Below are 50,368 nucleotides of genomic sequence, written 5' to 3'. Positions count from 1 at the left end.
CATCCATTGGAACACGAGAAGGAGGCAGGTTAAACTGAAGGGACTGACCCCGGAGGAATTCCGGAATCAGTCCCTATGTGCGGCGTAGGCCGCTTATTAGCCCGTCCAAGAATTGGGGCGCAGTTCACATCCGGACGGGGGCTCTTTAGTAGATTTTTGGGACGTACCTTAAAATCTACGGGGATAAAAAGAGCGCCGCGGATGGAGTTCCGCGACGCCCAAGCCACACGCTAACAGCTTTAAGGAGTCAAAGCTGGTTTAGCCAAAGAAACGCTTGATCTCGATCTCGGCGTTCTCCAGGCAGTCGGAGCCGTGGATCACGTTGGCGTTGACATCGACAGCGAAGTCGCCGCGGATGGTGCCGGGGGCAGCATCAAGCGGGTTGGTAGCGCCCATAAGGGTGCGCATCTTGGAGACAGCGGAAAGACCGGAAACGACCATCTTGACGACCGGACCGCTCGTCATAAAGTCGCAGAGACCACCAAAGAAAGGTTTGTCGGCCAGATGGGCGTAGTGCTCCTCGACGGTGGCGCGCTCAAGCGTGGTCATCTCCATGCGCTCGATAACAAGGCCGCTGCGCTCAATGCGAGCAACGATCTCGCCGATCTTGCGATCGCGCACGGCGTCGGGCTTAATCATGATGAAGGTCTTCTCGATAGCCATAAGGTAGCCTTTCAAGTAGGTTCGCGCGTGCCCAAGTCCCATTCCGGCACCCGCCTGGACTGCATCGTAACAGAGTTTTAGCTGCAGTTAAACAAAAAGCTGTTAATTGAAACGCTACAATTAATTGAAGCGTTCCATATGTGTCACTTCTGTTTCGAAGCCCGATTAGAGTACCATCCGACTGCCCATCAACCGCACCGAACCGAGCGGACGGTCGGTTGCCGCCTGTGAACGTACCCCCTTCACAACCTGCCCAAAGGTCCTACAGAAGTTCTCGACAAGCCCCTCCCCCATTACAACAAAATACGGACGCCCACATCAGCAGACGCCCGTAAGAAGCAAAAACCGATTTATCAATAAATGGCTAATAAGCCTCAAGCAAACCCTTACTTTGCCCCGTGGCCCATCTCGACGACCTTGGTCAGCGACCCAAACGTGCCTTCGTCGGCCACGAGCTGTGCCTCGGCACGCTCCAGCTGGAGGGCAACGGCGGCAGGGGCGGTGCCGCCCTCGGTCGTGCGTGCGGCGACAATCGACGGGATGTCGAGCGCCTCGGTAATATCGTGCTCAAAGAGCGGGCTTGCCTCCTGGAACACCTCAAACGGCAGGTCCTCAAGATTGCAGCCGCGCTTCTCGCACATCAGGACCAGATGGCCCACCACGGCATGTGCCTCGCGGAACGGCAGACCGCGCTTGGCCAGGTAATCGGCAACATCGGTGGCGGCAAGGTGCCCCACGCCGCACTCGCGCGCCATGGCATCCTCGTTGACGGTCCAAGTCGAAATCATACCGGCCATAACGGACAGGCACTGCATGAGCGTATGGGCAGTGTCGAGCGCGCCCCCCTTGTCCTCCTGCAAGTCCTTGTTATAAGCAAGCGGCAGGCCCTTCATGGTCACGAGCAGCTGCACCAGGTTGCCATAGACTCGGCCGCTCTTGCCGCGAATAAGCTCGGCAAAGTCGGGATTCTTCTTCTGCGGCATGATGGACGAGCCGGTGGAGTAGGAGTCGGAAAGCGTGATAAAGCCAAATTCGGAGCTCGACCACAGCACGATCTCCTCGGAAAGACGCGACAAGTGCATCGCCATGACGGAGCAGGCGTAATGCAGGTCGAGGAGGAAATCACGGTCGGAAACCGCATCGAGCGAGTTGGGGATTACGCCCGCAAAACCAAGTTCGGCGGCCGTCATCTGACGATCGAGCGGATAGCTCGTACCGGCAAGCGCGGCAGCACCCAACGGGCAGTTGTCGGCAGCATCAAAGGCGGCCTTCAGGCGCGTAAAGTCGCGCGCGAACATCCAGGAATACGCCAGCAGATGATGCGACAGCAGTACGGGCTGAGCATGCTGCATGTGCGTGTAGCCCGGCAGAATCACCTTGTCGTACTTCTTAGCCGCATCCACCAGCACATGGCGCAGCTCAAGATTGGCCTCCATGAGCTCCTTGGCCAGCGCCTTGACGCCCAGGCGTGTGTCGGTCGCCACCTGGTCGTTGCGCGAACGTCCGGTATGCAAGCGCTTACCGGCCTCGCCGATGCGACGCGTCAGCTCGCTCTCGATGGACATATGAATGTCTTCGTCGTTGATGTCGAAGGTGAAGTTGCCGGCATCGATATCCTGTTCGATTCCAGTCAGGCCCTTGGCAATCGCCTGCTCGTCCTCGGCACTGATGATGCCCTGGGCCGCCAGCATTTTGGCATGCGCCTTAGAGCCGGCGATATCCTGCTTATAGAGATGTTTGTCGACCGGCAGCGACGCGCCAAACTCCTGCGTGACCTCGGCCACGCCCGCCTCAAAACGACCGCCCCAAAGAGCCATGGAACCGTCCCCTTTCTCCAAATACCAAAACAAGCGCCCAAAGCAATGCGCCATATCGCTAAAGCGATTTTTCAACCGCTGGTTTTACACATTCCCCGCCGTGCGCGGGACCATGTAGCTAATTTGCAAAGAAGTGACGCGCCATGCACTTGGCGCCCAACGTCTCCCTCCGAATGTTGCCCTGCGAACCATCGATCCAGGCCTTCAGGCTCATAGGAACGTCCTCGACCTTTGCGGCATCGAACTCGGGCGCGAGGGCAAGTAAAGCATGCGCGAAAGCATTGAACATAATGGATACTCCTCATATATATAGGCGCAGAGCTGCCAAATTGATAGAAGGAGCCCCGCCAGACAACCCCGGCGGGGCTCGGACTCAGCCGCAGACGCGGCATCATATATGCGGGCGGAACGTAGGGGCCACCGATGTTAAGAAGTGTCAGCAAGCATAACGAAAGGTAGGGACCCCATGCGCCCGTTATGTATCACGCGGATGGGCCGCGCGGATACCAAGGAAAGGAAGACTTAAGCCTGGGCGGCAGCAGAGCTGGGACCCTGGACCTTAGCCCACGTCTTGAGCGACAGCGTATCGATCTCGATAAAACCGGCGCTGGCCTTCTCGTCAAACGTGGTGTCGCGGTCATAGGTGGCCAGGCCGTAGTCGTAGAGGCTGAAGGGGCTCTTGCGGCCGACGACATGGCAATTGCCCTTAAAGAACTTCAGACGGACGGTGCCGGTCACGAACTTCTGGGTATCGGCCATAAAGGCGTCGAGCGCGTTCTTGAGCGGGCTGTACCACTGGCCGTTGTACACGGCGGTGGCCCAATCCTGCTCGAGCTTAATCTTGGTCTTGAGCAGGTCGCCCTCGACGCAGATATCCTCGAGTGCCTTGTGGGCGGTGATGAGCGTCAGGGCTCCGGGAACCTCATAGCACTCGCGGCTCTTGAGGCCCACCAGACGATCCTCAACCAGGTCGAGACGGCCAAAGCCGTTGTCGCCCGAAATCTTGTTGAGGGCGATGACGATCTCGGAGAGTTTCATCATCTTGCCGTCGACGGCGACGGGCTTGCCGGCCTCAAACTCAATCTCGATATACGTCGGGGTATCGGGCGTGTCCTCGGGATTCTTGGTCATAACCCAGGCGTCGTCGAGTGGCTCATTCCAGGGATCCTCCAGGTGGCCGCACTCAATGGCACGACCCCACAGGTTGTCGTCGATGGAATAGGGGTTGTCGTTGGCACCCTCGGGAACCGGCACGTTGTGGGCGTGAGCATAGGCGACCTCATCGGGACGGCACTTCAGATCCCACTCGCGAACCGGGGCGATAACCTTAAGCTCGGGGTCGAGGGCCTTGACGGCAGCCTCAAAACGAACCTGGTCGTTACCCTTGCCGGTGCAGCCGTGGGCGACGTAGGTCGCGCCAAACTCGTGAGCGACCTCGACGAGCTTCTTGGCGAGCAGCGGGCGAGACAGGGCGGAGAGCAGCGGGTACTTGTTCTCGTACATGGAGTTTGCGGCGATGGCCTTAGTCAGGAACTCATCGGAGAACTCGTCGCGCAGGTCGAGCACCTGGCAATCGAGAACGCCCAGGTCGAGCGCCTTCTGCTTCTTGGCATCCAGGCCGGTCTCCTCCTGGCCCACGTTGCCGCAGACGCAAACGACATCGAGATTCTTCTCGTCTTGGAGCCACTTGACACATACGGATGTATCAAGACCACCGGAATATGCGAGAACGACTTTTTCCTTGCTCATGGCTGTTTCCTTTCGCCCTTGGTAGCTAATTAGAACATCGGTCAGTTGCAAGTCATTTCAAGGTCAAAAACCGTGCAATATCAGGTTAAATAGCAAAAATCAGCACATACATGCCCTAGAAACATGCAGCAATATCGTGCTAAAACCCAACGACCTCAAAATGACTCTGTTGGGGCATTTCACCCCATACGAACAGAGACGATTGTTATCGTCGTCGGGAAATTGCGCGCTGGCGTCGGATGGCATTGTCTGCAGTAGTGATGATCTTTACGAACTGCATCTGCCTCTCCTTTCACCTATCGCCGGGCGCAATTCATATATCGTAAACGGTACCTTTTCCTCGGTAAGCGGTTGTTTTTCCGTCTCCGTTTTCGATGTTCGCTATATTACGCTAAAGTGCCAGCAGCACAAGCGACAAATTCAAATTTCTGAAAATTTTTTTCATTACTTTGTGAATTGCAGTGCAAATACGCTCCGTTCCTGCGACAATACGCTCGGTTACTGGTTGATGGTTATAACGTCTGAAACAATTTCGAAACGAAAGGCGCGCTTTTATGCAAACTTACGAATCGGACACCAATATCGGCAGCATTAAGATTCTCGCCGTTGATATGGACAAGACGCTTCTCACCGACGAGCGTGTACTACCCCAGGGCCTCGACGAGCGCCTGGACAAGCTCGCCGAGGCTGGCATCGTGTTCTGCCCCGCCAGCGGACGCCCTGCCCCCAAGCTCGAGGAGATGTTCGAGGGTATTAAGAACCGCCTTGCTTTTTGTCCCGACAACGGAGCCTGCGTCATCTATCGCGGCAGCTATATCTATAAGAGCAACATCGATGTGGCGCTGTATCAGCAGGTCTTGAGCCGCGCCTCGGAGGATTCTCGCGCCGTCCCCGTCCTATGCTGCTACGACGAGTTCTACGTACTTGCCCGTGACCATCAATACCACGACGAACTCAGCGTCTACTACAACACGATCAACTACGTCGATAGCTTTGAGGGCATTGATATCGAGTCCAACAAGATTTCGATCTTCTTCCCCGCCTACGATGCCGAGCCCGCGTTTCGCGAGAACTACAGCCCCGAGTTCTCGGACAAGCTCTACGTCACCAACGCCGGGCGCGAGTGGATAGACTTTATGAACCTGGGCGTCGACAAGGGGTCGGGCGTCGCGCACCTGTGCGAGCAGCTGGGCATTGATATCGCTGATGCCGCCGCCGTGGGTGATACGTACAACGACATCCCCATGCTGGAGCGCGTCGGGCATAGCTTTATCGTGGATAATGCCGAGGAGCACATGAACGCGCACGCCAAATGGCGCATTCCGAGCAACAACGACGGGGGCGTACTGACGCTCATCGACGCCATCTTGGCGGCTCGTTAACGCAACCTGTCGGACCTGGCCGGGCGACGCGGGTAAGTTTTTCGTTCGGTCAGGTCCTGGGCTCGCTCGAAGGCCACATTAAGTGGCCTTCGGCTCGTGCGGAATCTACGAAAAACTTACCCGCGTCGCCCGGCCAGGTCCTGCGGTGACTTGCTTGCCGCATGGATGGCGTCTTGGCGTCTGGATACTTGGCTGATAGTTTGGAATGAAGGGGGCTCCTTGTTGGCAAGGAGCCCCCTTCTGTTTTGGTTACTTTGGGGTTGTTGGTATGTCTTTACTTGGCATCGGCCCAGGTTATGCCGGTGCTGGCTTCGGCGATTAGGGGAACGCGGAGGTCCACTACGTGCTCCATGACGTCGCGGACCATGGTGGTTAGGCGCTCGACTTCGTTGACGGGGCACTCAAAGTCCAGTTCGTCGTGTACCTGCAAGATCATGTGGGCGGCAAAATCCTCTTCTTCCAGGCGGCGGCTTACGCGGGCCATGGCGATCTTGATGATGTCGGCGGCGGTGCCCTGCATGGGGTGGTTCATGGCCGTGCGCTCACCAAAGCCGCGGAGCTGTGGGTTTTTGACCTTGAGCTCGGGAATATGGCGTCTGCGGCCATACATGGTCTCGGCATAGCCCGTCTGCTTGGCTCGCGCCACCACATTGTCGAGGAACGTGCGCACGCCCGGGTAGGCCTCGTAGTAGCGATCGATCATATCGCGCGCCTCGGCCATCGAGATGTGTAGCGACTGCGACAGACCATAGGCCTGCTGACCGTACACGATGCCAAAGTTCACGGCCTTGGCGCGGCTACGCAGGTCGGGTGTCACCTCGGACACCGGCACGCCAAATACGCGCGCGGCCGTCTCGGCATGGAAGTCCTCGCCCTCGTTGAAGGCGCGCACCAGGTGCTCGTCACCCGAAAGATGCGCGAGCAGGCGCAGCTCGATCTGCGAGTAGTCCACCGCCAAAAAGACGCTGCCCTCGCCCGCCGAGAACGCCGTCTTGACGGTACGCCCCAGCTCCGAGCGCGTCGGAATGTTTTGCAGATTGGGGTCGCTCGAAGACAAACGCCCCGTCGCGGTGATGGTCTGGTTGTACGTGGTGTGCACACGCCCGTCACCACGGCGCAGCGGGCCCAGCGTGTCCAGATAGGTCGACTTAATCTTGGACTTCTCACGCCAGTCCAAAATCAGGCGCACGATCTCGTGGTCGCGGGCAAGGTCGCTCAGCACCTTGGCGTTGGTCGAATAGTAGCCGCGCTTGGTCTTTTTGAGGCCCTTGGTCGGAAGTCCCATAACATCAAACAGCACGTGCGAGAGTTGCATGGGGCTGCCGATGTTAAAGGTCTCGTCGCCGGCCAGGTCGCGAATGCTGCGCTCGACATCGGCAATCTGGGTCGCCAGGCCCTCGGACAGACTGTGCAGGCGGTCGGGGTCCACGAGCATGCCCGCGCGCTCCATCTTGGCAAGCACCGGCACGAGCGGCATCTCGATCCCATCGAACACGTTGGCGGCGTTCTCGCGGGCCATGCGGTCACGCAGCGGTGCAACCAGCGCCAGCGTCAAGGCCGCCGTGCGAGCGGCGGGCGCAGGAGCGTCCTCGCCAGCACCCTCTGCGCCGCGCGCCGCAGGCAGCGCCATCTGCAGATACGTATCGGCCAGATACACCTCGTCAAACTCGGAGCGGTCGGAATCCAACAGATAGGCGGCAACAACGGTATCGAAGATGCGCGTGGAATCGACTGCCAGCGGATCCATGAGCTCGAGCTCAGAAGAATCGATGGGCGAAAGTTCATGCAGAAGCGCCTTCATATCCGGGCTCGCCACACGGCCTTCCATAAACAGACGCGCGAGCACGCCGGCGATCACGCCGTGGGCGAAGTTGAAGCCCTCAACCTCAGCCGCCGCACCGCTGTCGCCCTCCTCGAGCGCAAACAGGCCCTTGGACGTCGCCAACCACAGCGTGCGCGTCAGCCCAAAGAGCGCGCCCTCTTCCTTGTCATCGTCCACCACGGCGGCGACCCACTCGCCGGCATCAATCACGCGGGAGACCTCAGCCGCAACGGCACCAAGCGCGCCAGCATCGCCGCCGGCTGCGCGCAAAACGGCGGGAATCTCAAACGTGCTGGCAGCAGCGCCACCCTCGTCACCGATCAGTGCCAAGAAACGGTTCTGCATGGCGGTGATACCAAGCGTACCCAGCGCCGCGGAAACCTCATCGGCAGAAAACGCCGGGAAGGATGTTTCGTCAAAGTCGAGCTCGACGGGCGCATCGGTGCGAATGGTTGCGACCTTGCGGCTCAGCAGCGCATCGTCGATGTGCGCACGCAGGTTCTCGCCCATCTTGCCCTTGACCTCGTCAGCATGCGCGATGACCTCGTCAAGGCTGCCGTACTGCGCGATGAGCGCGCTCGCCTTTTTGGGGCCGATGCCCGGTACGCCGGGAATGTTGTCCGACGTATCGCCCTTCAGACCGTAAAAATCGGGCACGAGCGCCGGCGTGATGCCGTGATACAGGTCGTCCACGCTCTCGGGCGTCATGATCGCCACGTCGGACAGGCCCTTGCGAGTCGAGACCACGTTGACGTGCTCGGTCACGAGCTGATACATGTCGCGGTCGCCGGTCACCAGCAGCATGTCGCAGCCGGCCTCCTCGCCCAGGCGCGCCATGGTTCCCAGGATATCGTCGCCTTCCCAGCCCTCGGACTGCAAAATGGGCACGTTGAGCGCGGCGAGCAGCTCCTTGATCATGGGGAACTGCGCGTGCAGGTCGGGGTCCATGGGCGGGCGCTGCGCCTTGTACTGCGGCAGCATCTCCATACGCACGCGCGGCTTGCCCTTGTCAAACGCCACGACAACGCCGTCGGGATTAAAGGCATCGATCATCTTGAGGAACATGTTCAGAAAACCAAAGATCGCGTTGGTGGGGCGACCGTCCGGCGCGTTCATGGTCGGCGGCACGGCGTGGAAGGCGCGATGCATGAGCGAGTTGCCGTCGATGACGGCAAAGGTACGGCGCTTGTCAGACATATTGAATACCTCGCTTTGGGCTGGGCACGGTTTGCTCACACCAGTTTACACGCTCCCCGCCCCGCGGCCACCGCACATCAGGCTTCCCTGCCGCCGCGGGCCCGCGCGTGATACGATGGCTCACGGTACATCAACCAGCACGATCGATCCGAAAGGAGCCTGCGTCATGGAGCGTCCCTGCGCATGGAAAAAGTACACGCCACAGCAAATCGAGGAGCTCGAGGAGCTTTGCCGCGGCTATAAGCAGTTTTTGAGCGAGAACAAGACCGAGCGCCTGTGCGTCAAGACCGGCATCAAGATGGCCGAGGAGGCGGGCTACGTCAACCTGGAGACCGTGATCGCCGAAGGCCGCGAGCTCAAGGCAGGCGACAAGGTGTACGCCGCCAACCACGGCAAGGACCTTATGCTCGTCAACCTTGGCACCGCCCCGCTCGAGCAGGGCTTTAACATCTTGGGCGCCCACGTGGACTCGCCGCGCCTGGACCTCAAGCAAAACCCCGCCTTCGAGGCCGGCGACATGGCCTACCTCGACACGCACTACTACGGCGGCGTCAAGAGCTACCACTGGGTGGCCTCCCCGCTCGCGCTTGTGGGCGTCATCTGCAAAAAGGACGGCACCACCGTCGACATCAACATCGGCGACAAAGCTGACGACCCGGTCTTTACCATCTCCGACCTGCTGATCCACCTCTCGAGCGAGCAGATGTCCAAGCCCGCCAAGGACGCCGTCGACGCCGAGATCCTCGACGTGATCGTGGGCGGCCGCCCCGTCAAGTTTGACGAGGACGACAAGGACGCCCCCAAGGAGCCCGTCAAGCAGATGTTCTTGGATATCCTCAAGGAACAGTACGATGTCGAGGAGGAGGACTTCCTCTCCGCCGAGATCGAGGTCGTGCCCGCCGGCCCCGCCCGCGACATGGGTCTCGACCGCTCCATGATTTTGGGCTATGGCCACGACGACCGCGTCTGCGCTTACCCCTCCATGCTCGCCCAGATCAACGTGGCAGACGTCGAGCGTACGAGTATCACGCTCATCGTCGACAAGGAGGAGATCGGCTCCGTGGGCGCCACCGGCATGACGAGCCGTTTCTTCGAGAACACCGTCGCCGAGATCATGACGCTCGCCGGCGAGAGCAGCCCGCTGGCCCTGCGCCGCGCACTCGCCCGCAGCCGCATGCTCTCCTCTGACGTGTCCGCCGGCTTTGACCCGGGCTACGCCGGCAAGTTCGAGACCAAGAACGCCGCCTTTATGGGTCGCGGCCTGTGCTTTAACAAATACACGGGCAGCCGTGGCAAGGGCGGCTCCAACGACGCCGACGCCGAGTATGTGGCCCTCATCCGCGACATCATGGACGAGGCAGGCGTGGACTTCCAGACCTGCGAGCTCGGCCGCGTCAACGCGGGTGGCGGCGGCACCATCGCCTACATCATGGCCGAGTATGGCATGAACGTCATCGACTCCGGCGTTGCCGTCCTGTCCATGCACGCCCTGTGGGAGGTCGCCAACAAGGCCGATATCTACGAGGCCTATCGCGGCTACAAGGCCTTCATCGAGCGCGCGTAACCAACCCTTCATCAGTTGCGGTGAAATACAGACTAACCTGGCCCATAAACGGCCAAAACAGACCGTATTCCACCGCAACTTCCTTTTTGGCAGAGGAGAGTCCATGCTGCAGGTCGTCATTTCGCCCGCCAAGCAGATGCGCGCGGCCCAAGATGCTTTTGAAGTCCTGGGCATCCCACCCTTTGCGCGCGAGACGGCTCGCCTCCACCGCGCACTGCTAGATATCGAGCGGAATGAAGGCAGCGACAGCCTGCAGGCGCTATGGAACGTGAGTGACAAACTGCTGGGGCCTTGCCTCAACACCCTGCATGAGTTCGGGCCCATCCTGAAAAACGGCGATCTCGACAATCCCGCACTCGCCTGTCACCTCTCCCCTGCCGTCATGTCCTACCACGGCATTCAATACCAGAGCATGGCGCCCGAGGTGATGGATTCCGCGCAGCTCGCATGGCTGCAAAGCCACCTGTGGATCCTCTCTGGCCTCTACGGGTGCGTTCGCCCCTTTCATGCCGTGGAACCATATCGGCTGGAAATGGGCGCGAAGCTCGCCGTTGACGATGCCCCAGACCTCTACGCGTTTTGGAGCGACAAGCTCGCGCGGGCTATCGCCCCGGCAGGCTCAAACACCACGATCGTCAACCTCGCCAGCGTAGAGTACGCCAAAGCCGTTCTGCCCCATCTCGCGGGCGACGCCACGGTCGTCACGTGCCTCTTTGGCGAAGGCATCCGCAACGGCAAGCCCATCCAGCGCTCGACCGCCAGCAAAAAGGCACGTGGTTCCATGGTGCGCTGGATGGCAGAAAACAAGCTCGAGGATGTAAGCGGGCTCACCGCGTTTGACGTTGGTTATCGTCACTTTCCCGAGCTTTCAAATAAGAACACTTTGGTCTTCCTGAACGAACAGACCTTGTAGGACCACCGCTACTTTTGAATGTGCTGCCCAGGCACGGCGTCTATTCCGCCAAGCCGTCGGCTTTGGCAACTTCGTTTGTCGAGCCGTCCTGATAGGTAATCTTGACATGCTCCACCTCGGACACCGCAACACCCGTCGGGGGCTCCAAGCGCCATTCCGTCAGCGCGATATCCATAGTCGTAGGCACGTCGCCCTGATTCTTGAGCTTCACCGTCAGCGTTTTGAGCGCCGCATCATACGTCACGCGTTCGATTTCCTCACCAGGAATAGACCCACCGCTCAGCTGAAGCTGGACAAATCCATCGCGCGAATACCAATAGTCGCCCGGCGCGGCAACGGTATTGCCGCCCGTAACCTTCACTGTCATGATCGGCAGGGCATCGTCGGCCTCGAACTCCCATGCAGCGCCGCCGTGACCGCCAAACGTCCAGATACAAAAGGCAATCACCAGCACGGCAAGCACCGCAAAACCGATCGCGACAAGGCCATGGTGCGCACGGCTTTCCTCGGCCGATACATCCCATTGCGTCTCTCGATATAGATGCTTGTCTTCCATGTTCGCCTCCCCACAGGCACGCTCGTTAGGCCAATCGTACCCATTCGAGCTATACTTGAGCCCATTACATAAACGGGGAGCTTGCAGGACAGGACGGCAGGCTGAGACTGGGCGCGCCCGCCCTGACCCGCAAACCTGATATGGGTAATGCCAACGAAGGGAGCCGTGCCAATGAGCACACAGACCGAGCCCAAGCTCGTCACGCAAATCGACTTCGCCCGCGCCGGGCAGATCACGCCGCAGATGAAGGAAGTCGCCGAGCGCGAGCATCGCGACCCCGAGTACATCCGCGAGCGCGTGGCCGACGGCCGCATCGCCATTCCCGCCAACATCGTGCACATCAAAAAAGGCATGCGCGCCTTTGGTGTCGGCGAGGGCCTGTCTACTAAGGTCAACGTCAACCTGGGCATCTCGGGCGATAAAGCCGATGCCGCCGAGGAATGGAAGAAGGTCAAGATCGCCGAGGACTTTGGCGCCGACGCCATCATGGACCTTTCCAACTCGGGCAAGACGCGCCAGTTCCGCCAGCAGCTCATCGACGAGACGCCGCTCATGGTGGGCACCGTCCCCATGTACGACGCCATCGGCTACATGGAAAAGCCGCTGGTCAAGCTTACCAAGGATGACCTGTTCGAGGTCGTGCGCGCGCACGCCGAGGACGGCGTGGACTTTATGACCATCCACTGCGGCATCAACAAGTCGGTCACCAAGACCTTTAAGGAGACCGGCCGCTTGATGAACATCGTGAGCCGCGGCGGCTCGCTGCTGTTTGGCTGGATGGAGGTCACCGGCAACGAAAACCCCTTCTACGAGTACTTTGACGAGCTGCTCGAGATCTGCCACGAGTACGACGTGACGATTTCGCTCGGCGACTCCTGCCGCCCGGGCTGCCTCTACGACTCCAACGACGCCACCGAGACCGCCGAGATGATCGAGCTGGGCAAGCTGTGCAAGCGCGCTTGGGCCGCCGGCGTCCAAGTCATGGTCGAGGGCCCGGGTCACATGGCGCTCGACGAGATCGCCGCCAACATGAAACTGCAGAAGCGCCTGTGCCACAACGCCCCGTTCTATGTGCTCGGGCCGCTGGTGACCGATATCGGCGTGGGTTACGACCACATCACCGCCGCCATCGGCGGCGCTATCTCCGCCAGCTCCGGCGCCGACTTCCTGTGCTACGTGACGCCGGCCGAGCACTTGTGCCTGCCCAACGCCCAAGACGTGCTCGATGGCCTCATGGCCACTAAGATTGCCGCGCACGCCGCCGATATCGCCAAGAAGGTGCCGCACGCCCGCGACATGGACGACAAGATGGGCCAGGCACGCCGCAAGCTCGACTGGGACGCCATGTGGAAGTGCGCCCTCGACCCGGTCACCGGCAAGAAGCGCTACGAGGAATCCCCCGCCGCCACCGAGGGCACCTGCACCATGTGCGGCAAGATGTGCGCCGTCCGCACTGTCAACAAGGTGTTCGAGGGTACGACGATCGATCTCGGCATGGAGGACTAACGCGTCGCCACAATCGCTTTTGGCAGCACCGAGGCGTTCGTCAATTGTTGACATGTGAACATTTGTTTTTATTTGCGTTAAGATTGCACCGCCCGCCCGGGATCGGCATACAGCCGGCCCGGGCATCTTTATAATGCTGGCTTAAAGACCCATTTGATTCCGACCGAACAAGGGAGCGAGCATGGATCGCAGCAAGGTACCCGCCGTCCTGTCCATCGCGGGATCCGATTCCAGCGGCGGCGCCGGCATTCAGGCCGACATCAAGACCATCACGGCGCACCGCCTGTATGCCGAGACAGCCATCACCGCCATCACCGCACAGAACACCCTGGGCGTCACCGCCGTACAGACCATCTCGCCAGATATCGTCGCCGCGCAAATCGACGCCGTTTTTGACGATATCCGCCCCAACGCCGTCAAGATCGGCATGGTTTCCTCTGCCGAGATTATCGAGGTTATCGCCGACCGCCTGAGCGACTGGAACGCGACAAACGTGGTAGTCGACCCCGTCATGGTAGCCACCTCGGGCGCACGGCTGATTGCCGAAGATGCCGCCGAGGCGCTCACCCGCCGCCTGTTCCCACTAGCAACCGTCATCACGCCCAATATTCCCGAGGCCATGGCCCTGCTTGACTACGAGGTCGACTCCGAGCGCACACAGCAAAATGCTGCCATGCTCCTCACCCGCCGCTTTGGTTGCGCATCCCTCGTTAAGGGTGGGCATCTTGTCAACGAGGCCAACGATGTGCTGGCAGAGCCCGCACCGCTCGATGACGAGGGCAACCATCTGGGCGATCCGCTCACCACGTGGTTCCGCCACAAGCGCATCGAGACCGACAACACACACGGCACTGGCTGCACGCTTTCGTCCGCCATCGCCTGCGCGCTGGCCCAGGGCATGGATCTTGCCGATGCCGTCAATGCGGGCAAGGCATACCTGACAGGCGCTCTGGCCGCCGGCCTGAACATGGGCAAAGGCTCCGGCCCTGTCAACCACATGTGGCAGTACTAAATAGCCAGTAACCTGCCAAAAAGAGACAGGCTACTTTGCACCAAAAACCGTCGCAACATTCGATGAAAATCGTGCAAACGCGAAAAATCATTAAATGTTGCGACGGTTTGATTTTAGATAGCGGTCGAGCAAAGGACCGGGGCGTCTAGTCGTCGGCGAGTTGAATTCCCAACAAACCCGAGAGTGCCAGCGCCTGCTCGGCATTGACCGTCAAGCCACGCAACTCATGGTAATCGCCCGAAACAACGGGCGCTGCAAATGTACAGCGCGACACATCAACGCCGGAAAGCGACGTCTTGAACACATCAACACGCGTCAGGTCACAGCCATCCAGGCGTATCTGACCCAGCTTGGCACCCTGAAACGCAGCCTCTCTCAGACGTGTATCGCATGCTGTCATAGGGCCAATGCGTCCCTCCGAAAGGTTCGCATAGCTCAAATCGCACGATCCAAACGACACGCTCGACAGGCGCGCCTTGAGCAAGTTGAGTCCCGGTGCCGAGCAGTCAACGAAGTCACAGCGGCTGAGCCAGCAGCCTTCCATGTTGCAGCGGATAAAGCGGCAACCGCGAAACACCACGTCGCGAAACGTCGAGCCGCTCCAGTCAACGCTATCGAACTCGCAAGATCGGAACACAACGCCATCGAAGGTCGCGCCGTTCGCCACGTCGTAGGCAAGATCCAAATCCTCAAAAGCGGTATTGGAGACGAGCTCATCGCCCTCGGCAAAGAGGTCGATGAGCTCGTCCATGCCCATATGGCAGCCAATCCGTTCGTTTACCCGGGCAAAACCACCACAAAGGTGCCTGTCCCCTTTGTAGTGGCTTGGGGTCGCGCTACTCACCGAGCATCTCTTGGAGCTTGGCTGCCACGGCATGTCCCAAGCTCTCGTGGCTTTCGGGCATCATATGCAGATAGTCGATATCGCCCGGCTCGGCAAACTCGGCGGCATTCAAAAAGTCGCAGCCAAACTGCTCGGCCACGTGCGCATAGTACTCGCCAAAATGCTCAGATGCCTCGACGGAACGCTCGTCAAAATCGGTCATATATACATCGGCGATCTGCGGCTTGATCTTGATAGGAGCCATCAGCAGGATGCGCGGGCAAGGCGCAGCGTCGGTCCACGGAAACGCGCGGACGGCGCGAATCAGCGCCATGGCGCCACGGGCGATATCGGAAGCTGTCACGTTAAAGACCGTCTTACAGTCGTTGGTGCCCAGCATGATCACAATGGCGTCCAGCGGCTTATGAGCCTCGAGCAGCATCGGAAGCGCGCGAATGCCGTTGAGGTTAGTGTCCAGATGGCACATGTCGTCGCGTACCGTCGTGCGGCCGTTGAGGCCTTCTTCAATTACATGCCAGCCCTCGCCTAAGTCACGTTGGACCACGCCACACCAGCGCACATCCTGCGCATAGCGCACCGCGGTACCGTCGCGCATGCCCGCCGGATCGTAACCATAGGTGTTGCTGTCACCAAAGCACAGAACGTTTTTCATCGTAAGCTCCCCACTCAATAAAAAGCCGACAGGAGCAGCCTCTCCCGTCGGCTCGGTATATCGCATCACGAGCACCGTTTACAGGTACTTGTGCCAGTCGTCGTCATCCTCGTCATCCTCGGCAGCGGCCTGAGCCTGCTCGGCGGCACGGGCGGCTGCGGCGCGGGCGGCAACCTGAGCATAGGACTCCTCGTTTCGCTCGGGGAAGTTTGCCAGCACGTGCTCGAATTTGGCGAAGTCCTCGTCCCAGCGCGTAGAGGGCACGGCAAAGAAGACCTGCTTGACCTTGAAGTCGCCCGATGCGAGCTCCTTGCGGAAGAGCTCGGCCACGGCCTCGGCATCAAAGCCGTTGTTGTCGCAGCCCCATGCGCCCAGCACGAGCTTCTCGCGACCCAACTCGTCGCAGATGGCGAGCACAAAGCGGATGCGGTCGCGCAGGGCATCCAGCAGAGCATCGTCGCTCACGCGATACTCCTGGCGGGCGCGCTTAACGTTGGGCGCGGCGGCCACGATCACGTCGGCGTATGCATGCACGTGGTTGCGGTCGAAGCGCACCGCAGGCACCACTAGGGCACGGTTACGATAGAGCTCGCAGTTGATGTTGCGGCGACGGTTCTCGCCGTACCATTTGCGCTGCTTATCGAGAACGTTGTACAGATACGAATCGGCGCACAGCGTGGCCTCCTGGCCCAGATAACCCTGAATATAGCCACCGCCCGGGTTGGTGAACGAGGCAAAGGCGAGCACGGCCATGTCGCAGAACTGCGCATAGCCACGACCGTTGTCCAGGATGGCCTGCGTGGCGGAGGCATCAAGCACAGTGACCTCGGGCAGGACCGGAGCGGGCTCCTCTGCAGGCGCGGACTCAGCTTCGGCGATTTCCTCGGCAGGCTCCTCGACGGGCTCGGGCGCTGCCTCGGTCTCGAGCGCTGCCTCGACCTCGGCAGCCTCCGCGCCCTCGACGTCCTCGGCAACCTGTTCTTCGGCGGCCACAGCACTCTGAACCTTGGCCTTCATCGCCGCGACAAAGCCGGCAGGCATACCGTCAAACTCGCGAACATCGGCAAGCGAACGCTCGATATCCTTGGCACACGCTTCGGACACAGTTGCCACGTGACGCTCGGCGGCCTTGGCACGGGCCTCGCGCTTGGGATTGGGCTGACCCGCTCGGTTGGACCTGCGGTTACGGTTCCTGTTGTCGACGTCTGCCATACGTGGCCACCTTTCCTGTCGCTGCCGCTATCGGCTTTTCCCATCCATGATACCCCGCCGCGCACAAAAAAGACGGCCCCGAAGGACCGCCCTTCGCATCGTTTTACCGTGTCCGGCAGGAAGCATCGCAATGCCGCGCTTTAATCGCGACGGCCGAGGATGTTCAGAATGCGCAGGAACACGTTGATGATGTCCACGAACAGGTTGGATGCCATGAGCACGGCGTTGGGCAGCGTGGGCGGCACCGTCGTTGCCACATAGGTGTCGTAGCCGATGAAGCCGGCGAACACCACGATCACGATCAGGTCGGTGATGGACTGCGAAACGCCCATGAACATCAGCACGATCTCGACCAGAATCGTGGCAAGCAGGATGCCAAAACCAATGCCATACACGCGCTGGAAGAACTTGGGGAAGGTCACGCCCAGCGCACCAAAGACAAAGGTGATGGCGGCCGTGGCGATAAAGGCGGTGTTAATGGTAGGCAGGTCGTAGTTGGCAAGACCAAACGACGCCGTCAGGCCAAAGGTGCTCGCAAAGACCACGTAGCCCACAAGGGACAGGCCCACGGACTGTTTGCTGGCAGCAGCCGACATCATGACCATGCCGACGATGGTTAAAATAAACGAGCCAAAGACCAGCGGTAGGGCGGCGCCGCTCATCATCATGCGCGCAAACGACATGGTGCTCGTAAAGTAGGCGCCGGCGCCCATGGCGCAAAAGCCCAAAAAGATCAGAGCAGACATGACAAGGTTGTACGCGCGCGGCGACATCTCCTTGGCACGGCTTGCGCCGGTCTCGATGGGGCCATTCTGATAGCCCTGGATATCGTTCATAATTTCGTCCTTTCAAAAAGCACCGCGACGGCGCCGTAGCTGACAAGTTTCCTGCCATTGTACCCGAACGCCACGCGTTCTTACCTGCGGCGCTCGCTCTCGAGTGTTCGGTCGAACGCCCACACCCACCAACGCATCACGTGTGCCTGCGAGCCGTCCGCCCGCTCGCGCGTCTGGTCCTCCAGATACAACTCGGTCGCGTGCCCGCCAAAACGAACCTCATAAGTCGCCGTACGAATGCCGTGAACCGTCAGGCCAAAACCGGTGGACGAGACAATCTCGTCAATCGTAAAGCAGCGACCGTCAACCCAGCAGACGGTAACCGGCACAACCTGTCCGCCCGCGAGAATGCGAGCCACGACGTCCACATACTGCTTGTGCACGCGCCGAGTTTTGCCGTCTGTCTGTCGATATTCCATGCCTCCCATTATCGAACGCATGTTTGCATATTGTAAAGCGAACAGACTGTGGTTTTGGGGTGTTGGGGCGCGCGCACGTGTCCTCATGGTGTGTTAGCAAAAAGAACACCCACGGTCAACAGGGCTAATATTCATTTTTAGTGCCAAAAAATTCACTGCTCCCATCAGAATTCGGTAAAGAAACCCGCAGGAGGTGATACGATTTATCATGTTTCTGTAACGTGCCTGCAAACTTCGAGAAAGCCCATATATGGACGTAACGTTCTCAACCTTCCTCGGCCAACTTGTGTCGAACCCAGTCCTTGCCGTCACCGTGATCCTCGCGCTCGGCGCCATCTTCGTCAATGGATGGACCGACGCACCCAACGCCATCGCGACCTGCGTCACTACGCGTTGCATGCCCGCCCGCGCCGCCATTCTCATGAGTGCCGCATTCAACTTCCTCGGCGTGCTCATCATGACGCACTTTAACGCGAGCGTCGCCAACACCATCTCCCATATTGTCGACTTTGGCGGAAACAGTACCATGGCGCTCGCCTGCCTGTGCGCGGCGCTGTTCTCCATCGTCGTCTACGGCGCCACAGCGTCGCGTTTTGGCATCCCCACCTCGCAAAGCCACAGCCTTATCGCCGGCCTGACCGGTGCCGCCATCGCCCTCGGCGGTGCGAGCAGCGTCAACGTCCACGAGTGGATGAAGGTCATCTACGGCCTGGCGCTCTCCATCGGTCTGGGCTTTGTCATGGGCTGGGTCCTGTGCAAGCTCGTCTCGATTCTTTTCGCCGCCGCCAACAGGCGACGTGCCAATGTCTTCTTTAAATACGCTCAGATCGCGAGCGCTGCGGCCATGAGCTTTATGCACGGCGCGCAGGATGGACAGAAGTTCATCGGCGTGCTCTTTTTAGGCGTGGCCTTTGCCAGCGGCCAGACGAGCGTCGGCGATGCCGGCATCCCCATCTGGATTATGCTGCTATGCTCGGCCACCATGGGCATCGGCACCAGCGTGGGCGGCGAGCGCATCATCAAGTCCGTTGGCCAGAGCATGGTCAAGCTCGAAAAGTACCAGGGCTTCTCCGCCGACCTGGCGGGCGCCGCGAACCTGCTGCTTGCCACCCTTACCGGCATCCCCGTGTCCTCCACGCACATCAAGACCTGCGCCATCATGGGCGTCGGTGCCGTCAAACGCCTCTCGGCCATCAACTTCGGCGTCGTCAAGGACATGATGTTCACCTGGTTCTTCACCTTCCCCGCCTGCGGACTCATCAGCTTTGTCATGGCCAAGCTGTTCATGATGTTCATCTAGTCAAACCGAACGTCCATCCGGACCGTAACACCTCGCCCACCCGTCTTCGCCTCGAAAGGACCCACTCATGGCAAAGAAACCCGATTCGTTCTACTTTGACAACTACGTCGCCTGCGCCGACCTCGCCGTCCAGGCCGCCGAGCTGCTTACCAAGATTTTCGAGAACTTCGATCCCGCAAAGATTCACGATATGCTCGACAAGATGCATGCGATCGAGCATGCGGCCGACAAGAAGCACCATGAGCTTGAGGACGCCCTGCTCACCGCCTTTATCACCCCGCTTGAGCGCGAGGATCTGGACCTGATGAGCTGCTCGCTCGACACCGTGCTCGACCGCATCGAGGGCGTCGTGCAGCGCGTCTACTTCACCAATATCCAGAGCATCCACCCCGATGCCATCGTCATCGCTCACAAGGTGACCGACGCCTGCCGCGCCATGAAGGACCTTATGGTCGAGCTTCCCAACTACCGCAAGTCCAAGACCCTGCGCGAACTCGTCATCCAGATCAACACCATCGAGTCCGAGGCCGACGAGCTCTATATCAACGCCATGCGTAACCTGCATGTCAACGGCAAGGACCCGCTCGAGGTCATCGCCTGGCGTGACGTGTACGCCTTCCTGGAGTACTGCGCCGACTGCTGCGAGAATGTGGCCGATGTCGTGGATTCGATTGTCATGAAGAACAGTTAATTGGGGGTACATGTCCCACCGGTCGCGGGCCCGGCCACTAATAACCTTTTTCACTCCGGCTGCAAGCAGAGTCGTTCAAAAGGTTATTAGTGGCCGGGCCCGCTCCCTTACGTACCGCCATTGGAACTTTGGCTGATACTTTGAAAGCGATGGGGCTTTTGTTGGCAGGGCCTTGGGGCCCGATTGGAAACTTTGGAACCGCCTTAAACGTTTGACTGGATGGGGCTTTGGGTACCCTTTTGCTTAGCTTTGGGTTGTTTTGTTAGCTTTGGAGGGTTCGTATGGCGTATTTAGATCTGGCTCGTGGTCGGTATTCTTGTCGTTCTTTTGAGGACCGTCCTGTTGAGCAGTCGGTAGTGGATGCCATTGTTGAGGCGGGGCGGATTGCTCCTTCTGCTTGTAATAATCATCCAGCCCGTGTGATGGTGCTGGATACGCCTGAGCTGTTGGAGAAGGCTGCTGCTTGTCAGCCTCGGTTTGCTCGTGATGGGTCTATCTTTGGAGCTCCGCTTGTCTTCCTTATTTGCAGCGTTACCGATGATGCTTGGGTGCGCCCGTATGACCAGATGAATTCCAGTGAAATCGATACGTCCATCGTGTGCGACCAGATGATGATGGAGGCCACCGAGCAGGGCCTGGGAACGTGCTGGGTATGCCATTTTAAGCCTGAGGTGGCACAGGAGCAGTTCAACCTGCCCAAGGGCGTCTATCCCTATCACATGCTCGTCTGTGGCTATCCTGCCGACCACATCGCCGATCCCGAGCATCGCGAGGCCCGCACCATTCCCCTCCCCAACTTCCTCCTCAAGTAGTTTTTGGCACATGCCCTAAAACCTACCTTTTACCGCTCACCCATTTGCCGAGTTCTGCGCCATTATGTGCAGGGCTCGGTTTTTTATGTTGCGCGCCCCTGCACAGTCATAAAAAAGGACCCGCAAGGTGCGGGTCCTTTCTAGGCACTAAATTGCAGGACGAATGTTAGTCCAGATCGTCGGCGGCAAAGTTGTCGATCGGGGCGAAGGGATCGGCCACGGGGACAACCGGGTCAGCGACGGGCAGCGGCTCGGCGGGAACAGTCACCGCAGGAGAAGCGGCAGAACCGACCGGCGTGGAGGCCATGAGGTCGGCCGGGAAGGAGTTCTGGGCATCATCCATAAAGTGCTGGATGAGCTTGAGGTACTCGGCCTTGAACTCCTCGCGGGAAGCCTTCAGACGGTCGATTTCCTCGAGCTCGGCCTGCTTCTCGGTCAGAGCCTGGCGGATAACCTCGCGGGCCTTGGCGTCAGCCTCGTTGCGGATACGCTCAGCGTTCTCGTTGGCATCGTTGACGATGGTCTCAGCGGTCTGCTGGGCAGCGATCAGGGCAGCGGAAATCTGGCGCTCCTGAGCGGAGAAGTCAGGGGCGGGAGCAGCCACGGGGGCGGCAGGAACGGCCTGGGCGGTGGCATCCTGAGCCTGGGCAAGCTGAGCCTGTGCGTCGGCAAGCTGCTGCTCGGTAGCAGTCAGACGACCCTTAAGGTCGACAATCTTAGCGAGCATAGCGTCAACCTCGGAGGACAGCGTCTCCAAGAAGACGTCGACCTCGGCAGGATCGTAGCCACGCTTGGCCTCAGAGAAAGTCTGAGCCTGGATGTCTGCAGGGGTAATAGCCATAACAAGTCTCCTTTTTCATCGCCTCGGCGTACACGCCCGACGTAAGTTACTAAGTCAGTTCTATACGAGTATACCTATAAGAAGCTGCAGAACCAGCCTCTGCACCAACTGCAACGCAATAATCGCAACGACCGGCGAAAAATCGACACCGCCCATCGGCGGGATGAAACGACGGAACAGGCCGAGCCACGGACCGCACACGCTATCGAGCACCGCAGCAATATCCTGAAGCAAACCGCCCTGCTTCATGGGAATCCACGTCATAAAGCAGTAGACGACAATGAGCGTGGAATAGAAGTTGAACAGCGTGTTGACCAGCTGGACGATAGTGTAGATGTTGATGGGAATCTCCTCGTCTTGTCTTTACTTAAGGTAGCCGTCGGCACGAAGCTTCTTGAGATCGGAATCTTTGACCTCGCAACCGGCGGGCAGCACCATGAACACGCGGTCGCCTACCTCCTTGACCGTGGCGCCCAGACCGCAGGCAAAGCCGTAAGAGAAGTCCAAGACGCGCTTGGCAACTTCGGTGCGTACGCCCACAAAAATCAGTGCGACAGGCTGCTTGGTGCGAACGCGGCGCACCACGGTCTCCACGTCGTCATAGCTCTCGGGGCGCAGGACATAGGCCGGCAGCTGCGGCGTGGCGTTGATGATATTGCTCGCATAGGCCGAGGCATCGCTCGGTGCAGGCGCGGGCGCAGCGGCGGCACGGGCGCGGGTGTTCTCGGCGTAGCTCGACGGCGTGTCATAGGCACCAGGACGATAACCGCTCGCAACACTGTCCTGCGAGCGCGAAGGCGGGTTATACGTCGTGGCATGGCGGGAGTCATCGCCGACCAGCTGGCCGGAGCGCGTATACACGGCAACCGACTCAGCTTCACCGCGGCGCGTCTGACCAAGCAGGCCGTTGCTCGGCTCGTCTTGGGTGTAGAAGCCCTCGCCCGAAGCACCGCTGTAGCCGTTGCCCTGATAACCATCGTCATAGCCGTCATCGTAGCCGTAGTCGTCGTCCTGGCCATAACCCTGGTCGTAACCCTGCTGGCCGCCCAGGTGCATCTTATTTTTAATCTCGTCAAGGAAGCCCATGGTTGTGTCCTCTCGCGGTTTAGTGCAGGCGCCCCGATAATCAGTGCGCACTTCAGAGCCTTATTTTACTGCAAACTCCGGGCTAAATACTACCCTGCCCAGGCGAACGAGCGTAGAGCCCTCCTCAAGGGCAGGCTCAAAGTCCTCGCTCATGCCGCAGGAAAGCTCAGGCAGGTTCAAATCGGGATGCGCCGCCTCCAGCTCATCCCTCAGCTCACGAAGCCCCGCAAAGGTGCGGCGTGCCACATCCTTATTCCCCCGGGGCGCCATAGTCATAAGCCCCTGTACGCAAATTCCCTCAAGTTCCGCAAGCTCACCCGCGGCGGCGCGAATCTCATCGGGCGAAAAGCCTCCCTTCGACTCCTCACCACTCACATTGACCTCGATGAGCACACGCTGGGGGCCGGCGAGCTCGCCTGCCTCAATCTTGCGGACAGCACGGCTCGAGATCGCCTGTGCCAGATGCAGCGAACCCACCGAGTGAATCAGCTCGGCTGAGCCCAGCACCGCATTGATCTTATTGGTCTGCAGGTTGCCGATCATATCGAAGCGCACCTCGGGCAGCTCCGGATGCTCCGCCAGACCCGTGAGCTTGCGAACCAGCTCCTGCGGGCGGTTCTCGGCAAAATGGCGATACCCCGCCTGGATGGCGGCAACGGTCTCATCGACACCAACGGTCTTGGACACGGCAATGAGGCGCGCGGCGTCGTGGGGGCGGCCCGCGCGATCGAGCGCCGCATAAAAACGTTCCAGAATCTGCTCGCGGCGAGCGCGCATCAAGTCCAAATAGTTATCCATTGCCAATCGCCTCCGCTGACAGCCAAACAAGTAGTCCCATGCTAACGCAAGAGCGCGGCCCCGCATGTGCAAGGCCGCGCTCACTTAGGTATTTACAATCTTTCGACGAACGGGGTCACTTACTCCTCGTCGTCCTCGCCATCGTCCTCGTCCTCAAGATGATCGAGCAGGTAGCGAAGACCCTCGCTGACCTCGTTGGCGGGCACCTTGGCAACGTAACGCGCGTCGACGGCGGGCCTCATGATAACACCCTCGCCCGAAGGCACGCGCATGCTCTCGAGCTCATCCTCGTCCACACGGGCGATATCGCCGGCGTTCATACGCTGACCAGTCAACAGGAAGGTCAGACGGCAAGCGGCATCGATGGAAATGGAAGCGATGCGATCGAGGTAGCGCGAAACCATGATGGCGCGGCGCAGGTCGTCATAGTTGCTGTCGTCGTCCATAAAGTCGCCCGTATCCATACGATTAAAGGTGCGGAAGAACTTCTCGTAGGCGGTGTGCACCGGCTCGTCCTCGACGGCCAAGTTGCAGATGATGGACATGTCATTGGTGACGAGCGCAGAAAGCGAAGAGCCCAGCACCTGGTAAACAGCTTCGGCCTCGGCCTCAACCGTACCGACGAGCTCCTGGGGCAGCGAGATGTCGGCCTTGACCATGTGACGCGTGGCGCGGCAGATCTGGCGAACCTTATCGGTCATGCGCTGCAGGTTAAAGTCGACGTAGATAATCGTCTGCAGCAAGCGGAAGTCGGAGGCGACCGGCGACTGCGTGGCGATCAGGTTGTAGCACACGGCCTCCAAGTTGGCGCAGCGCGCGTCAATCGAAAGCGTGCGCTTCTTGGTCTTGGTGGCGAGCTTGCGGTCGTCGGTCACATAGGCCTTCACGGCATCGTGGAGGGCCAGATCGACGGCCTCATAGATGCTCAGCATCTCGTGACGGGCCTCGACGAGCTGACGGGAAAACAGTTTGCGCATGGTTCACTCCAATCAGTTGGGTGCGGTCATGCCGCCCGCACAGTGAATACGCACCGGACCAGGTCCGATCGGCTTGGGACTAGTCGCACCGATCAGCCAAAGCGGCCGGTGATATAGTCTTCCGTCCGCGAGTCCACCGGGCTGGTGAAGATCGCGTCGGTTTGACCATACTCGATGAGCGTGGCAGGCTCACCGGCAACTTCCTGCAAGAAGAATGCGGTGTAGTCGCTGATACGAGCTGCCTGCTGCATTGAATGCGTGACGATGATGATCGTCATCTCGGGCGCCAGCTCGGCCATCAAATCCTCGACCTTAGAGACGGACGTGGGGTCGATGGCGGAGCAGGGCTCGTCCATCAGGAGGACATCGGGTTGCACCGCAAGCACGCGCGCGATGCACAGACGCTGCTGCTGACCGCCCGAGAGCGCCAAACCATCCTTGTTGAGCTGATTGGATACCTCTTTCCAGAGGTTGGCGCGCTTGAGCGATTCTTCCACGATGTCATCGAGGTCGCTTTTGCTAGTCACGCCCTGCAGACGAGGGCCAAAGGCGACATTCTCGTAGATGGATTTGGGAAACGGGTTGGGCTGCTGAAAAATCATGCCCACGCGGCGACGGAGGTCGACCGGGTCGACGCCCTCGGCATAGATATCGTTGCCGTCGAGCGTCATGGTGCCCTCGACGCGCGTACCCTCGATCAGGTCATTCATGCGGTTGATGCAGCGCAAAAACGTCGACTTACCGCAGCCCGAAGGGCCAATGAAGGAGGTGATGGCGTTTTTGGCGATGTTGAGGTCGAGCCCCGTCAGCGCATGAAAGTCACCGTACCAAAAGTTGAAATCCTTGGCCGTAATGGCCGCTTGCTCCAGCGTGGGAGCGGACTGATAAACGGACATGGGACTCCTTAACTAGCGACGCTTGCGCGACAGGAAGCGCGCAAACAGGTTGAAGGCCAGAATGATCACCATCAGCAAGAGCGCGGTGCCGTAGGCTGCGTTCATGTTGATGCCGTCGTTGGCAAGCAGGTACAGGTGAACGGTCATGGGGCGGCCGGAATCGAGCGGCGAGATAGGTAGATTGATGGCCTGGCCCATGGTGTAGAGCACCACGGCGGTCTCGCCAATGGCACGGCCGATGGCAAGGACAATGCCCGTGGCAATACGGCCAAAGGCAGAAGGAAGCACGATCTTGGAGACAACCTGCCACTTGGTGGCGCCCAGGCCATACGCGCCCCAACGGATATAGCGCGGAACGGCGCGAATGGCCTCTTCGGTGGTGCGCATGACGATGGGAAGCATCAAGAGCGCAAGCGCCAGAGCGGCCGAGACCATCGAAAGGCCCAGACCCATAGCCTCGACAAACAAGGCGTAGCCAAACAGGCCCATAACGATGGAGGGCACCGAGGCCAAAGCGTCAGCAGCGTAGCGAATGAGCTCAACGATCTTGCCCTGCTTGGCGTACTCGGCCAGATAGACGGCTGCCAGCACAGCGATCGGCGTGCAGATAAGCATGGCGAGCGCCGTCACATAGACGGTCGAGACGATCGTGGGCCAAATACCGCCCTCGGCGTTGACGCCCTGGGGCCAACCGAAGATAAAGTCGAGCGAGATGTGTGGCAGGCCGTTGATGACCACGTAGGCGATGATAGCGACCAGCACCAGCGTGGTGATGTATGCCGCGGCACGGAACACGCCAAGCATGATCTTGTTGGACAGGTCCTTGTTGATGCGGCCCTTCTTGCCGTGGGAAAGGGCACGCTTGATGCGCTCGCGCGACGAGGTCGTATCGACCGTCGTGTCAACGGAATCGGACATAGCCTACCCCCTCTTCTTCTTGGAAACCAGGCGGACGATGCCCACCAGCGTGGCGGAAATGATAAACAGGACCACGCCCATGCCGAACAGCGCCGAGCGATGCAGACCCGAGGAATAGCTCATGTCGAGCGCAATCTGGCTCGTGAGCGTCGAGATGGGGCTCGCAATGCTGTCGGGAATAACCGGGGCGTTACCCACGACCATGAGCACGGCCATGGTCTCGCCGATGGCACGGCCCATACCCAGCACGATGGCATCCACGATACCCAGCTTGGCGGCAGGTAGCACGACCTTATAGATGGTCTGCCACTTAGTAGCACCCATGGCATACGATGCCTCGCGAATACCCATGGGAATGGAATTGAGGGCATCGATGGTGAGCGTGGTGATGGTAGGGACGATCATGATGGCAAGCACGAACCACGCCGTCAGCGCACCAAAACCAAGACCACCGGTCAGTTGCGCGATAAACGGACGGATGATGATCATGCCAAAGAAGCCATAGATGATAGAAGGGATGCCGGCCAACAGGTCAACGGCAGGGCTGATGAGCTTGCGCACGCGCTTGCTGGCGATCTCGACCAGATACACGGCCGTGCCCACGCCTAGGGGCACACCCATGGCGAGCGCACCGACGGTCACCAGACCCGAGCCGGCAAGCAGCGACACGATGCCGTAGTGGCCCTCAGAGGGCGCCCACGTAAAGCTAAAGAAGTCCGCCAGACCGATGTCGGTAAAGACGGGCAGCGCCGAGTACGTGGTAAAGACAAAAATCAGGATGACGGTAACAACCGCCAAGAACGCGCAGGCAAAGAAAATCCACTGCAGCGCCTTCTCCTTGATATAGGTGCTGCGCGATACGAGCGCCAGCTCGCGCTTCTTGGGCGCCTGAGCATTCTGCTCAGTCTGGGAGTTTTCCTGTGCTTCCATGCTACTCACTCCCCTTCTCGTCGTTGGTGACGGGAATAAAGCCCGCCTCGCGAATCTGCTTGTCCATCTTTTCGGACGTCACGTAGTCGATGTAATCCTGCGCCTGCTGCGAAGGCGCACCCTTCACAAAGAAGTAAAGGTCGCGCGAGATGGGATAGCCGCCACTCGCGACCGTCTTCTCGGACGCCTCAACATGATTGACCGAGACGGCCTTGACCGAGGTCTTGGCGTTGAGGCTATCGACGAAGCCCAGCGAAATGTAGCCGATAGCCCCGCGCGAACGAGATACCACGTCGCGCACCTGGCCCGTGCCCGAAAGAACGGCCGAGCGGCGATCGAACGGGGTGCCGTCCATCACGATGGTGCGAAAGGCCTCACGCGTGCCGGACGCCTCATCTCGGTTGATGACCTGAATCCTCAGGTCCTCGCCACCGACTTCTTTCCAGTTGGTGATCTTGCCGGCGTAAATATCGCGGAGCTGCTCGGTCGAGAGGTTATCGACCGGGTTATCGTCGTTCACGATGACCGCGATACCGTCGTGGGCAATGACGATGGGAGTCAGGCCCAAATCCTGTTCGTCGGCATTGAGTCCACGGGAGGAGCTGGCGATATCGGCCGTGCCAGCGCTGACGGCTTCGATGCCAGCGGAAGAACCCAAACCGGAAACGAGCACGTCGATGCCGGTCTCCTCCTTAAAGCCCTCTGCCGCAATCTCGGCGATAGGAAGGCAGGTCGTGGAGCCGGCCACAGTAATGGAAGAGGTAGAAGATCCCGAAGAACAGGCGCACAGCGTAAGCGTAAGCACAGCGGCGCTCAGGACCGATACGATCTTTCTCATAGCATCACGCCGATCGCGGCATGGCGCCCACAGGTGCCGTCCTCGTTACGGTAGGAATAAAAGCGGTCGTTCTGACGCACGGTCGAAAGCTGGGTATCCACGATATTATCCGCGTCGACACCGACATCTACCAGCGCCTCGCAAATGGCAGCGGAAAGATCGAGCATGCGAGAGGTACTCGCATCGATCCAAGAGAACTCGGCGGCAAAGCGATCCATGAGCTCCTGGGAAACCTCGTACTCGTCACCCAGGATATGGGGCCCGATATAGGCGGAAACGTCGCTCGCATCGCAGCCGGCAGCATCGCAAAGCGCCTGGCACGCCTTGGCAGAAATACGTGCAATCGTGCCCTTCCAACCGGAGTGCACCACGGCAAATCCGCTGGGGGCCACCAGCACCACGGGAACGCAGTCGGCAAAGCAGAGCAGCACGGGCACGTCATGGGCCGTACAGACGATGGCGTCGCAGCCCTCGGCAATCTGCTCGCGAACAGCCTCAAGATCGTCGGCGCCGTTCGAAGTCACCGTAACGATATGGTCACCATGTACCTGATTGGGCACGAGCAGATTATGCTCGCACTCAGTGGCGCCCATAGCTTCGAGCGCTCGACGACGATTTTCTTGAACAGCAAAGGGGTCATCGCCTACATGCGAGCCCAGGTTGAGCGAGGAGTACGCATCTTCAGAAACGCCACCGGTGCGCTCGGTAAAGGCAAAGCGGACATCGGATGTCGCGCCCTCCACCAACGTAACTCCATCATGGTCGACACGCGAAACGTTGTCCGCACGTGCTGCCATACTAAAGCCTCCTAATAACACAAGTACCGCGGCGTCGCCGCGCAGTCCGCGTTTATACGGCTGTCATACTTCCTTAAAAGGATACCCGCAGCGGTAGGGACCAAACGTAAAGGGAACGTAAGGAGATTGGAGGCTTTCGTTTACAAACGAGAAACAAAACGGGGTGCATCCGAATGGACACACCCCGTGCAGGTCGTTGAGAAAAACGAACTAGAAGCTACCGCGCTTTAGGAAGTCGGGAAGCTCGAACTGGTCGTTGCCAAAGTTGGGCAGCTCGGTACCACCGACGTTGCGGGTCGGAGCGGCCTGAGCCGGGCTGGCAGCCGGAGCGGTGCGCTGCGGCTCAGCGGAGGCAGCGGCCTTGCTCTGAGACTGCTGAGCAGCAAAAAGCTCATCCTGACGGTTGACGTTGGAGTCGGAGAAGCCCGTAGCGATGACGGTGATACGCACCTGATCGCCCAGGGACTCGTCGACAACGGTACCGAAGATGATGTTGGCCTCGGGGTCGACGGCGTTGGCGACAACGTCGGCGGCGTCGCTGATCTCCTGGATGCCCAGGTCCTTGGAACCGGCGATGGAGAGCAGCACGCGCGTGGCACCATCGATGGAGCTCTCGAGCAGCGGGCTGGAGATGGCCTGCTGGGCAGCGTCGACGGCACGAGTATCCCCAGAAGAGGTACCGATACCCATCATGGCGGTACCGGCCTGCTTCATGATGGTCTTAACATCGGCGAAGTCCAGGTTGATGATACCGGGGACGGTGATGAGGTCGGTAATGCCCTGGGTGCCCTGAGAAAGAACGCCATCGGCAATCGCGAAGGCCTCGAGCATGGTGGTCTTCTTCTCGGCGATGTCGAGCAGCTTATCGTTAGGGATGACGATCATGGTGTCGACGCAATCGGAGAGGGTCTTGATGCCCTCCTCGGCGCTCTTCTTGCGCTTGCGGCCCTCGAAGGTGAAGGGCTTGGTCACGACGGCGACGGTCAGTGCGCCGACCTCGTTCATCGCGATATCGGCAACGATGGGAGCAGCGCCGGTACCGGTGCCACCGCCCTCACCGCAGGTGATAAACACCATGTCGGCGCCAGCGAGCGCCTCGGCAATGTCGTCGCGGGACTCATCGGCAGCCTTGCGGCCAACCTCGGGATTGGCGCCGGCGCCCAAGCCGCGGGTAAGGTCGGTGCCGATGTGCACCTTGATATCGGCATCAGAGATCGCGAGTGCCTGAGCATCGGTGTTGATGGCAACAAACTCGACGCCGCGGATTCCCTCTTCGATCATTCGATTGACCGCGTTGGTACCGCCGCCGCCGACGCCGACCACCTTAATGACGGCAAGGTAGTTGTTGATCTCTGTCTCGTGCATGTCGGTCCTCCGAACAAAGGTTATAGCCATAGCATGGGTCGACCCCTGCGCACATTAACCTTCAGGTTGAAAGTAAATGCAAAGGTAAACCGTATTATGTTTGCACATTATGAACGTATCAGTCAAATAATTGACCGTGAAAACCAAACAAACCAGATAAACGGCGTGGTATGGCCCCTCAACAAAGCATCAACCAGCGCTACGAGGTCGGAGCATTCCTAAATGTGTAGTTGCCTGGAGAGCGCACATTGATATACGTTACGCCCTCTACCTGCGAAAGCAACTTGGTGACTACGCGTTCCTTCTTGGCGATATCGTCCGAATCGCCCAGCGACACCTCAATGCCGTTATTGAGGTTTGCCGAGATGGCTTCGACCGAAGGCGTGGAAATATCCTTGACTTGTCCCAAGAACTCGGTCGAAAAACCACGCACATAATCCAGGCCGGCCTTAACGGCCTTGGAGTTCACCGCCTGGCCGGAAACCGGAGCGACATCCGCCGAGACATCAGTCAACAACACCGCGCCATAATGCTTGGCGAGCGCCAGCGCGGCATCGATTCCGGTCAAGGTATTTGAGCCCTGCCCTGTCGTGATGACGTTGCCCTGGTCGTCCACTTCGACCGACGTCGACAGCGGGGCGATCCAGGTGTCATCGTCTCCGATAGCCCAGGCAAGGTCGTCGGAGCTGATATACGCAATGGCGATAACTTTACGCTCCGTCGGCGTGATGATAAGCGTATGGGGAAACTGGCGCTGGACATCCACGCCCGAAACCCACGGGTTCTGCTTGAGATCCTCGGTAATCTGGTCGGGATCGACGTTAAAAAGCGACGTTCCCTCGGGCAAGTCGATCAGCTGGATAGCATCGTGCTTCGTCACATGCTCGCTGCCTTGAATCTGAATATCAGTGGCAGTAAACAATCCAGAGTTGATCATCACGATGGCAACGACGACGAGCACGGCCAAGACGGCCAGAACGCCGCCCACGATTTTGCCTTTGCCTGTAACGACAGAAGCGGCGTCTGATGTTTTATTTGCCATCGCTCCAAGTGAAGATAACGGGTTGAAACCTTTTTTACCCGAAGACTTCTTGGCGGTAGCCGGCACCGATGTCAGCGAGCGCGGTTTCGATGCGCCCAGCGTGCGACCTGGACGCACCGCTTTAGTTCCCGTCGAGGGCTTGGGAGCTGCCATGGGACGGACAGGCTTGGCGCCCATAACAGGCTTTGACGTAACCGAGGGACGCGAGGACTTTTTTGCGGCCGGACGATTACCGAGCTGCGAGCCGACGACCGGACGACTGGCCTGTCGAGCATGCCCGACAGACTTAGAGTGCGCGACGGTATTGCGTTGAGGTTTGGCAGGCGCGCCGGAACGCCCTCCGGCGCGGCGGAAGGTGGGCTTCGATGCTCTAGAAGCCGAGGAATTTAACTTCCGGTCTGAGCTCGATGCCATACGCCTCCCTCACCTTTCCGTGCACATGTCTAATAACCGCGGCAACGTCATCGGCCGAGGCAGTTCCGTTATTAACGATAAAATTAGCGTGAACGGGCGAAACTTCCGCGCCGCCAATCGAAAAACCCTTTAATCCACAATCCTCGATAAGCTTGCCCACACTCGCATCGGGCGGGTTGCGAAAGACAGACCCGCAGGATGCGCGACCCATGGGCTGCGTACGCTTGCGCCTTGTAAGGTACCGCTCCATGCGCTCGCGAATGTCGGCCTTGGGCGCCGGTTTAAGCTTGAACACGCACTCGAGGATGATCTCATTGCGGGGAAGGCTACATTCGCGGTAGCCCCAAGTGATCTCGGACCCCGCATAATGCTTGATACCGGATGCCGGGTCAAACGTTACGACATCCTCAACCAGCGAGCCAATCCACTCGGTCCGTGTGCCGGCATTCATAGATATCGCACCGCCGACCGAACCAGGAATGCCAACGGCAAACTCAAGGCCCGAGAGGCTACGCGACAGGGCATCGTTGACCAGGCGCGCAAACATCACGCCCGCACCGACCGTCAGCGTACAACCGTCATCGGCAACAACCGTGCGCTGAAACTCACGTCCGAGCGAAATGACGGCACCGCGATAACCGCCATCGGCAACCAGCAGATTGGAGCCCTTGCCGATGATGACCCACGGCACCTGCTCGCGATCGAGCACCGCCACGGCGCGACGGAGGGCATGATAGCTATGGCACGTCACAAAGAGGTCGGCCTTGCCGCCGATACGATAGCTCGTATGACGCGCAAGGCGCTCGTCCTCGATCGCATCCGTGTCGATCATGCCCGAGAGCGCCATGACGGCGTTAAACAGACCCATTAGACTTAAGCGTCTTTCTTGGCAGTCAGATACTCAATGAACTCGGGACCGACGGTCGTAACGTCGCCGGCACCCATGGTGAGCAGCAGGTCGCCCTCGCCCACCATCTGCTCGAGCTCCTGATTGAGCTCAAGACGGCTGGAGCAGTACACGACCTCCTTGCCAGGATGCTTGGCGCGCACGGTATCGGCGAGCATCTTAGAGGTGACACCCGGAATGGGTATCTCGCCAGCCGAGAACACATCAATCAGCAGCAGTTTATCGGCATTGGCAAATGCATCGGCAAAGTCGTCGCACAGGGCCTGCAGGCGCGAATAGCGGTGCGGCTGGAACACGACGTCGACGTGCTTGTAACCCAGCGACGAGGCGGCAGCAAGCGTCGCCTTGATCTCGGTGGGGTGATGGCCGTAATCATCGACCACGGTGATGCCATCGATATCGCCCACGTGGGTAAAGCGACGGCGGACGCCCTCAAAGCTCGAGAGCGCCTTGGCGGCGGCGTCGATGTCAAGGCCCAGGACATGGGCGACGGTGAGCACCGCCGTGGCGTTGAGCATGTTGTGGCGACCGGGATTGCTCTTGATCTCCACAGCGTGCTCAGTGCCGTCCTCAAAGCGAACGATAAAGTCACTCTGGATGCCCTTGACATCCGGGTGCACGCAGACGATGTCGTTGCTCTCGGCAAAGCCGTAGGAAAGCACGTGACGGCCCGTCGACTTGGCGAGCTCGACCAGATGCGGGTCCTCGCCGCAGACGATGACGGTGCCGTCCTCGCCCACCAGGCTCATGAATTTGGCGAAAGTTGCCTCGATCTCCTCGATACCCGAGTAGTGATCGAGGTGGTCGGCCTCGACGTTGGTCACAATGACCACGTTGGGGTTCAGGAACAGGAAGGAGCTGTCGGACTCGTCGGCCTCGGCGACAAAGTAGTCACCCGAGCCGTTCTTGCCGTTCGTGTCATAGCCCTCGACGATGCCGCCGATCAAGAAGCTCGGATCCAGACCCATGCGGTCGAGCATGGTGGCGCACATCGAAGACGTGGTGGTCTTGCCATGCGTGCCGGCAACAGCGACGGTAGTGTAGCCGTGGCCCAAAGCAGAGAGCATCTTGGCACGGGGCCACACGGGAATGCCCAGCTCGCGAGCGCGCACGAGCTCAGGGTTGGACTCCGGAATAGCGGTGGAGACAACAACCACGTCGGGCTTGACCTCGTCGATCGTGGCTGCCTCATGGCCCACGTGCACCTTCACACCAGCGCGGGTAAGCTGGCGGATATAACGTGACGTCTTAAGGTCGGAGCCGGTAACGGCATAACCGCGCTCGTGCAGAACGAGAGCGATGCCGCTCATGCCGGCGCCGCCGATACCGATAAAGTGGGCGCTCTTAAACTCGGGCGCGGAGGTTGCAGTCTGGGAATCAGCCATGTGCTCGTGTACTCCTTGCGTAAACACTGCCTGTAACCCGTTAACTGTACCGCACCTACCTCATCAGCGCGAGGGCGACCGACGATATCCCGTCTAACTAACGCAAACCCTCTACCGCATCGGCCAGAAGAGCGGCGGCCCTATCCTGAGCCAGACCACGCGCCGCCTGACGCATGGCGTCGCGCGCCGCCGCGTCATCGACCAGGTGCAGCAGCTCATCGGCAAAGGCAGAACCGTCGATATCGGCATCGGCGCAGAGCACGCCGGCCCCGGCGTCGACCAGATAACGGGCATTGGTGGTTTGGTGGTCGGCCGTCGCATGCGGATACGGCACGAGCACCGAGGGCACGGCGAGCGCAGCGATCTCGGCCACGCTCGATGCGCCCGAACGCGAGAGCACCAAATCGGCAGCAGCCAGCATATCGCCCATGTTGTCGATGTAAGGCTGGACGCGATAACGCTTCGCCTCCTCGGGCGTCAGCGCCAAAGCGCGCTCGGTCTCCTCAAAGCCGTCGGCACCCGTCGAATGCAACACATAGAGGTTCTTGCGCGAAAGCAGCTCGTTTTTGAGCGAAGTCACGCGCTCGTTGAGGTGCTGGGCGCCAAGTGAACCGCCAAAGACGAGCAGCAGCGTAGCGTCCTCGGGAACGCCAAGTGCCTTGCGGCCGCGAGCGCGATCGCCCTCGATCACCGAGCGACGTACGGGGTTGCCGGTCATGAGCACGTGGTCAGGGTCACCTTCGCGCTCAAAGACCGCGCGCGCTGCCGGCACCGAGATGCACACGCGAGCGGCGTGGGAGTTCATCATCTTGTTGGCCAGGCCCGGAACAGAGTTCTGCTCATGTAGCAGATACGGAACGCCTGCGCCCTTGCACCACCCCAGCAGCGGAACCTCGACATAGGCACCAAAACCGATGGCAGCATCGGGCTTGCCGACCTTTGAGAAATGACTGGCGAGCGCACGCTTGGCCTTGTTGACACGCCACAGCGAGGTCAGCGCCGTCCAGGGACGGGAGCGGTCGAAGCCCGTGACCGTAATGGGCACAAAATCAAACCCAGCCTCGGGGACCAGACGACCCTCGAGCTTGCGCGACTGGCCCACGAACACAACGTGGTGGCCACGATCACGCAGCTCTTCGGCCAAGGCGAGCGCGGGGTTGATGTGTCCTGCCGTGCCGCCGGCTGCAATAGCAACGGTCATTTTATCGGTCATGGTAGTCCCTTCGTACACGCGGTCCCTGGTCGTCGGTGCGCAGACGCGCCGACGGGTCCGAGTTCAAATCGATTCGATTATATCCGCCGCCCGCATTGCGAGGAGTGGGGCGCTGAGGACGACCTTGCGGCGCCGTTCGCTGACGCGGGCGGGCTGCCGGCTCGGTCGCAGAGCCATCCAGGACGGTAAAACCGTTACGCGAAGATCGCTCGCCGCGCACGTGGGGCACGCCGGCGGTACTCTCATCCATAACGGCAAAGCTCTCGCGGCGACGGTCGTACTCATCGCGACGGGCGCTCTCGTACGAAACGCGCAGGATCAGACCGGCGAGCATAAGCGACACAATAATCGAAGAGCCGCCGTAGCTAATAAACGGCAACGGTTTGCCCGTCATGGGAAACACGTTGAGGATGCCCAACGCGTTAATCAAAAACTGCACCGCGAGAATGACCGCGGAGCCAGACGCCATAAGCGCGCCCCGACGATCGGTCGCCTGTTCGGCAATGCGAAACGCCGAATAGATCAGCATCGCAAACACCAAGAAGAACAGCACGGTTCCGACAAAACCGACTTCCTCGCCAATGATGGCCAGGATGTAGTCATTGTGCGCCTCGGGCAGATACGAGTACTTCATGGTTGAGTTGCCGATGCCACGGCCGAACAGACCGCCCGAGGCAAAGGCCATGATGGCAAGCGTGGCCTGATAGCCGTCACCATACTCGTCGGCCCAAGGGTTCAAGGCAACCTGAATACGCACCATACGGTACGGCTCTGCAACAAGCGCAATCACGATCACGAGAATGCCGAAGATTAGCACGCCGATGATAAATCTGGGGTCGAGACCCGCAAACAACGCCATGCACATGAGGGTCAACAGGATGATCAGGACAGTACCGAAATCGGGCTGGATAAAGATCAGAAAGAGCGAAATGCCCAGGTAGATGCCCATCTTGCGAAGGAATTCGTTGATGTTGCCACCGGGCGAAAAGAAGCGATCAAGCATGATGGCCGAATACGCAATGGCAAATGGCTTTAAAAACTCGGAAGGCTGGAACTGAATACCGGCGATGTTGAGCCAGCGCGTGGCGCCACGGCTGCCGCTGCCCACCAAGAACACCAGAAGCAGTAGCCCTATCATGCCGATGAGGAAGATCCTGAGCACATCCTCCCCAAACCAGCTGTCTGGCAAAACGCGCACGATGGCAATCAGCGCCAGAACACCGACCACGGCAAACGCGGCCTGTCGACCCAGAAAAAACGTCGCCGAGCCATTCTCGTGCAGCGCCTCGACCGAAGACGCCGAGTACACCATCAGCAGGCCAAAGCATACCAAGGTAAACAAGCAGGCCATGAATATCAAACGGGGGCGCATGATACGGGCGGGAACGCCGGCAATATAGCGTTCGCTAAACGACTGCCCGCCGCGACCGGAACGCGGTGTGCTACGCCGCGAGGAAGCACGGTCCGAGTCGGGCCTCCTCATACCTTGTCGGGGGCTCTCCTCTCTCACCGGCAACCCCTATTCCATTTGCGATTTCGCCGCAGCGGCAAGCTGGGCCACATAGTCCTTAAACACGCGGCCGCGCTCCTCATAGCCCGAGAACTCATCGAACGAAGAGCAGGCAGGAGAAAGTAAGATCACATCGCCACGGCTCGACAGCGAACGGGCGACGTCCACGGCATCGCGCAGGTCATCCGCCTGGGCGATATCCACATCGCCATCGACATCGGCCTCGTCCATAGCGGCGGTGAAACGCTCGCGCGCATCGCCAAAGCAGACGACCGAGCGTACGTTATCCATAACAACGCGCGCGAAGTCCGTGAGCGGCGTGCCCTTATCGTGGCCGCCGAGCAGCAAGATCACGTCGTCATCGGGAAATGCCGTCAGTGCCTTCTCGACCGCATCGGTGTTGGTCGCCTTGGAATCGTTGACGTAGCGCACGCCGTCAATCTCGCCACACGGCTCCACGCGGTGCTCGAGCGGCTGGAACGAGGCCAGACCGCGGCAGACACCATCGACATCGACACCGACTGCCAGGGCAGCCGTGGCAGCGCACAGGGCATTGATAACATTGTGATGGCCCGAAATCTTGAGCTCGGATGTAGCGATGAGCGGGGTCTCGACGCCCTTCAGGCGCACGATCATCTTGCCATCGCGCACAAAGGCGGCATCCTCGCCCTCGGGCTCGTCAAAAGCGACCTTGCAGATGCGACGACCCGGCGTGTAGATGTACTCATCGAACTCGTGAATGCCGGCGTCTTCGACGTCGACAACCGCCAGATCGTCATCGACCATATTGTCAAACAGTTTGATCTTGGCAAGCGCATAGTTCTTATGGCTCTTATGCCAGCCCAAGTGGTCGGGAGTGATGTTGAGCAGCACCGCCACGCGAGGATGAAGCTCGGCGGTCGTAGCAATCTGGTAGCTCGAGAGCTCGGCCACAAACCACTCGTTGTGGGCTCGGCCGTCAATCTCGTTGACCGGCGGCTCGCCGATGTTGCCGACAGCTACGCTGGCCTCGCCGGCAGCCTTGAGCAGATAATCAGTCAACGACGTGGTGGTCGTCTTGCCGTTGGTACCCGTGATGGCAATCCAGTTATCGGGCGACAGGCGATAGGCAAACTCGGGCTCACCCATAATCTGGGCGGCATGCTCGCGCCCGGCCTTAAAGAAGCCCGAGAACTCCGAGATGCCCGGGCACGTCACGCATACGTCATAGGCACCCTCGACCTGTTCGGTCCCATAGACAAACGACGCACCAGCAGCCTCGAGCGCACGCGTGGCGTCATTGGGCTCAGAGGCGCCGCCGCCATACACGGTAACGGCGCTCACGCGCTCGGGATGCGCCAGCGCCCAGCGGGCGACATCGAGACCGGATTTGCCCTGACCCAAAACGAGCAGGCTAAAGACATCAGCAAGAGGCATGAAAGACCACTATCCCAACTGGAAGAACAGAGCAAGGCCAACGGCACCAAAGGCCGCAGCGATAATCCAAAAACGGATGACAACCTTGGTCTCGGCCCAGCCCTTCTTTTCGAAATGATGATGGATGGGCGCCATAAGGAAGACGCGCTTGTGCGTAAAGTGGAAGTAGACAACCTGAATCATGACCGACAGGGTCTCAACGATAAACAGGCCGCCGATGATGAGGGAGACGACCTCGGTGTTGGTCATGATGGACGTGCAGGCAAACGCGGCGCCCAGGGCAAGCGAGCCGGTATCGCCCATAAAGATGCTCGCCGGATAGCAGTTGAACCACAGAAAGCCCAAGCAGGCACCGGCACATGCGGTGCAGAAGATGGACAGGTTCACGTCTCCGTGCAAAAACGCCATGGCAGCCATGGCGAGCATGGCAATCATGGAGGTGCCGCCAGCAAGACCGTCAAGGCCATCGGTCAGGTTCACGGCATTAGAAAGACCGGCGATCATCAGCCAGCAAAAGACAATGTAGAGCCACGGGAACGAAAGGCCGCAGATGGTGGTCGAAAGAACACCGAGGTCAATCGTCAGGCCGCCGGGAAAACGAATCTCGGGGGCAACGCCGCACCAGTTGACGGCAAGTACCGTAAAGGTGACACAGATAATGGTTAGGCCGATCATCTTGGCATGAGGCGTCAGACCGAGCGAGCGCCCATGCGTAACGGAAGTCAGGTCGTCGATCAGGCCCAGCACGCCGGTCGCCAGCGTGGCGAGCAGCACGAGCACGAGCTCGGTGGTGAGCTTGCCCATCAGCAGGCAGGTCAGCGAGATCGCGACGAGAATGACAACACCACCCATGGTGGGCGTTCCCTGCTTAACCAAATGACGCTTGGGGCCGTCGGCACGAACCTGCTGGCCGATACCCTCGACCTTGAGCAGCTTGATCCACCACGGCATGAGCAGCAGCGCAATGGCAGCGGCGATGCCAAGCCCCAAAAAAGCCTGATACGTTGGATACGAGGGATTGCCGAACATGGGCTAGCACACACCTTCCACAAAGCGGTCGAGCTCAACAAAGCGGGAACCCTTGACCAGTACAACATCATGTTTTTCAAGCGCGCCGCCCATGCGGTCGAGCACCTGCTGATAATCGGAGAACACCTGGATGCGGTCCTCGTCCATGCCCATCATGCGCGCGGCGTCGGCCATAAGCTGGGCCAGCTCACCGCCGACGCACGCCAGCATGTCGAGCTTCTTGGCGGCGGCATAGGCGCCCACGAGCTCATGCATGCGAGGAGCCTCATCGCCCATCTCGCCCATCTCGCCCAGGATCGCCATACGAGACCCCGTGCACGAAAGCGAGCACAGCAGATCGAGGCCAGCAGCCATGGATTCGGCACTGGCGTTATAGGAATCGTCGATGACGCGGGCACCGCTCTTGGCGCGCTTGATCTCCTGGCGGTGACCGGTGATCGTGAGGCCTCTAAAGGCAGCATCGATCTGCTCGGGCGTCACGCCCAGGCGATAGGCAACTGCGGCGGCCTTAACGGCATTTGGGACGGACTGCACGCCGGGGATGGCAAGCATGGTATCGGTCGTCTCACCCTGGCCAAAATCGAGCGTAAAGACCGGACGGCCCTCGTCATCAACACGAACGTCGCGGGCACGGACCTCATCATCGTCCGAGACGCCGGCCAGCATCACGTCGATACCAGCAGGCTGGGCGAACGTATCGCGAATGAACGGCGTAAAGTCGTCCTCGCCGCCCAAAACCAGCAGCGGCAAGAAGTCGCCAGCGGCGCACATACCCTGGACAATCTCGGCCTTAGCGCGGGCGATGTTCTCGCGGCTACCCAAAATGCCGATATGAGAGGTGCCAATCTTGCTCACGATGGCAAGGTTGGGATTGGCGGACTGGGACAGGCGCTCAATCTCGTGGAAATGGTTCATGCCCATCTCGAGCACCAGGACCTCGGTATCGGCCGGAGCGGAAAGCACCGTGAGCGGCATGCCGATCAGGTTATTGAAATTGCCCTTGGTGGCCCAGACACGATAGCGCTTGGCGAGCACAGCGGCGAGCACGTCCTTGGTCGTCGTCTTGCCGATGGAACCGGTAATGCCAACGACCAGGCAGCCAAGCTCCAGACGGTACGCGTGCGCCAAACGCAGCAGAAACTCCTCGGGATCATCGGTCAGCAAGATGGCACAGCCCTTGTCCTGCGCCAGCGAGACCAGCTCAGCCTCGGGCTCACGCGTCATCACGACGGCGCCGGCACCCGACTGGACGGCACGGGAAGCAAAATCATTGCCGTCGACGTTTTCACCGGGAAAGGCGACGAAAATCGTCCCTTCCTCGACCTGACGCGAGTCGATAACGCACCCGCGGCATACCCGATCGGCTTCTCCCGTCACGGTTCGGGCCCCTGTTGCGGCCGCGAGGTTGTTGACGGCGATCTCTATCATTGCAGCTCCCCTGTAAACCTAATAATGCTATCGGCGTATTGTATCCCAGCGCCGCGCATGCGTGGTGCAGGGCATGTGAACACCCCTCATATGGGACAACAAACCACGCCCCAAAGATTGTAACCCCCTACCTCGTGCGCGGGATACCCAGCACGTCGAGCGCGTTGGCCATAATGGACTGGAACGGCACCGCAGCGGCATCCGAACCGCTCGGCGTTCCGTCGAGCGTGATATAGCACAGTACCTTGGGCGATTGTGCCGGTGCAAAGCCCATAAAGGACGACATGTAGTTCTCCTTGAGGTAGCCGCCGTTCTCGTCGGCACGTTCGGCCGTACCGGTCTTACCCGCCACGTCATAGCCGTCAACCGCGCCGCCAACGCCCGTTCCCTCGGACACGACCGTCTGCATGCACGATGTCACCTGGGATGCGGCGTCCTCAGAAATCGCGCGTTCGCCTTCGCCCCAGTCCTTCTCGTCGCCTTTGCTGGACTTATAGAAGTGCGGGGTCATCATCACGCCGCCGTTGGCGATGCCGCCCACGGCACGTGCAATCTCAATCGGCGAGACGGACAGCGCCTGTCCAAAGCTCATCGAGCCCAGCGTGGCGCCGTCATACTGGTCACGCTCCTTGACGATGCCCAGGCTCTCGCCCGGAAAATCGACACCGGAGCTGTGACCGATGCCCCACTTGTCCACATAGGCGGCAAAGTCGTCGGCACCGATCTTGCGCCCCACCAGGACAAAGCCCACATTGGACGAACGGCGCATCATCTCGCGCACATCCATGGTCATGCCATAGTCGCGCTTGTCGGCATCGGTAACGGCATCGTCGCCCACCTTGATGCTCGCCGGCACCTCAAACGACGTACTCGATCGCACGACACCCAAGTCGAAGCCGGCGCCCGCCACGAGCGTCTTAAAGACCGAGCCGGGCTCGTAGGCGTCGGTGACCAGGCGCAAGTTCATATCCTCGGTCTTGGCGTTCTCCAGATCGGTCTGGTCGTAGGTCGGGTACGAGCAGGCTGCCAAGATCTCGCCTGTCGTAGGATCGGTGACCAGCGCCGAGCCGTTCTTGGCCTTAGTCTTCTCAACTGCCTCTGCCAGGGCATCCTCAGCCGCTCGCTGGATATTGACGTCGAGCGTCGTCACGATGTCAACGCCGTCGACCGCAGCAACCTTTTTATAGGCACCGCCCGCGATATAGCTGCCGTCCCTCGCGCGCTCGCGTACGAGGGAACCATTCGTGCCGGTCAGAAGCTTGTTGTATTGCTTTTCGAGACCCGTCAGGCCGTCGTTGTCTACATTCACTACACCCAGCACCTGCGATGCCAGATTGCCGTATGGATATACGCGCTTCATGGCCTGCTCAAAAAGCACGCCGGGCAGGTTCTTCTTCTCCAGCGCCGCAGCATCGTCTTCGTCCACCTGGCGCTTGATATACACCCAGGTGCCATCGGACTCGACGAGCTTGCGGCAGGTCTTTTTGTCGATTCCAGTTGCCTTGACCAGCGCCGACACCGTCTTGTCAACATCCTCGACAAGCTGCGGGTTCACGGCGATGTTGCGACATTCGACCGACGACGCCAGCACGTTACCGTTGCGGTCGTAGATGGTGCCGCGTTTGGCATAGAGGGTCTGTGCAAGCAGGCGGCGCGCATCGGCACGCTCGCGCAGTTTATCGGCTTCGACAATTTGATAGTCGGCAAGGCGAAAGACGCCCAAGCTCAAACCAAGCCCGATGAAGCCCATGACGGCTTTGCGGCGAGGCAGAGGCGTGCCTGTGAGCCATTCGGTCGACGAACTCTTGCGCGACCTGGTGTTATGCATTTGAGGGCCGTCCGAGCCGCGAAGTCGCGACGCCGGGTCGTTGCCACGGGACTGCCCGGCGTTGTAAGATTGCCGACCCGTTCCTTGATAACCAGAACGTCCCCGCGACGAGGGACGTCCAGAACCGCGGCCCCCATCGGAACCGCGGCGATAGTCATTTGTCATACTCAGCTACCGTCTTGCTACTGAGCGGTCGCGGTCGCGTTGGCGCCCGCGGCTGCATCCTGCGAAAAGTCAAGTGTAACGCTCTCGCTGGGCTCCACCATGCCATAAGCGCCCGCAAGGTCGCGGATGCGCGTGTCGGCGCCATAGACCGAATGCATGACCTCCAGGTCGGAGCTCTCATCGGTCGCCTTTTCGAGCGTGTTGGTAAGCTCGGCGTTGCTGTTGAGCACCTGGGCCGTAACGCCGGCGAGCGCCACGCGGGCGACGCCGATCGTCATGAAGATAGCCGCAATGATGCAAAACGTTTTAAGAACGCTCATGAAAACCGGACTTACCGCCTGGTTTGCCTGACGGCCCGCGCCCGTGTAGACATCAAAGCGCGGCGTGAGCTGCTCACGGGGAGCAACGGGGGCCTGCGGCGTCTCACGATAGGCGGGCATGGCGTTCATATCATAGGCGAGTGCTGCGCTTGAAGTGTTGTAGCCCATGATATGCCGCCTCCCATCCCGAGTACGTTGGTAGTGTGTTTAAGCTTCGTTTATGGTGCGAGCGGGAGGTCCAATATCGCGCGGTCGCGCCTACAGACGCTGCGCCACGCGGATTTTGGCTGATCTCGCCCGAGGGTTGCGCTCAACCTCATCAGGCTGGGCAACCAAGGGTTTGCGGGTGATGACCTTGAGTATCGGCACGTTGCCGCACACGCACACCGGAATCTCCGGCGGACACGTGCACCCCTGGCTCATCTCCTTAAAGTGGTTCTTTACGATACGGTCCTCGAGCGAGTGATACGAGATGACGCAGATACGTCCGCCCGGGTTGAGCCACCTGGTGGCGGCATCAAGCCCTCGTTCGAGCACATCGAGCTCGTGATTGACCTCGATGCGAATGGCCTGGAAACTTTTCTTGGCCGGGTGTCCGCCATGCCGACGAGCGGCAGCCGGGATACCCGCCTTGATGATCTCGACAAATTGGCCGGTGGTTTCGATCGGTTCTTGCTCGCGGCGGCGCACGATCTCGCGCGCGATCTGCGAGGCGAACTTCTCTTCGCCGTAGACGCGTAGAATCCGGGCGAGGTCGTGTTCGTTATAGGTGTTGATGACCTCAGCTGCGTTTAAGGTGTTATTACCCGGATCCATCCGCATGTCCAATGGGGCGTCCTCGTTATACGAAAAGCCCCTGCCAGGGATATCGAGTTGCGGTGACGAAACGCCCAAATCGAACAGGAAGCCATCGACCCCGGGCACCTCGGCCGAGCAAAGCAGCTCGTCCAAGTCGCCGAAGTTGCCCTTCAGCAGCTGGTGCGGAACGCCGGGAACCTCGCGGTCCAGACGGGCGCCAGCGGCCTCGAGGGCCATGTCGTCCTGATCGACGCCGAGCAAAAGGCCGGTTTCCCCCACCTGCGCGGCCATCTTTACCGAATGGCCGGCACCGCCAAGGGTGCAATCGCAGACAACGGAGCCGCTCTTGAGCTGCAGCGACTCAAGCACTTCGCCGAGCATGACAGGTTCATGCCGATATTCTTGTGTCAAGATCCCACGCTCCATCCGTTACCCGTGCCTTGCCCTTACGAGAAGAAGAGGTCCAGCAGGGCCTCATCGTCATCGTCCTCATCGGCCGCGGCGCGATCCCAAACCTCAAGGTGGTCGTAGTTGCCCACAACCGTGACCTCGCGGTCGAGGTTCGCCTGCTTGCGGAGAGACTCGGAAAGACCGATACGACCGGCGCTGTCCACGTCCATCGACGTGGTGCGCTTGTTGATCGCCCTCATGAGCTTCTGGTCATTAATGTCACGCGGGTTAAAACCCTCGTGGCCCTCACGACCCGCGAAGAGTCCTTCGACCCACTTATCGAAGGCCTCGGCAGAGAACACGTACAGAGCATCGACATCCAGGGCTTTGAACACGCGAACGTGCTCTCCAAGCTCCTCGCGAAGGGGTGCAGGCAGGGACAGACGACCTTTTGCATCGAGATTGCGCTCGTATGCACCAGTCATTCCCATGTGCGCCCTCCCCTCGGTTACTCAGATGGCACGTACGCGGGGAACCACCCCGCCTGTCGACGTCATCAATAATATGGGGAACCGCCCCATTTTTCAACACCTTTCCCCACCCCTTCCCCCACCCCGCCCCTCCACTCCACTCACCATATATTGCAAAACACCCCCAAGCATATGTTCGAAAACACAATATATTGTGTTTTCAGCAAAGGCGTGATGCCACCTGTAGAACCACACCCGCGAACCTCAACCTTCAAGTTGACCTTGAGGCGATTTTTACGTCCCTTTACATGCCGTTCACATCGCCCCCAAACTCCCCCACCCAAGGCACGTGCGGCCCACCACCGCGACGCCAAGTGGCGAAAAATGGGACGGGCCCCAGATTGCCCATGCGCGCGCAAAAGCACGCCGCGGCAATCTGGAGCCCGTCCCCAAATACCTATAAATATGCAGGTCAGCGATGTGTTAACGATGTGCCAGCGGGTGCGCCGCCAAATAGACCTCGGTCAGTTGCGTACGATCGACATGCGTGTAGACCTGCGTGGTCGATATATCGGCATGTCCCAAGATCTCCTGTAGCACACGGAGGTCTGCGCCGCCCGCAAGCATATGGGTGGCAAAGGAGTGACGCAGCGTATGGGGATGGAGCCCCACCAGTCCCACCTGGCGCCCGTAGCGCTCACAGATGGCATGGATGCCCTGGCGCGACAGACGGCGGCCGTTCTTATTTAAAAAGACCGCCGAGGTCTCGGTTCCGCGGGCATGGGCCGCCAAGCGAGAACGCCCCTCAGTTACATAAAGCGCCAGAGCTCGCGCCGCGCTTCCCACCAGCGGGGACAGGCGTTCCTTCGAGCCCTTACCGCGAACGAGCACAAAGCCATCGTCGATATGGATATCGCCCACATCGAGTCCCACCAACTCGCTCACACGCAAACCGCATCCATAGAGCACTTCCAAGATGGCATGGTCGCGCAAGCCCATCTCGCCCTCGGGGAAATCTTGATCGAGCAGCGCCGAGACATCCTCCACCGATAGATACTCCGGCAAATGCTCAGCCTTTTTAGGCAGGCGCAACGCCGCCGTTGGATTTTGGGCCACAGCCCCATCGCGCACCAAAAAGGCATGCAGGCCCTTCACGGCCGCAAGCGCACGCTCCACCGAGGCATCCGAATAGCCCCCATCGCGACGGTCGGCGACAAAGCCCTCCACGACCTGACGGGTCACCTCTTCAAAAGACACAATACCCGCCCGCTCCAGATAGGCGCAGTACGTCGTCAGGTCACGACGATAGGCCGCAATCGTGTTGCGCGCCAAACCCCGCTCGACCGCGAGGTAATCGAGATACTCCCCCGCCGCCACGGCGAGCGACGAGGGAGTAGCTTCGGTATGTTCCTTATTCGCCGGCACCCTTAGTCCGTAGCGAGGTTCATGGGCGTCACCTGCAGGCGATCGACACCCTCGTGCTGACCGATCGAGGCACGCACGAACTCTCGGAACAGCGGCTGCGGGTTGGTCGGGCGGCTCTTGAACTCGGGGTGAGCCTGGGTTGCCACATACCACGGATGCACGTCGCGCGGCAGCTCGACCATCTCGACCAGGCGCTCGTCGGGCGACAGACCCGAGATAACCAAGCCGGCGTCCTCGAGCTGGTCACGGAAAGCGTTGTTGAACTCAAAGCGGTGACGGTGACGCTCGTAGACGAGTTCCTCACCATATGCCTCGCGAGCAAGGGTATCGGCGGCGAGCTTGCACGGATAGGCGCCCAGGCGCATGGTGCCGCCCTTCTCGGTCACGTCCTCCTGCGAGCTCATCAGATCGATGACGCTATACGGACCGTCCGGATCAAACTCGGAGGAGCTGGCACCGGCAAGGCCAACGACATTGCGGGCGAACTCGCACACGGCGACCTGCATACCCAGGCAAATGCCCAGATACGGAATCTTGTGCTCACGGGCAAACTCGGCCGCGAGGATCTTGCCCTCCAGGGCGCGCTTGCCAAAGCCGCCGGGGACCAGGATGCCCGAGGCGTCGCCCAGAACCTCGGAGACATTCTGCTCGTCGAGGCTCTCGCCGTCGACCAGCTGGACGTCCACATGGCGATCGTAGAAGACGCCCGCATGGTGCAGGGCCTCGATAACCGACAGGTACGCATCGGGCAGCTGCGTGTACTTACCCACGACGGCGATCTTCACCTTGTCGGCGTGATGGTTGGCGTGATTCTGTTTGCGCAGGAACTCGTTCCACTCGCTCATGTCGCGCTCACGCGGATCCAGACCCAGGCGCTCGCAAATGCGCAGGTCAAAGTCCTGCTCGGCAAGCAGCTGCGGAACATCGTAAATGCTCGCGCAGTCCTCGTTGGTAAAGACGCAATCGGTGTCGACGTCGCAGAAGCTTGCGATCTTTCCGCGGATAGCGTCATCGATATGGTGGTCGGAGCGCAGCACGATGATATCGGGCTGGATGCCAAAGCTGCGGAGCTCCTTGACGGAATGCTGCGTGGGCTTGGTCTTGACCTCATGGGCGGCGGCGATATAGGGAACGAGCGACACGTGGATGTAGCAGACGTTCTCGGGGCCGGCCTCCTTGCGGTACTGACGGATGGCCTCGACAAACGGCTGCGACTCGATGTCGCCGATCGTGCCGCCCAGCTCGGTGATGACTACATCGGAGCCGGTCTGCTCCTCGATGCGGCGGAACTTGTCCTTAATGGCATTGGTGACGTGGGGAATCACCTGCACGGTACCGCCCAAAAAGTCGCCGCGACGCTCGCGGGCGATTAGGCTTTTGTAGATGGCACCGGTCGTAAAGTTGGAATCGCGGGTCAGGTTCTCATCAATAAAGCGCTCGTAATGACCCAGGTCCAGGTCGGACTCGTAACCGTCCTCGGTAACGAAGACCTCACCATGCTGGAAGGGGCTCATGGTACCGGGGTCGACGTTCAGATACGGGTCGGCCTTCTGCATCGTTACTTTGTAGCCACGCGACTTGAGCAGACGGCCCAGCGAGGCCGCGGTGATACCCTTGCCCAGGGACGAAACCACGCCACCGGTTACGAACACATGCTTGGTCATATTGAGTTACCTGCGCTTCCCGTAGAAGTTGTTTATCCACATCTTACGGGTCTTCATTGTAATACTCGCACCGCGAACCGTTCGCAATTTTTCTCGCGTGCGATTGCATTTCTCAATCTTGAAACAAAACGCCGCCCGGTTTCCCAGGCGGCGTCGCTATGGCAAGGATTACATGATGCTATCGATCAGCAACCTCGTCTTCGAGCATTTCTTGAACGAGCATGCCGGTACGGACGCCCTCAAGATACCACTTGCCACGTTCGGTGAGGCAAATGCCATTTGCAAGCTGACCGCCGTCGTCGCTATAACGCGAGACGACATCAATCATGCCTTCGGAATCCAAGCGATCGATTGCGGCGCGGGCACGATACGGCGAAACCCCCACGCGCTCGGCAAGCGTTTTGCGCGAGAAACCATACGGCCCGCCATTGTCTTCGGTTTGCTGGTCGATCTCCATCAACACCAGCACCTCGACACGCTTCATATCGTTGACACTCGCACGACCCTTGCCCGCCATAGCAGCCTCCTCAAACCGAGCACGAGCATCTAACGCGCCGTGCGCGACCGACACACCTCACGATGGCAGGTAATATCCATCATGCGGCATCCCGCTAAGGATGAAACAGTTACGGTTATTGTATACCGCTCAAATTGTTTCTAGGCAGGTAAACGGCTATTTTTCGCCGAAATAGACGCTTTATTGATCAAAAAGCCGTACCGGGCGCTAACCCGATACGGCCAAAATGCAATGCAATTACCGCGGTGCTTCAAACTTAGCGATGGAAGAAACCGCGGCGCTCAAACTTGGGCTCGCAGCACACGTTGATACCCAGTTTGCGCAGTACCGTCTCGTCCGTCGGCGAGATAATCACGCTAAAGAAGGCATCGCAACCGCGCAGCTGCTCCAGGCCCGAAAGGACGCGAGCGGCCGTCTCACTCGTGGCCGAGGTGATCGACAGCGCCATAAGCGTCTCGTCGGTGTGGAGGCGCGGGTTTTTGCTGCCCAGGAAATGCGTCTTGAGCTTGCTGATGGGCTCGATCGCCTCATCGCTAATGACCTCGAGCTCAAGGTCGACGCCCGAGACATGCTTGAGGGCGTTCATAATGAGCGAACTTGCGGCGCCCAGGCGCGTGGAGGTCTTACCGGTCACCACGGAGCCATCGGGCATGACCATGGCACCCACGGGACCACCCGTCAGCTGCTCCCTGGTGAGGGCCGCCGAGCGCGCCGGTGAGTAGTTCTTATCGATGCCGGCTTTCTTCATAATAATCTTGAGACGGTCGACTTGCTCATCGCCCACGCCGGTACGGCGCACATTTTCGACCGCGGTAAAGTAGCGGCGGACGATCTCCATCTTGGAAGCGTCGCGGCAGGCATCGTCATCGGTGATGGCAAAGCCGACCATATTGACGCCCATGTCCGTAGGGCTCTGGTAGGGGCTCTTGCCCAGGATCTTTTCCATCAGGGCACGGACTACCGGGAAGGCCTCGACGTCGCGGTTGTAGTTGACCGTGGTCTTGTTGTAGGCCTCAAGGTGGAACGAATCGATGATGTTGGCGTCATCGAGGTCAGCCGTGGCGGCCTCGTAGGCAATATTGACCGGATGCGTCAGAGGAAGATTCCAGACCGGGAAGGTCTCGAATTTGGCATAGCCGGCGGCCGTGCCATGCTTGTGCTCGTGATAGAGCTGAGACAGGCAGGTGGCAAGCTTGCCCGAGCCAGGACCGGGGGCAGTAACCACGACGAGCGGTCGGGTGGTCTCGACAAACTCGTTCTTGCCGTAGCCATCGTCGGACACGATCAGATCGACATCGTGCGGATACCCCTCGATGGGATAGTGCAGCTTGGCGGGAATACCGAGCGCGTTCAGGCGGTTGCGGAACACATCGGCAGCGGGCTGGCCGGCATACTGCGTGATGACCACAGCCGCGACGGCAAAGCCGTTGCCGCGGAACAGGTCAACCAGGCGCAGCACATCCTCGTCATAGGTAATGCCCAGGTCACCGCGAGCTTTGTTCTTCTCGATGTGGTTCGCGTTAATGGCGATGATGACCTCGACGTCGTCGGCTATGCTCTTGAGCATGCGAAACTTGCTATCCGGCTCAAAACCCGGCAGCACGCGGCTCGCGTGATAGTCGTCAAACAGCTTGCCGCCAAACTCCAAATAGAGTTTGCCGCCAAACTGCGAGATGCGCTCCTTAATATGAGCGGCCTGCAGCTCGATATACTTCGCGTTGTCGAAACCCTGGCGCATGTATGGCTCCCGTCCCGTTTCCAATTAATGTTCTAGGCGATTATAACGGAGCCCGCCCTCCCCGATACCCAGACCCTCAACAGGCACCAACCAAACATCCGTCAAACCTCTTGTCGGACATATTTGGTGCAAACTAACCTGACCCCATTGCACCGCCCCATTACACCAACAACGGCAACATCGCAGGTGGAGCATAAGTCAGACACTATGACCCAATCCAGGGGCACGGAAACGACAGGAGCCCCCGCTCGTGACCGCGGGTCGGGGCTGCGACAATGTTGTTGAAGTGCCAGAGGCGCAGCCGCGCCGCAACGAG

46 protein-coding genes and 1 riboswitch are annotated in these 50,368 nt (G+C 59.8%); of the genes, 8 read left to right on the top strand and 38 right to left on the bottom strand.

Annotation, left to right across the window (positions count from 1 at the left end; genetic code table 11):
- Positions 1 to 258: 258 nt before the first annotated feature.
- From ndk to AAAX31_RS07515, 4 genes are all read right to left on the bottom strand, one after another.
- Complete coding sequence (gene ndk / locus AAAX31_RS07530; RefSeq protein ID WP_055251725.1) at positions 259 to 663, bottom strand: nucleoside-diphosphate kinase; 405 nt, start codon at positions 661 to 663, stop codon at positions 259 to 261.
- Between the two features lie 386 nt (positions 664 to 1,049).
- The gene (argH, locus tag AAAX31_RS07525) at positions 1,050 to 2,480 is read right to left on the bottom strand and encodes an argininosuccinate lyase (RefSeq protein WP_349076745.1); all 1,431 of its coding nucleotides are present in this window, start codon (positions 2,478 to 2,480) and stop codon (positions 1,050 to 1,052) included.
- A 118-nt stretch (positions 2,481 to 2,598) separates the two neighbouring features.
- Positions 2,599 to 2,769, bottom strand: coding sequence for a hypothetical protein (locus tag AAAX31_RS07520; protein WP_156961417.1), 171 nt, complete (start codon positions 2,767 to 2,769; stop codon positions 2,599 to 2,601).
- A gap of 233 nt (positions 2,770 to 3,002) precedes the next feature.
- Positions 3,003 to 4,229: an argininosuccinate synthase gene (locus AAAX31_RS07515; RefSeq protein WP_117647260.1), complete on the bottom strand. Its 1,227-nt coding sequence runs from the start codon at positions 4,227 to 4,229 to the stop codon at positions 3,003 to 3,005.
- A 554-nt stretch (positions 4,230 to 4,783) separates the two neighbouring features.
- Between AAAX31_RS07515 and AAAX31_RS07510 the strand changes: the two genes are divergently transcribed.
- Positions 4,784 to 5,611 (top strand): HAD family hydrolase, encoded by an 828-nt coding sequence (locus AAAX31_RS07510; protein ID WP_349076741.1) that lies wholly within the window; start codon positions 4,784 to 4,786, stop codon positions 5,609 to 5,611.
- A 274-nt stretch (positions 5,612 to 5,885) separates the two neighbouring features.
- Here AAAX31_RS07510 and polA read toward each other — a convergent pair whose 3' ends face one another.
- Positions 5,886 to 8,630: a DNA polymerase I gene (polA, locus tag AAAX31_RS07505; RefSeq protein WP_349076740.1), complete on the bottom strand. Its 2,745-nt coding sequence runs from the start codon at positions 8,628 to 8,630 to the stop codon at positions 5,886 to 5,888.
- Positions 8,631 to 8,796: 166 nt separating this feature from the next.
- Here polA and AAAX31_RS07500 point away from each other — a divergent pair, with 166 nt between their 5' ends.
- Both AAAX31_RS07500 and AAAX31_RS07495 read left to right on the top strand, forming a co-directional pair.
- Positions 8,797 to 10,194 carry an aminopeptidase gene (locus tag AAAX31_RS07500; RefSeq protein WP_349076738.1) on the top strand — a complete coding sequence of 466 codons (1,398 nt, stop codon included), beginning with the start codon at positions 8,797 to 8,799 and terminating at the stop codon, positions 10,192 to 10,194.
- Between the two features lie 103 nt (positions 10,195 to 10,297).
- The gene (locus tag AAAX31_RS07495) at positions 10,298 to 11,107 is read left to right on the top strand and encodes a YaaA family protein (RefSeq protein ID WP_117798204.1); all 810 of its coding nucleotides are present in this window, start codon (positions 10,298 to 10,300) and stop codon (positions 11,105 to 11,107) included.
- Positions 11,108 to 11,147: 40 nt separating this feature from the next.
- Here AAAX31_RS07495 and AAAX31_RS07490 read toward each other — a convergent pair whose 3' ends face one another.
- Positions 11,148 to 11,663 carry a hypothetical protein gene (locus AAAX31_RS07490; protein WP_117637535.1) on the bottom strand — a complete coding sequence of 172 codons (516 nt, stop codon included), beginning with the start codon at positions 11,661 to 11,663 and terminating at the stop codon, positions 11,148 to 11,150.
- A 63-nt stretch (positions 11,664 to 11,726) separates the two neighbouring features.
- Positions 11,727 to 11,842, top strand: a riboswitch (TPP riboswitch).
- Between AAAX31_RS07490 and thiC the strand changes: the two genes are divergently transcribed.
- Both thiC and thiD read left to right on the top strand, forming a co-directional pair.
- On the top strand, positions 11,835 to 13,169 hold the full coding sequence (thiC, locus tag AAAX31_RS07485; protein ID WP_099431544.1) for a phosphomethylpyrimidine synthase ThiC: 1,335 nt from the start codon (positions 11,835 to 11,837) through the stop codon (positions 13,167 to 13,169). (Overlaps the previous riboswitch by 8 nt.)
- Positions 13,170 to 13,350: 181 nt before the next feature.
- Positions 13,351 to 14,181 carry a bifunctional hydroxymethylpyrimidine kinase/phosphomethylpyrimidine kinase gene (thiD, locus tag AAAX31_RS07480; RefSeq protein ID WP_349076735.1) on the top strand — a complete coding sequence of 277 codons (831 nt, stop codon included), beginning with the start codon at positions 13,351 to 13,353 and terminating at the stop codon, positions 14,179 to 14,181.
- A 145-nt stretch (positions 14,182 to 14,326) separates the two neighbouring features.
- Here thiD and AAAX31_RS07475 read toward each other — a convergent pair whose 3' ends face one another.
- The 5 genes from AAAX31_RS07475 to AAAX31_RS07455 all read right to left on the bottom strand — a co-directional run bounded on the left by AAAX31_RS07475 (position 14,327) and on the right by AAAX31_RS07455 (position 18,144).
- Entirely contained in the window at positions 14,327 to 14,938 is a 612-nt protein-coding gene (locus AAAX31_RS07475; RefSeq protein WP_117757012.1) for a pentapeptide repeat-containing protein, read from the bottom strand.
- Between the two features lie 79 nt (positions 14,939 to 15,017).
- A complete protein-coding gene (locus tag AAAX31_RS07470) occupies positions 15,018 to 15,677 on the bottom strand; it encodes an SGNH/GDSL hydrolase family protein (RefSeq protein WP_117584214.1) in 660 nt (219 codons plus the stop codon).
- Positions 15,678 to 15,755: 78 nt separating this feature from the next.
- The gene (locus AAAX31_RS07465; protein WP_349076734.1) at positions 15,756 to 16,889 is read right to left on the bottom strand and encodes a TIGR02452 family protein; all 1,134 of its coding nucleotides are present in this window, start codon (positions 16,887 to 16,889) and stop codon (positions 15,756 to 15,758) included.
- A gap of 140 nt (positions 16,890 to 17,029) precedes the next feature.
- Positions 17,030 to 17,725: a Bax inhibitor-1 family protein gene (locus AAAX31_RS07460; RefSeq protein WP_117757011.1), complete on the bottom strand. Its 696-nt coding sequence runs from the start codon at positions 17,723 to 17,725 to the stop codon at positions 17,030 to 17,032.
- Positions 17,726 to 17,805: 80 nt separating this feature from the next.
- The gene (locus tag AAAX31_RS07455) at positions 17,806 to 18,144 is read right to left on the bottom strand and encodes a hypothetical protein (protein WP_349076732.1); all 339 of its coding nucleotides are present in this window, start codon (positions 18,142 to 18,144) and stop codon (positions 17,806 to 17,808) included.
- Positions 18,145 to 18,394: 250 nt separating this feature from the next.
- Here AAAX31_RS07455 and AAAX31_RS07450 point away from each other — a divergent pair, with 250 nt between their 5' ends.
- From AAAX31_RS07450 to AAAX31_RS07440, 3 genes are all read left to right on the top strand, one after another.
- Complete coding sequence (locus AAAX31_RS07450; protein ID WP_055251696.1) at positions 18,395 to 19,444, top strand: inorganic phosphate transporter; 1,050 nt, start codon at positions 18,395 to 18,397, stop codon at positions 19,442 to 19,444.
- A gap of 67 nt (positions 19,445 to 19,511) precedes the next feature.
- A complete protein-coding gene (locus tag AAAX31_RS07445) occupies positions 19,512 to 20,135 on the top strand; it encodes a DUF47 family protein (protein WP_055251695.1) in 624 nt (207 codons plus the stop codon).
- Positions 20,136 to 20,416: 281 nt separating this feature from the next.
- Positions 20,417 to 20,947, top strand: a complete 531-nt coding sequence (locus tag AAAX31_RS07440) for a nitroreductase family protein (protein WP_349076730.1) — start codon at positions 20,417 to 20,419, stop codon at positions 20,945 to 20,947.
- 166 nt (positions 20,948 to 21,113) lie between these two features.
- Here AAAX31_RS07440 and AAAX31_RS07435 read toward each other — a convergent pair whose 3' ends face one another.
- From AAAX31_RS07435 to AAAX31_RS07305, 27 genes are all read right to left on the bottom strand, one after another.
- Positions 21,114 to 21,788: a DivIVA domain-containing protein gene (locus tag AAAX31_RS07435; protein ID WP_006234242.1), complete on the bottom strand. Its 675-nt coding sequence runs from the start codon at positions 21,786 to 21,788 to the stop codon at positions 21,114 to 21,116.
- 60 nt (positions 21,789 to 21,848) lie between these two features.
- A complete protein-coding gene (locus AAAX31_RS07430; RefSeq protein WP_255413349.1) occupies positions 21,849 to 22,094 on the bottom strand; it encodes a YggT family protein in 246 nt (81 codons plus the stop codon).
- Between the two features lie 57 nt (positions 22,095 to 22,151).
- A complete protein-coding gene (locus tag AAAX31_RS07425; protein ID WP_022094497.1) occupies positions 22,152 to 22,874 on the bottom strand; it encodes a cell division protein SepF in 723 nt (240 codons plus the stop codon).
- 60 nt (positions 22,875 to 22,934) lie between these two features.
- On the bottom strand, positions 22,935 to 23,672 hold the full coding sequence (locus tag AAAX31_RS07420) for a YggS family pyridoxal phosphate-dependent enzyme (protein WP_089571590.1): 738 nt from the start codon (positions 23,670 to 23,672) through the stop codon (positions 22,935 to 22,937).
- Positions 23,673 to 23,791: 119 nt separating this feature from the next.
- Positions 23,792 to 24,649: a PhoU domain-containing protein gene (locus AAAX31_RS07415; protein WP_349076729.1), complete on the bottom strand. Its 858-nt coding sequence runs from the start codon at positions 24,647 to 24,649 to the stop codon at positions 23,792 to 23,794.
- A gap of 92 nt (positions 24,650 to 24,741) precedes the next feature.
- Entirely contained in the window at positions 24,742 to 25,545 is an 804-nt protein-coding gene (gene pstB / locus AAAX31_RS07410; protein WP_089571588.1) for a phosphate ABC transporter ATP-binding protein PstB, read from the bottom strand.
- 12 nt (positions 25,546 to 25,557) lie between these two features.
- Positions 25,558 to 26,463, bottom strand: a complete 906-nt coding sequence (gene pstA / locus AAAX31_RS07405; RefSeq protein WP_055251684.1) for a phosphate ABC transporter permease PstA — start codon at positions 26,461 to 26,463, stop codon at positions 25,558 to 25,560.
- Between the two features lie 3 nt (positions 26,464 to 26,466).
- Positions 26,467 to 27,393 carry a phosphate ABC transporter permease subunit PstC gene (pstC, locus tag AAAX31_RS07400; RefSeq protein WP_117736389.1) on the bottom strand — a complete coding sequence of 309 codons (927 nt, stop codon included), beginning with the start codon at positions 27,391 to 27,393 and terminating at the stop codon, positions 26,467 to 26,469.
- A gap of 1 nt (position 27,394) precedes the next feature.
- The gene (locus AAAX31_RS07395; RefSeq protein WP_055251678.1) at positions 27,395 to 28,231 is read right to left on the bottom strand and encodes a phosphate ABC transporter substrate-binding protein; all 837 of its coding nucleotides are present in this window, start codon (positions 28,229 to 28,231) and stop codon (positions 27,395 to 27,397) included.
- The gene (locus AAAX31_RS07390) at positions 28,228 to 29,028 is read right to left on the bottom strand and encodes a polyphenol oxidase family protein (protein ID WP_117655144.1); all 801 of its coding nucleotides are present in this window, start codon (positions 29,026 to 29,028) and stop codon (positions 28,228 to 28,230) included. The genes AAAX31_RS07395 and AAAX31_RS07390 overlap by 4 nt, the downstream gene beginning before the upstream one ends.
- A gap of 210 nt (positions 29,029 to 29,238) precedes the next feature.
- Positions 29,239 to 30,393, bottom strand: a complete 1,155-nt coding sequence (ftsZ, locus tag AAAX31_RS07385) for a cell division protein FtsZ (protein ID WP_055251674.1) — start codon at positions 30,391 to 30,393, stop codon at positions 29,239 to 29,241.
- 199 nt (positions 30,394 to 30,592) lie between these two features.
- A complete protein-coding gene (locus AAAX31_RS07380; RefSeq protein ID WP_349076725.1) occupies positions 30,593 to 31,381 on the bottom strand; it encodes an FtsQ-type POTRA domain-containing protein in 789 nt (262 codons plus the stop codon).
- A 424-nt stretch (positions 31,382 to 31,805) separates the two neighbouring features.
- On the bottom strand, positions 31,806 to 32,717 hold the full coding sequence (gene murB, locus AAAX31_RS07375; protein ID WP_349076723.1) for a UDP-N-acetylmuramate dehydrogenase: 912 nt from the start codon (positions 32,715 to 32,717) through the stop codon (positions 31,806 to 31,808).
- Between the two features lie 5 nt (positions 32,718 to 32,722).
- Positions 32,723 to 34,141: a UDP-N-acetylmuramate--L-alanine ligase gene (gene murC / locus AAAX31_RS07370; RefSeq protein WP_349076722.1), complete on the bottom strand. Its 1,419-nt coding sequence runs from the start codon at positions 34,139 to 34,141 to the stop codon at positions 32,723 to 32,725.
- Positions 34,142 to 34,238: 97 nt separating this feature from the next.
- A complete protein-coding gene (murG, locus tag AAAX31_RS07365; RefSeq protein WP_349076719.1) occupies positions 34,239 to 35,354 on the bottom strand; it encodes an undecaprenyldiphospho-muramoylpentapeptide beta-N-acetylglucosaminyltransferase in 1,116 nt (371 codons plus the stop codon).
- Positions 35,344 to 36,837 carry a putative lipid II flippase FtsW gene (gene ftsW / locus AAAX31_RS07360; RefSeq protein WP_349076717.1) on the bottom strand — a complete coding sequence of 498 codons (1,494 nt, stop codon included), beginning with the start codon at positions 36,835 to 36,837 and terminating at the stop codon, positions 35,344 to 35,346. The genes murG and ftsW overlap by 11 nt, the downstream gene beginning before the upstream one ends.
- Before the next feature lie 36 nt (positions 36,838 to 36,873).
- On the bottom strand, positions 36,874 to 38,280 hold the full coding sequence (gene murD, locus AAAX31_RS07355; protein WP_349076716.1) for a UDP-N-acetylmuramoyl-L-alanine--D-glutamate ligase: 1,407 nt from the start codon (positions 38,278 to 38,280) through the stop codon (positions 36,874 to 36,876).
- A 9-nt stretch (positions 38,281 to 38,289) separates the two neighbouring features.
- A complete protein-coding gene (gene mraY / locus AAAX31_RS07350) occupies positions 38,290 to 39,309 on the bottom strand; it encodes a phospho-N-acetylmuramoyl-pentapeptide-transferase (RefSeq protein ID WP_006234262.1) in 1,020 nt (339 codons plus the stop codon).
- A 3-nt stretch (positions 39,310 to 39,312) separates the two neighbouring features.
- Positions 39,313 to 40,737: a UDP-N-acetylmuramoyl-tripeptide--D-alanyl-D-alanine ligase gene (murF, locus tag AAAX31_RS07345; RefSeq protein ID WP_349076715.1), complete on the bottom strand. Its 1,425-nt coding sequence runs from the start codon at positions 40,735 to 40,737 to the stop codon at positions 39,313 to 39,315.
- Between the two features lie 127 nt (positions 40,738 to 40,864).
- Positions 40,865 to 42,565, bottom strand: a complete 1,701-nt coding sequence (locus AAAX31_RS07340) for a penicillin-binding protein 2 (protein WP_349076712.1) — start codon at positions 42,563 to 42,565, stop codon at positions 40,865 to 40,867.
- A gap of 182 nt (positions 42,566 to 42,747) precedes the next feature.
- Positions 42,748 to 43,218 (bottom strand): hypothetical protein, encoded by a 471-nt coding sequence (locus AAAX31_RS07335; protein ID WP_349076710.1) that lies wholly within the window; start codon positions 43,216 to 43,218, stop codon positions 42,748 to 42,750.
- 90 nt (positions 43,219 to 43,308) lie between these two features.
- A complete protein-coding gene (gene rsmH / locus AAAX31_RS07330; RefSeq protein ID WP_117584231.1) occupies positions 43,309 to 44,274 on the bottom strand; it encodes a 16S rRNA (cytosine(1402)-N(4))-methyltransferase RsmH in 966 nt (321 codons plus the stop codon).
- Positions 44,275 to 44,294: 20 nt separating this feature from the next.
- Complete coding sequence (locus AAAX31_RS07325; protein WP_006234269.1) at positions 44,295 to 44,729, bottom strand: division/cell wall cluster transcriptional repressor MraZ; 435 nt, start codon at positions 44,727 to 44,729, stop codon at positions 44,295 to 44,297.
- A gap of 462 nt (positions 44,730 to 45,191) precedes the next feature.
- Positions 45,192 to 46,133, bottom strand: a complete 942-nt coding sequence (gene xerD, locus AAAX31_RS07320) for a site-specific tyrosine recombinase XerD (protein WP_349076707.1) — start codon at positions 46,131 to 46,133, stop codon at positions 45,192 to 45,194.
- Between the two features lie 2 nt (positions 46,134 to 46,135).
- Positions 46,136 to 47,797 (bottom strand): CTP synthase, encoded by a 1,662-nt coding sequence (locus AAAX31_RS07315; RefSeq protein ID WP_006234274.1) that lies wholly within the window; start codon positions 47,795 to 47,797, stop codon positions 46,136 to 46,138.
- 178 nt (positions 47,798 to 47,975) lie between these two features.
- Positions 47,976 to 48,314, bottom strand: a complete 339-nt coding sequence (locus AAAX31_RS07310) for a hypothetical protein (RefSeq protein ID WP_217107757.1) — start codon at positions 48,312 to 48,314, stop codon at positions 47,976 to 47,978.
- Between the two features lie 256 nt (positions 48,315 to 48,570).
- Positions 48,571 to 50,052: a DUF1846 domain-containing protein gene (locus AAAX31_RS07305; RefSeq protein WP_006234276.1), complete on the bottom strand. Its 1,482-nt coding sequence runs from the start codon at positions 50,050 to 50,052 to the stop codon at positions 48,571 to 48,573.
- Between the last annotated feature and the right edge of the window lie 316 nt (positions 50,053 to 50,368).

It is taken from the genome of Collinsella sp. CLA-ER-H5, from assembly GCF_040092375.1.
Classification (GTDB): Bacteria; Actinomycetota; Coriobacteriia; order Coriobacteriales; family Coriobacteriaceae; genus Collinsella.
Note: the sequence above shows the minus strand (reverse complement) of the source record. Positions and strands in the feature narration are given on the sequence as shown.

What these genes read in the sequence shown, in the direction of transcription:
- ndk (WP_055251725.1), bottom strand. Translation starts at nt 663, where the DNA reads ATGGCTATCGAGAAGACCTTCATCATGATTAAGCCCGACGCCGTGCGC.
- argH (WP_349076745.1), bottom strand. Translation starts at nt 2,480, where the DNA reads ATGGCTCTTTGGGGCGGTCGTTTTGAGGCGGGCGTGGCCGAGGTCACG.
- AAAX31_RS07520 (WP_156961417.1), bottom strand. Translation starts at nt 2,769, where the DNA reads ATGTTCAATGCTTTCGCGCATGCTTTACTTGCCCTCGCGCCCGAGTTC.
- AAAX31_RS07515 (WP_117647260.1), bottom strand. Translation starts at nt 4,229, where the DNA reads ATGAGCAAGGAAAAAGTCGTTCTCGCATATTCCGGTGGTCTTGATACA.
- AAAX31_RS07510 (WP_349076741.1), top strand. Translation starts at nt 4,784, where the DNA reads ATGCAAACTTACGAATCGGACACCAATATCGGCAGCATTAAGATTCTC.
- polA (WP_349076740.1), bottom strand. Translation starts at nt 8,630, where the DNA reads ATGTCTGACAAGCGCCGTACCTTTGCCGTCATCGACGGCAACTCGCTC.
- AAAX31_RS07500 (WP_349076738.1), top strand. Translation starts at nt 8,797, where the DNA reads ATGGAGCGTCCCTGCGCATGGAAAAAGTACACGCCACAGCAAATCGAG.
- AAAX31_RS07495 (WP_117798204.1), top strand. Translation starts at nt 10,298, where the DNA reads ATGCTGCAGGTCGTCATTTCGCCCGCCAAGCAGATGCGCGCGGCCCAA.
- AAAX31_RS07490 (WP_117637535.1), bottom strand. Translation starts at nt 11,663, where the DNA reads ATGGAAGACAAGCATCTATATCGAGAGACGCAATGGGATGTATCGGCC.
- thiC (WP_099431544.1), top strand. Translation starts at nt 11,835, where the DNA reads ATGAGCACACAGACCGAGCCCAAGCTCGTCACGCAAATCGACTTCGCC.
- thiD (WP_349076735.1), top strand. Translation starts at nt 13,351, where the DNA reads ATGGATCGCAGCAAGGTACCCGCCGTCCTGTCCATCGCGGGATCCGAT.
- AAAX31_RS07475 (WP_117757012.1), bottom strand. Translation starts at nt 14,938, where the DNA reads ATGGGCATGGACGAGCTCATCGACCTCTTTGCCGAGGGCGATGAGCTC.
- AAAX31_RS07470 (WP_117584214.1), bottom strand. Translation starts at nt 15,677, where the DNA reads ATGAAAAACGTTCTGTGCTTTGGTGACAGCAACACCTATGGTTACGAT.
- AAAX31_RS07465 (WP_349076734.1), bottom strand. Translation starts at nt 16,889, where the DNA reads ATGGCAGACGTCGACAACAGGAACCGTAACCGCAGGTCCAACCGAGCG.
- AAAX31_RS07460 (WP_117757011.1), bottom strand. Translation starts at nt 17,725, where the DNA reads ATGAACGATATCCAGGGCTATCAGAATGGCCCCATCGAGACCGGCGCA.
- AAAX31_RS07455 (WP_349076732.1), bottom strand. Translation starts at nt 18,144, where the DNA reads ATGGAATATCGACAGACAGACGGCAAAACTCGGCGCGTGCACAAGCAG.
- AAAX31_RS07450 (WP_055251696.1), top strand. Translation starts at nt 18,395, where the DNA reads ATGGACGTAACGTTCTCAACCTTCCTCGGCCAACTTGTGTCGAACCCA.
- AAAX31_RS07445 (WP_055251695.1), top strand. Translation starts at nt 19,512, where the DNA reads ATGGCAAAGAAACCCGATTCGTTCTACTTTGACAACTACGTCGCCTGC.
- AAAX31_RS07440 (WP_349076730.1), top strand. Translation starts at nt 20,417, where the DNA reads ATGGCGTATTTAGATCTGGCTCGTGGTCGGTATTCTTGTCGTTCTTTT.
- AAAX31_RS07435 (WP_006234242.1), bottom strand. Translation starts at nt 21,788, where the DNA reads ATGGCTATTACCCCTGCAGACATCCAGGCTCAGACTTTCTCTGAGGCC.
- AAAX31_RS07425 (WP_022094497.1), bottom strand. Translation starts at nt 22,874, where the DNA reads ATGGGCTTCCTTGACGAGATTAAAAATAAGATGCACCTGGGCGGCCAG.
- AAAX31_RS07420 (WP_089571590.1), bottom strand. Translation starts at nt 23,672, where the DNA reads ATGGATAACTATTTGGACTTGATGCGCGCTCGCCGCGAGCAGATTCTG.
- AAAX31_RS07415 (WP_349076729.1), bottom strand. Translation starts at nt 24,649, where the DNA reads ATGCGCAAACTGTTTTCCCGTCAGCTCGTCGAGGCCCGTCACGAGATG.
- pstB (WP_089571588.1), bottom strand. Translation starts at nt 25,545, where the DNA reads ATGTCCGTTTATCAGTCCGCTCCCACGCTGGAGCAAGCGGCCATTACG.
- pstA (WP_055251684.1), bottom strand. Translation starts at nt 26,463, where the DNA reads ATGTCCGATTCCGTTGACACGACGGTCGATACGACCTCGTCGCGCGAG.
- pstC (WP_117736389.1), bottom strand. Translation starts at nt 27,393, where the DNA reads ATGGAAGCACAGGAAAACTCCCAGACTGAGCAGAATGCTCAGGCGCCC.
- AAAX31_RS07395 (WP_055251678.1), bottom strand. Translation starts at nt 28,231, where the DNA reads ATGAGAAAGATCGTATCGGTCCTGAGCGCCGCTGTGCTTACGCTTACG.
- AAAX31_RS07390 (WP_117655144.1), bottom strand. Translation starts at nt 29,028, where the DNA reads ATGGCAGCACGTGCGGACAACGTTTCGCGTGTCGACCATGATGGAGTT.
- ftsZ (WP_055251674.1), bottom strand. Translation starts at nt 30,393, where the DNA reads ATGCACGAGACAGAGATCAACAACTACCTTGCCGTCATTAAGGTGGTC.
- murB (WP_349076723.1), bottom strand. Translation starts at nt 32,717, where the DNA reads ATGGGTCTGTTTAACGCCGTCATGGCGCTCTCGGGCATGATCGACACG.
- murC (WP_349076722.1), bottom strand. Translation starts at nt 34,141, where the DNA reads ATGGCTGATTCCCAGACTGCAACCTCCGCGCCCGAGTTTAAGAGCGCC.
- murG (WP_349076719.1), bottom strand. Translation starts at nt 35,354, where the DNA reads ATGACCGATAAAATGACCGTTGCTATTGCAGCCGGCGGCACGGCAGGA.
- ftsW (WP_349076717.1), bottom strand. Translation starts at nt 36,837, where the DNA reads ATGAGGAGGCCCGACTCGGACCGTGCTTCCTCGCGGCGTAGCACACCG.
- murD (WP_349076716.1), bottom strand. Translation starts at nt 38,280, where the DNA reads ATGCCTCTTGCTGATGTCTTTAGCCTGCTCGTTTTGGGTCAGGGCAAA.
- mraY (WP_006234262.1), bottom strand. Translation starts at nt 39,309, where the DNA reads ATGTTCGGCAATCCCTCGTATCCAACGTATCAGGCTTTTTTGGGGCTT.
- murF (WP_349076715.1), bottom strand. Translation starts at nt 40,737, where the DNA reads ATGATAGAGATCGCCGTCAACAACCTCGCGGCCGCAACAGGGGCCCGA.
- AAAX31_RS07340 (WP_349076712.1), bottom strand. Translation starts at nt 42,565, where the DNA reads ATGCATAACACCAGGTCGCGCAAGAGTTCGTCGACCGAATGGCTCACA.
- AAAX31_RS07335 (WP_349076710.1), bottom strand. Translation starts at nt 43,218, where the DNA reads ATGGGCTACAACACTTCAAGCGCAGCACTCGCCTATGATATGAACGCC.
- rsmH (WP_117584231.1), bottom strand. Translation starts at nt 44,274, where the DNA reads ATGGAGCGTGGGATCTTGACACAAGAATATCGGCATGAACCTGTCATG.
- AAAX31_RS07325 (WP_006234269.1), bottom strand. Translation starts at nt 44,729, where the DNA reads ATGGGAATGACTGGTGCATACGAGCGCAATCTCGATGCAAAAGGTCGT.
- AAAX31_RS07315 (WP_006234274.1), bottom strand. Translation starts at nt 47,797, where the DNA reads ATGACCAAGCATGTGTTCGTAACCGGTGGCGTGGTTTCGTCCCTGGGC.
- AAAX31_RS07310 (WP_217107757.1), bottom strand. Translation starts at nt 48,314, where the DNA reads ATGGCGGGCAAGGGTCGTGCGAGTGTCAACGATATGAAGCGTGTCGAG.
- AAAX31_RS07305 (WP_006234276.1), bottom strand. Translation starts at nt 50,052, where the DNA reads ATGCGCCAGGGTTTCGACAACGCGAAGTATATCGAGCTGCAGGCCGCT.